Annotated in this window: 56 protein-coding genes (2 of these 56 cut by a window edge); 19 read left to right on the top strand and 37 right to left on the bottom strand. The window is 67.7% G+C overall.

Annotated features, from left to right (window positions below; translation table 11 throughout):
* Together ACSZL9_RS00815 and pgl are read left to right on the top strand one after the other, a co-directional pair.
* A protein-coding gene (locus ACSZL9_RS00815) for a glucose-6-phosphate dehydrogenase assembly protein OpcA (RefSeq protein ID WP_446663558.1) crosses the window boundary here: on the top strand, positions 1-667 show its 3' portion. Its footprint begins 272 nt before the window's first position; 667 of the gene's 939 nt are visible here — the last part of the coding sequence; its start codon lies off the left edge, out of view; the stop codon is at positions 665-667.
* A 20-nt stretch (positions 668-687) separates the two neighbouring features.
* Positions 688-1,416 (top strand): 6-phosphogluconolactonase, encoded by a 729-nt coding sequence (gene pgl / locus ACSZL9_RS00810; RefSeq protein WP_446663557.1) that lies wholly within the window; start codon positions 688-690, stop codon positions 1,414-1,416.
* Positions 1,417-1,418: 2 nt separating this feature from the next.
* Here the strand turns inward: pgl and ACSZL9_RS00805 are convergent, their stop codons facing one another.
* Positions 1,419-2,684 (bottom strand): lipase family protein, encoded by a 1,266-nt coding sequence (locus ACSZL9_RS00805; protein WP_446663556.1) that lies wholly within the window; start codon positions 2,682-2,684, stop codon positions 1,419-1,421.
* A gap of 120 nt (positions 2,685-2,804) precedes the next feature.
* A complete protein-coding gene (locus ACSZL9_RS00800) occupies positions 2,805-3,467 on the bottom strand; it encodes an RDD family protein (protein WP_446663555.1) in 663 nt (220 codons plus the stop codon).
* Between the two features lie 216 nt (positions 3,468-3,683).
* Here ACSZL9_RS00800 and ACSZL9_RS00795 point away from each other — a divergent pair, with 216 nt between their 5' ends.
* From ACSZL9_RS00795 to ACSZL9_RS00785, 3 genes are read left to right on the top strand one after another with little or no spacing between them, the layout of a single operon-like run.
* Positions 3,684-4,034: an ArsR/SmtB family transcription factor gene (locus ACSZL9_RS00795; protein ID WP_446663554.1), complete on the top strand. Its 351-nt coding sequence runs from the start codon at positions 3,684-3,686 to the stop codon at positions 4,032-4,034.
* On the top strand, positions 4,031-4,519 hold the full coding sequence (locus ACSZL9_RS00790; RefSeq protein ID WP_446663553.1) for an SRPBCC family protein: 489 nt from the start codon (positions 4,031-4,033) through the stop codon (positions 4,517-4,519). Before ACSZL9_RS00795 ends, ACSZL9_RS00790 begins: the two co-directional genes overlap by 4 nt.
* Entirely contained in the window at positions 4,519-5,001 is a 483-nt protein-coding gene (locus tag ACSZL9_RS00785; RefSeq protein WP_446663552.1) for a VOC family protein, read from the top strand. Before ACSZL9_RS00790 ends, ACSZL9_RS00785 begins: the two co-directional genes overlap by 1 nt.
* Before the next feature lie 110 nt (positions 5,002-5,111).
* Here ACSZL9_RS00785 and ACSZL9_RS00780 read toward each other — a convergent pair whose 3' ends face one another.
* The 11 genes from ACSZL9_RS00780 to uvrA form a co-directional block, all read right to left on the bottom strand.
* On the bottom strand, positions 5,112-5,462 hold the full coding sequence (locus ACSZL9_RS00780) for an RNA polymerase-binding protein RbpA (protein ID WP_446663551.1): 351 nt from the start codon (positions 5,460-5,462) through the stop codon (positions 5,112-5,114).
* A gap of 52 nt (positions 5,463-5,514) precedes the next feature.
* Positions 5,515-5,757 (bottom strand): preprotein translocase subunit SecG, encoded by a 243-nt coding sequence (gene secG / locus ACSZL9_RS00775; RefSeq protein WP_446663550.1) that lies wholly within the window; start codon positions 5,755-5,757, stop codon positions 5,515-5,517.
* A 97-nt stretch (positions 5,758-5,854) separates the two neighbouring features.
* Positions 5,855-6,685: a triose-phosphate isomerase gene (gene tpiA, locus ACSZL9_RS00770; RefSeq protein ID WP_446663549.1), complete on the bottom strand. Its 831-nt coding sequence runs from the start codon at positions 6,683-6,685 to the stop codon at positions 5,855-5,857.
* A 3-nt stretch (positions 6,686-6,688) separates the two neighbouring features.
* On the bottom strand, positions 6,689-7,891 hold the full coding sequence (locus ACSZL9_RS00765; RefSeq protein ID WP_446663548.1) for a phosphoglycerate kinase: 1,203 nt from the start codon (positions 7,889-7,891) through the stop codon (positions 6,689-6,691).
* 36 nt (positions 7,892-7,927) lie between these two features.
* Positions 7,928-8,923: a type I glyceraldehyde-3-phosphate dehydrogenase gene (gap, locus tag ACSZL9_RS00760; RefSeq protein ID WP_446663547.1), complete on the bottom strand. Its 996-nt coding sequence runs from the start codon at positions 8,921-8,923 to the stop codon at positions 7,928-7,930.
* Between the two features lie 115 nt (positions 8,924-9,038).
* Complete coding sequence (gene whiA, locus ACSZL9_RS00755) at positions 9,039-10,019, bottom strand: DNA-binding protein WhiA (protein ID WP_446663546.1); 981 nt, start codon at positions 10,017-10,019, stop codon at positions 9,039-9,041.
* Between the two features lie 81 nt (positions 10,020-10,100).
* Entirely contained in the window at positions 10,101-11,042 is a 942-nt protein-coding gene (locus ACSZL9_RS00750; protein WP_446663545.1) for a gluconeogenesis factor YvcK family protein, read from the bottom strand.
* A gap of 1 nt (position 11,043) precedes the next feature.
* A complete protein-coding gene (rapZ, locus tag ACSZL9_RS00745) occupies positions 11,044-11,952 on the bottom strand; it encodes an RNase adapter RapZ (protein WP_446663544.1) in 909 nt (302 codons plus the stop codon).
* Positions 11,949-14,060: an excinuclease ABC subunit UvrC gene (uvrC, locus tag ACSZL9_RS00740; protein WP_446663543.1), complete on the bottom strand. Its 2,112-nt coding sequence runs from the start codon at positions 14,058-14,060 to the stop codon at positions 11,949-11,951. Before uvrC ends, rapZ begins: the two co-directional genes overlap by 4 nt.
* A gap of 159 nt (positions 14,061-14,219) precedes the next feature.
* Positions 14,220-14,810 carry a Rieske (2Fe-2S) protein gene (locus tag ACSZL9_RS00735; RefSeq protein ID WP_446663542.1) on the bottom strand — a complete coding sequence of 197 codons (591 nt, stop codon included), beginning with the start codon at positions 14,808-14,810 and terminating at the stop codon, positions 14,220-14,222.
* 118 nt (positions 14,811-14,928) lie between these two features.
* Positions 14,929-18,054 carry an excinuclease ABC subunit UvrA gene (gene uvrA, locus ACSZL9_RS00730; protein WP_446663541.1) on the bottom strand — a complete coding sequence of 1,042 codons (3,126 nt, stop codon included), beginning with the start codon at positions 18,052-18,054 and terminating at the stop codon, positions 14,929-14,931.
* A 53-nt stretch (positions 18,055-18,107) separates the two neighbouring features.
* Between uvrA and ACSZL9_RS00725 the strand changes: the two genes are divergently transcribed.
* Genes ACSZL9_RS00725 through ACSZL9_RS00710 form a run of 4 tightly spaced genes read left to right on the top strand, consistent with a single transcriptional unit; the run spans position 18,108 to position 21,572 of the window.
* The gene (locus ACSZL9_RS00725) at positions 18,108-18,797 is read left to right on the top strand and encodes an MBL fold metallo-hydrolase (protein ID WP_446663540.1); all 690 of its coding nucleotides are present in this window, start codon (positions 18,108-18,110) and stop codon (positions 18,795-18,797) included.
* 35 nt (positions 18,798-18,832) lie between these two features.
* Positions 18,833-19,612: an NlpC/P60 family protein gene (locus tag ACSZL9_RS00720; protein WP_446663539.1), complete on the top strand. Its 780-nt coding sequence runs from the start codon at positions 18,833-18,835 to the stop codon at positions 19,610-19,612.
* Positions 19,613-19,626: 14 nt separating this feature from the next.
* Positions 19,627-20,502, top strand: coding sequence for an EamA family transporter (locus tag ACSZL9_RS00715; protein WP_446663538.1), 876 nt, complete (start codon positions 19,627-19,629; stop codon positions 20,500-20,502).
* Positions 20,503-20,516: 14 nt separating this feature from the next.
* Positions 20,517-21,572: a tartrate dehydrogenase gene (locus ACSZL9_RS00710; RefSeq protein WP_446663537.1), complete on the top strand. Its 1,056-nt coding sequence runs from the start codon at positions 20,517-20,519 to the stop codon at positions 21,570-21,572.
* Positions 21,573-21,644: 72 nt separating this feature from the next.
* Here ACSZL9_RS00710 and ACSZL9_RS00705 read toward each other — a convergent pair whose 3' ends face one another.
* Together ACSZL9_RS00705 and ACSZL9_RS00700 are read right to left on the bottom strand one after the other, a co-directional pair.
* Positions 21,645-23,087, bottom strand: a complete 1,443-nt coding sequence (locus ACSZL9_RS00705; RefSeq protein ID WP_446663536.1) for an MFS transporter — start codon at positions 23,085-23,087, stop codon at positions 21,645-21,647.
* A gap of 123 nt (positions 23,088-23,210) precedes the next feature.
* Positions 23,211-24,461 (bottom strand): aspartate aminotransferase family protein, encoded by a 1,251-nt coding sequence (locus tag ACSZL9_RS00700; RefSeq protein WP_446663535.1) that lies wholly within the window; start codon positions 24,459-24,461, stop codon positions 23,211-23,213.
* A gap of 66 nt (positions 24,462-24,527) precedes the next feature.
* Here ACSZL9_RS00700 and ACSZL9_RS00695 point away from each other — a divergent pair, with 66 nt between their 5' ends.
* Positions 24,528-26,021 carry an NAD-dependent succinate-semialdehyde dehydrogenase gene (locus ACSZL9_RS00695; RefSeq protein WP_446663534.1) on the top strand — a complete coding sequence of 498 codons (1,494 nt, stop codon included), beginning with the start codon at positions 24,528-24,530 and terminating at the stop codon, positions 26,019-26,021.
* A 176-nt stretch (positions 26,022-26,197) separates the two neighbouring features.
* Here the strand turns inward: ACSZL9_RS00695 and ACSZL9_RS00690 are convergent, their stop codons facing one another.
* From ACSZL9_RS00690 to ACSZL9_RS00675, 4 genes are read right to left on the bottom strand one after another with little or no spacing between them, the layout of a single operon-like run.
* On the bottom strand, positions 26,198-26,878 hold the full coding sequence (locus tag ACSZL9_RS00690; protein ID WP_446663533.1) for a GntR family transcriptional regulator: 681 nt from the start codon (positions 26,876-26,878) through the stop codon (positions 26,198-26,200).
* Positions 26,875-28,122, bottom strand: a complete 1,248-nt coding sequence (locus ACSZL9_RS00685; protein ID WP_446663532.1) for a M20 family metallopeptidase — start codon at positions 28,120-28,122, stop codon at positions 26,875-26,877. Before ACSZL9_RS00685 ends, ACSZL9_RS00690 begins: the two co-directional genes overlap by 4 nt.
* On the bottom strand, positions 28,119-29,324 hold the full coding sequence (locus tag ACSZL9_RS00680; RefSeq protein ID WP_446663531.1) for an aminotransferase-like domain-containing protein: 1,206 nt from the start codon (positions 29,322-29,324) through the stop codon (positions 28,119-28,121). The genes ACSZL9_RS00685 and ACSZL9_RS00680 overlap by 4 nt, the downstream gene beginning before the upstream one ends.
* A gap of 5 nt (positions 29,325-29,329) precedes the next feature.
* Positions 29,330-30,553 (bottom strand): M24 family metallopeptidase, encoded by a 1,224-nt coding sequence (locus ACSZL9_RS00675; RefSeq protein WP_446663530.1) that lies wholly within the window; start codon positions 30,551-30,553, stop codon positions 29,330-29,332.
* A 63-nt stretch (positions 30,554-30,616) separates the two neighbouring features.
* Between ACSZL9_RS00675 and ACSZL9_RS00670 the strand changes: the two genes are divergently transcribed.
* Positions 30,617-31,600, top strand: coding sequence for a D-2-hydroxyacid dehydrogenase (locus ACSZL9_RS00670; protein ID WP_446663529.1), 984 nt, complete (start codon positions 30,617-30,619; stop codon positions 31,598-31,600).
* A gap of 4 nt (positions 31,601-31,604) precedes the next feature.
* Positions 31,605-32,555 carry a pyridoxal-phosphate dependent enzyme gene (locus ACSZL9_RS00665; protein ID WP_446663528.1) on the top strand — a complete coding sequence of 317 codons (951 nt, stop codon included), beginning with the start codon at positions 31,605-31,607 and terminating at the stop codon, positions 32,553-32,555.
* 307 nt (positions 32,556-32,862) lie between these two features.
* On the opposite strand, the gene ACSZL9_RS00660 is transcribed toward ACSZL9_RS00665, so the two are convergent.
* Both ACSZL9_RS00660 and uvrB read right to left on the bottom strand, forming a co-directional pair.
* Positions 32,863-33,216, bottom strand: a complete 354-nt coding sequence (locus ACSZL9_RS00660) for a DUF3817 domain-containing protein (protein ID WP_446663527.1) — start codon at positions 33,214-33,216, stop codon at positions 32,863-32,865.
* A 44-nt stretch (positions 33,217-33,260) separates the two neighbouring features.
* The gene (gene uvrB, locus ACSZL9_RS00655) at positions 33,261-35,384 is read right to left on the bottom strand and encodes an excinuclease ABC subunit UvrB (RefSeq protein ID WP_446663526.1); all 2,124 of its coding nucleotides are present in this window, start codon (positions 35,382-35,384) and stop codon (positions 33,261-33,263) included.
* Between the two features lie 153 nt (positions 35,385-35,537).
* Here uvrB and ACSZL9_RS00650 point away from each other — a divergent pair, with 153 nt between their 5' ends.
* Complete coding sequence (locus ACSZL9_RS00650) at positions 35,538-36,794, top strand: threonine/serine ThrE exporter family protein (protein WP_446663525.1); 1,257 nt, start codon at positions 35,538-35,540, stop codon at positions 36,792-36,794.
* Positions 36,795-36,915: 121 nt separating this feature from the next.
* Positions 36,916-37,668, top strand: a complete 753-nt coding sequence (locus tag ACSZL9_RS00645) for an SDR family NAD(P)-dependent oxidoreductase (protein WP_446663524.1) — start codon at positions 36,916-36,918, stop codon at positions 37,666-37,668.
* A gap of 20 nt (positions 37,669-37,688) precedes the next feature.
* Here the strand turns inward: ACSZL9_RS00645 and ACSZL9_RS00640 are convergent, their stop codons facing one another.
* The gene (locus ACSZL9_RS00640) at positions 37,689-38,027 is read right to left on the bottom strand and encodes a YnfA family protein (RefSeq protein WP_446663523.1); all 339 of its coding nucleotides are present in this window, start codon (positions 38,025-38,027) and stop codon (positions 37,689-37,691) included.
* A gap of 126 nt (positions 38,028-38,153) precedes the next feature.
* Here ACSZL9_RS00640 and ACSZL9_RS00635 point away from each other — a divergent pair, with 126 nt between their 5' ends.
* On the top strand, positions 38,154-38,846 hold the full coding sequence (locus ACSZL9_RS00635) for a thioredoxin family protein (protein ID WP_446663522.1): 693 nt from the start codon (positions 38,154-38,156) through the stop codon (positions 38,844-38,846).
* A 1-nt stretch (position 38,847) separates the two neighbouring features.
* The gene (locus tag ACSZL9_RS00630) at positions 38,848-39,300 is read left to right on the top strand and encodes a MerR family transcriptional regulator (RefSeq protein WP_446663521.1); all 453 of its coding nucleotides are present in this window, start codon (positions 38,848-38,850) and stop codon (positions 39,298-39,300) included.
* An 18-nt stretch (positions 39,301-39,318) separates the two neighbouring features.
* Here the strand turns inward: ACSZL9_RS00630 and ACSZL9_RS00625 are convergent, their stop codons facing one another.
* The 10 genes from ACSZL9_RS00625 to coaE all read right to left on the bottom strand — a co-directional run bounded on the left by ACSZL9_RS00625 (position 39,319) and on the right by coaE (position 49,868).
* On the bottom strand, positions 39,319-39,951 hold the full coding sequence (locus ACSZL9_RS00625; protein ID WP_446663520.1) for a GNAT family N-acetyltransferase: 633 nt from the start codon (positions 39,949-39,951) through the stop codon (positions 39,319-39,321).
* On the bottom strand, positions 39,948-40,997 hold the full coding sequence (locus tag ACSZL9_RS00620) for a lipoate--protein ligase family protein (protein WP_446663519.1): 1,050 nt from the start codon (positions 40,995-40,997) through the stop codon (positions 39,948-39,950). Before ACSZL9_RS00620 ends, ACSZL9_RS00625 begins: the two co-directional genes overlap by 4 nt.
* Before the next feature lie 140 nt (positions 40,998-41,137).
* Positions 41,138-42,562, bottom strand: a complete 1,425-nt coding sequence (locus ACSZL9_RS00615; protein WP_446663518.1) for an MFS transporter — start codon at positions 42,560-42,562, stop codon at positions 41,138-41,140.
* Complete coding sequence (locus ACSZL9_RS00610; protein ID WP_446663517.1) at positions 42,555-42,992, bottom strand: MarR family winged helix-turn-helix transcriptional regulator; 438 nt, start codon at positions 42,990-42,992, stop codon at positions 42,555-42,557. Before ACSZL9_RS00610 ends, ACSZL9_RS00615 begins: the two co-directional genes overlap by 8 nt.
* Before the next feature lie 21 nt (positions 42,993-43,013).
* Complete coding sequence (locus tag ACSZL9_RS00605; RefSeq protein ID WP_446663516.1) at positions 43,014-44,231, bottom strand: chloride channel protein; 1,218 nt, start codon at positions 44,229-44,231, stop codon at positions 43,014-43,016.
* 35 nt (positions 44,232-44,266) lie between these two features.
* A complete protein-coding gene (locus tag ACSZL9_RS00600) occupies positions 44,267-45,346 on the bottom strand; it encodes an ABC transporter ATP-binding protein (protein ID WP_446663515.1) in 1,080 nt (359 codons plus the stop codon).
* Between the two features lie 13 nt (positions 45,347-45,359).
* A complete protein-coding gene (locus ACSZL9_RS00595; RefSeq protein WP_446663514.1) occupies positions 45,360-46,679 on the bottom strand; it encodes an ABC transporter substrate-binding protein in 1,320 nt (439 codons plus the stop codon).
* An 18-nt stretch (positions 46,680-46,697) separates the two neighbouring features.
* Positions 46,698-47,600, bottom strand: a complete 903-nt coding sequence (locus tag ACSZL9_RS00590; RefSeq protein ID WP_446663513.1) for a carbohydrate ABC transporter permease — start codon at positions 47,598-47,600, stop codon at positions 46,698-46,700.
* The gene (locus ACSZL9_RS00585; RefSeq protein WP_446663512.1) at positions 47,593-48,552 is read right to left on the bottom strand and encodes a carbohydrate ABC transporter permease; all 960 of its coding nucleotides are present in this window, start codon (positions 48,550-48,552) and stop codon (positions 47,593-47,595) included. Before ACSZL9_RS00585 ends, ACSZL9_RS00590 begins: the two co-directional genes overlap by 8 nt.
* 104 nt (positions 48,553-48,656) lie before the next feature.
* Positions 48,657-49,868, bottom strand: coding sequence for a dephospho-CoA kinase (gene coaE, locus ACSZL9_RS00580; protein ID WP_446663511.1), 1,212 nt, complete (start codon positions 49,866-49,868; stop codon positions 48,657-48,659).
* Positions 49,869-49,993: 125 nt separating this feature from the next.
* Between coaE and ACSZL9_RS00575 the strand changes: the two genes are divergently transcribed.
* Positions 49,994-50,338: a carboxymuconolactone decarboxylase family protein gene (locus ACSZL9_RS00575; protein ID WP_446663510.1), complete on the top strand. Its 345-nt coding sequence runs from the start codon at positions 49,994-49,996 to the stop codon at positions 50,336-50,338.
* A 177-nt stretch (positions 50,339-50,515) separates the two neighbouring features.
* On the opposite strand, the gene ACSZL9_RS00570 is transcribed toward ACSZL9_RS00575, so the two are convergent.
* Positions 50,516-51,103, bottom strand: coding sequence for a TetR/AcrR family transcriptional regulator (locus ACSZL9_RS00570; protein ID WP_446663509.1), 588 nt, complete (start codon positions 51,101-51,103; stop codon positions 50,516-50,518).
* Between the two features lie 70 nt (positions 51,104-51,173).
* On the opposite strand from ACSZL9_RS00570, the gene ACSZL9_RS00565 reads away from it, so the two are divergent.
* Positions 51,174-51,719, top strand: a complete 546-nt coding sequence (locus tag ACSZL9_RS00565; protein WP_446663508.1) for a hypothetical protein — start codon at positions 51,174-51,176, stop codon at positions 51,717-51,719.
* Positions 51,720-51,921: 202 nt separating this feature from the next.
* Here ACSZL9_RS00565 and rpsA read toward each other — a convergent pair whose 3' ends face one another.
* Positions 51,922-53,421 carry a 30S ribosomal protein S1 gene (rpsA, locus tag ACSZL9_RS00560; RefSeq protein WP_446663507.1) on the bottom strand — a complete coding sequence of 500 codons (1,500 nt, stop codon included), beginning with the start codon at positions 53,419-53,421 and terminating at the stop codon, positions 51,922-51,924.
* Positions 53,422-53,737: 316 nt separating this feature from the next.
* Between rpsA and ACSZL9_RS00555 the strand changes: the two genes are divergently transcribed.
* Positions 53,738-54,535: a class I SAM-dependent methyltransferase gene (locus ACSZL9_RS00555; RefSeq protein WP_446663506.1), complete on the top strand. Its 798-nt coding sequence runs from the start codon at positions 53,738-53,740 to the stop codon at positions 54,533-54,535.
* Positions 54,536-54,651: 116 nt separating this feature from the next.
* Here the strand turns inward: ACSZL9_RS00555 and ACSZL9_RS00550 are convergent, their stop codons facing one another.
* From ACSZL9_RS00550 to ACSZL9_RS00540, 3 genes are all read right to left on the bottom strand, one after another.
* Positions 54,652-55,716 (bottom strand): DUF3068 domain-containing protein, encoded by a 1,065-nt coding sequence (locus ACSZL9_RS00550; RefSeq protein WP_446663505.1) that lies wholly within the window; start codon positions 55,714-55,716, stop codon positions 54,652-54,654.
* 63 nt (positions 55,717-55,779) lie between these two features.
* Positions 55,780-56,394, bottom strand: a complete 615-nt coding sequence (locus ACSZL9_RS00545) for an HAD-IIIA family hydrolase (protein ID WP_446663504.1) — start codon at positions 56,392-56,394, stop codon at positions 55,780-55,782.
* A 225-nt stretch (positions 56,395-56,619) separates the two neighbouring features.
* Positions 56,620-56,869: the end of a D-sedoheptulose-7-phosphate isomerase gene (locus tag ACSZL9_RS00540; protein WP_446663503.1), read on the bottom strand. The gene runs 374 nt beyond the window's last position; 250 of the gene's 624 nt are visible here — the last part of the coding sequence; its start codon lies off the right edge, out of view; it ends in the stop codon at positions 56,620-56,622.

The raw sequence follows: 56,869 nt of genomic DNA, 5'->3' as shown, positions 1-56,869 counted from the left end.
CATCGTGCTGCGCATGTATGGCGAGCTGACCAAGCACGGGGCCAGTGTCGTGACCCCGTTGCTGGCCGCGGACACGCCGGTCGTCGCCTGGTGGCCGGGTGAGGCGAAGGATGTTGCCACCTCTCCCATCGGGCAGCTCTCCGAGCGGCGCATCACCGATGCGTCCCTTGCGAAGAACCCGCGAAAAGCGTTGCAGCGCAGGCGTGCCGACTACGCCCGAGGCGACACCGACATGGCGTGGTCGCGCACCACGAGGTGGCGCGGGTTGCTCGCTGCCGCGCTGGACCTGCCGCCGTACGAGCAGGTCACCTCGGTGACCGTGACGGGCGCCTCGGACTCGGCCAGCACCGACCTGGTGGCGGGTTGGCTCGCCGTCCGGCTGAAGTGCCCGGTGCGGCGTGCTCGCTCCGCCCCCGGCACCGGCCTGGTCACTGTGCGCATGGAGCGCACGTCGGGACCGATCGAGTTGGTGCGCCCGGACCGCGGGATGGGCACGCTGACCCAACCGGGACAGCCCGAACGTCTGCTGGACCTCACGCGACCGGGCACGGCAGAGTCACTCGCCGAGGAGCTCAGTCGGCTCGGCGGTGACGAGGTCTATCGGCAAGCGTTGGTCAAGGGTCTGCCGCTCGTCACCGACGTGCGGTCCCCGGCGAAGAAGCGGTGACGGCACCGCGAGGAGGATGAATGATGACGATCGAACGCCGTGCGACCAAGGACGAGCTCGGCAAGGATGTCTCTGATCAGTTGGTCACCGAAATCGTTGCGGCGCAACAGGATCGCGGCGTTGCTCACATTGTGCTGACCGGCGGGTCGATGGGCGGGCAGTCCTTGCAGTCCCTGCCCGGGGCTGAGGGCATCGACTGGTCGGCAGTGCACTTCTGGTGGGGCGACGAGCGTTTCGTCCCGGCCGGCGACAGTGACCGCAACGACCTCGAGGCCGACAATGCGGCGCTGTCCGCATTGCCGGTGCCTGCCGAGCACATCCACCGCGTCGCCGGCTCGGACAGCGCTGCGTCCGCGGAGGAGAGCGCCGCGGCATACTCCGACGCGATCCGCGCGCCGAAGCCGGGAGATGGCATGTTCGACGTCGTCATGCTGGGCATGGGCCCGGACGGTCACGTCGCGTCACTCTTCCCGCATCATCCTGCGCAGCGCACCGAGGACGCCATTGCGATCGCGGTGCACGACTCCCCCAAGCCGCCGCCGGACCGGGTGTCACTGACGTTCGAGTGCTTGGGCCGCAGCCGACAGGTCTGGCTCCTGGTCGCCGGCAGCGAAAAGGCATCGGCTGTCGCCGCGGCGCACGTGCCCGGCGCGAGTCGCTGGGATGTGCCCGCCGCCGGCGTGCACGGCCAGGACGCCACGATCTGGTGGCTCGACGACGATGCAGCGGCCGAGCTGTCGCACGGCTGACGCTAGCCGGCCGACGTCAGTTTCGCGCACGAATCGGCGGCCGGGACTCCCGCCAGCCGGTGCTCGGTCCAGCTGATCAGCTGCGGCAGCAGCGGCGAATCGCCGCGCGCAACCCCGCCGTGGCCACGGCCGGCATATTGCCGGTAGTCCAGCTGCTGGCCACGCTCACACATCCCCCGCGCGTAGGCGCGCTGCACCCCGGCGGGCACCAACTTGTCCGCGCCGCCTTGCGCAATCAGCAGCGGCGTCGGATCGATGGCGACCGGGGTGTTCTCGTGCAGCCGGCGTCCGAGTGCGCCGTCGGTCGGCTCCCGGTTGAGCAGCGGAGCGGTCGCGCCCTTCGACACCGCCTGGGCGACATACGTCTCCGCGGTGCGCAGGCAGCGCTCCGAAGCACCTCTGACGAGCTTGTTGCCGGCCGGGTCGACATAGTCGGCGACACGGACATCGGCGTACTCCGCTGCGTATGCCTTCAGCACGAAGGCCATGAAGACCATGCCCTTCGGGATGGAGTTGAAATGCCGTGCGAGAGCAGGCATGTCGCTGGTCGGCGCGATGGCCGCCACCCCGGTGAGCGGGACGTCGGGCGCGTAGGAGCGCTGGATCTGGCGCGTCCACAGCGCGGCACCTCCTCCCTGCGAAAGGCCCCACAGGACAGTGCGTTTCGAGACCGAGACGTGCCGCAGCTGCCGGGCGGCGCGCACCGCGTCCAGCACGGAGCGCCCCTCCCCCTGGCCGATCAGATAGGGCTGCGAGCCCGATGTGCCGAGGCCGGTGTAATCGGGGGCGACCAGCAGCCAGTGGTGCCGGATGACGGCACTGAGCTCGTCGCGTATGCCGGAACCCCACGGCTGCGAGTAGAGACTGGGAGCGCACGGCCGGGCATAGCCGGACGTGCCATGGGCCCAGGCGAGCACCGGACGCGGACCGGCCGGCGCATGCTTGCCGAGGACCACGATGCCGCTGGCAACCGCCGACCGTCCGTCCTGCCTGGTGGTCGTGTAGAGGATCCGCCACGCCCGAGCGGTGTCCGGGATGCCCTTGGTGAACGGCTCGGCGCTCAGCAGTCGTCCGGGCTTCTGCGGCACGGACTTCGGCGGGTCGTAGAACGCGTCGACACTGGATGATGCCCGGTGCAGCGAGACGCCCACGACCAACAACCCGGTGATCACGAAAACCGCCGTCGCACTGACAAACCAGTGACGCAGCGGATGCGGTGCGTCATGGCCCAGTCGCGACTGTCGTCGGGCGCGGAACAGCGCGTTCATGAAGAGACCCCCCGTGTGGCGCAGAACGAGCCAGGCGCGCCGATGATGCGTATGACCGTCCAAGGATAGCCATTGCCCGCACCTGACCCGTCATCCACGCCGGGTCAGCGCCGGATCCGGTCAAGGCTGCTTGCCGGGAGGCGGTCCTTGGACGACGACCGTGCTCATCATCTTGTCGGCGAAGGTCTGCCGCTTGTCGTCCCAGAGCGGCCACAGGTAGCCGAGGTAGCAGACCATGCCGTCCAGGATGTGCGCCAGGTCGCGCACGAACGCCGAGCCACCGCCGATCGGCTGGCCGGATGCCTCATCGAGCAGCGAGATGCCGACAGCCTTCTTGCCGATCGACTGCCCCCGGCCGCCCTTGATCCATCGGTTCCAGATCTGGATGCCGAAGACCACGAGAGCACCGAGGAAGATCAGCAGGTAGGAGAGGAGCGACGGCGACCCGGAGGTTGTCGAGTGGCAGTAGCCCGAGCCACAGTCGGTGGTCGTCTCCATCGCGGAGAACATCATGACGTAGCCCGGGATGAGCAGCAGATATGCCGGCAGCGCCACGAGTCCGTCGATCAGGTAGGCACCGACGCGCTGTCCCCAGCTGGCCAGTTGCGGTCGCACCGGGCCGCCGGGCTGGTACGGCCCGCTCAGGTAGGGCTGGCCGGCAAATCCCTGTGGCGCGAATTGCGGTTGCCCGTAGCCGCCTTGCGGGCCGTGCGTGCCTTGCGGCGCCTGCCCGCCATACCCCTGCGGCCGGCCGCCCTGCGCATACGGATCGTTGTAGCTCATCGGAAAACCCTCGGTTTCGTGCCGTGTGGATGGTTCACACCATCGACGTGCCCTCACCGGCGTCGGGTTCCGTCTGTCGGCCGATCAGCTCGAGCGCCCAGGTCTTCAAAGTCCTCCTCAACGCCCTATTCAACCAAATGGTTGACGAAATGGCAGGCACACGTGTCAGGCTCTTCGTACTCAACCATTTGGTTGATGAATGGAAATGAGGTTCCGATGGATCAGCTCTCGCAGGTGTTCGCAGCACTCGCCGACCCGACGCGACGCGACATGGTCGCGCGGCTCACCGAGAGCGACGCCACGCTCAGCGAGCTGGCTGCGCCATACGACGTGAGCGTCCAGGCTGTCTCCAAGCACCTGAAGGTGCTCGAGGGCGCCGGCCTGGTCACTCGCACCCGGCAAGCCCAGTGCCGACCGGCACATCTCGAGGCGGAGATCTTCGACCTGATGACCAAATGGATCGAGCGCTACCAACGTCAGGCTGAGGCGCGATACCAGCGGTTGGACGCTGTGCTCGACGAACTCAACGGACGCGACCAGACCACCATGGAAGGCAACGCATCATGAACACCACGACATGTCCCGAGGCCGTCATCGAGGCGGACGAGCAGCTCCCGATCATCCGAATCACCAGGGATTTCAACGCAACTCCCGCTCAGCTGCTCAAAGCGCACACCGACCCGGAACTCTACGCGAGATGGGTCGGACCGGACGACATCACCACGACCATTGACTACTGGGATGCCCGCACCGGCGGCAGCTGGCGGTTCCTCAACACACGGGGCGACGAGGAGTTCGCCTTCCGCGGCTGCTTCCACGAGGTCAGCGACACCCGCATCGTGCAGACCTTCACCTGGGAGGCGATGCCGGAGGGAGTCTCGCTGGAGACGCTCACCTTCGACGACCTCGGCGACGGTCGCACCCGGTTGCACGCGCAGTCGCTGGTCGACTCGATGGAGGCCCGCGACGGCTGGCTGGCCAGTGACATGGAGGTCGGCGTGAATGACGGTTACGCCAAACTCGACGCCCTGCTGAGCGAGGGAGGCCTGTGATGACGGGGATTCAGCCGTCGCTGTGGTTCCACGACAACGCGGAGGAGGCGATGAACTTCTACGTCGACCTCTTCCCCGACTCACACATCGACTCGATCGAGCGTTATCCGGATGAGTCGCTGAACGAGCACTTCGAGGGTATGTCGGGCAAGGTCCTCAATGGCCGGTTCACCCTGAACGGCGTGCAGTTCACCTGTCTCGACGGCGGCCCCGTGTACACCTTCACCGAGGCGGTGTCGTTCACGGTCCCGTGCGCCGATCAGGCGGAGATCGACCGCTATTGGCAGGCGCTATCGGCCGTGCCCGATGCCGAGCAGTGCGGGTGGTGCAAGGACAAGTTCGGCGTGAGTTGGCAGATCATCCCCGCGAACCTCGGCGAGCTGATGAGCGGGCCGGGCGCCATACAGGCACTGATGGGGATGCAGAAGATCTGTATCGCCGATCTGCGGGCAGCAGGCGATGCTCAACCCGGCAGCGAGTGACGGGTGCTCGATGAACGACGTCGAGTGACGGCGAAATCGTCGAGTGACGGTGAGATTTCACCGTCACTCGGCGAGGAAGCCGTCACTCGCGCAAAGGGGTGGGCGGTGGATCAGGTGATCAGGCCGCGCTGGCGGAGGGTGTCGATCGCCTCGTCGAGGATGACTTCGCCCTCCTCGTCGGACCGCCGCTCCTTCACATACGCCAGGTGCGTCTTGTAGGGCTCGGCGCGCGGCGGGGCCGGCGGGTTTGCCTGGTCCTGGCCGGCCGGGAACCCGCAGCGGGGGCAGTCCCAGGTCTCCGGCACCGCGAGACCCGGCTCCTGCGCAAAACTCGGGCGGGTCTCGTGGCCGTTGGAACACCAGTAGGACACAACGACTCGAGGCGCCGCCTCACCGCGCTCGGCCTCGCCCATCGGGCCTGCACCGACTCGACTACCCCGAATTGCATTGCCACCGGCCACGATTACTCCTTGACGAGGTCCGAAATTCTACGGTGAGTGATTCCCGTCGCTGCTACTGGAAGCGCGCGACCAGGCCGAGGCCAATGACCGCGAGGAACCAGATGATGCTGGCGAGGATCGTCAGCCGGTTGAGGTTCTTCTCCGCGATGGACGAGCCACCGAGGCTGCTGCTGACGCCGCCACCGAACATGTCGGACAGGCCGCTGCCCTTGCCCTTGTGCATCAGGATCAACAGGACCAGGAACAGGCCACTGATGACCACGACCGCCTGGAGCGCGATGCGCATGCCGTCCACGCTGGAGACTCACCTTTACATCGAGAGAATTCGAGAAACTACCGGCGGTGCCCTCGAGCACCTCGGACAAGATTACACGCCGAGGGCAGGTGCTTCGTCAGCTGATGGCGCCCTGGTGTGCCTTGAACCGGCAGATCGCGGCAAACTCTGCCGGGTCCAGCGACGCTCCCCCGACCAGTGCACCGTCGACGTCGTCACGCGCCATGATCGATGCGACGTTGCCGGACTTGACGGATCCGCCATACAGGAAGCGGACCTGGTCGGCCACGTCACCGGAGTAGAGCTCGGCCACGGTGTCGCGCAGCGCGGCGCACGCCTCCTGGGCGTCGTCCGGGGTCGCGACCTCACCGGTCCCGATCGCCCAGATGGGCTCGTAGGCGACGACGACCGACGTCACGTCGTCGGCGGAGATGCCCTCGAGCGCCGCACGCAACTGCACCACGATGTGCTCGACCTGACCGTTCTCCTTGCGGACCTCGAGTTCTTCGCCCACGCACAGGATCGGCGACAGCTCGTGCCGCAGCGCGGCCTTGACCTTCGCGTTGACCGTCTCGTCGGTCTCGTTGTGGATGGTGCGTCGCTCGCTGTGCCCGACCACGACATAGCTGCAACCCAGCTTGGCGAGGAACTCACCGGAGATGTCCCCGGTGTAGGCACCCGAGTCGTATGGCGACAGGTCCTGCGCCCCCAGCCGGAGCTTCAGCCGGTCACCGTCGATCAGTGTCTGCACCGAGCGCAGGTCCGTGAACGGCGGGATGACCGCGACCTCGGTCTCGTCGTGGTCGTGCTTCTTGTCCTGCAGCGTCCAGTCCAGCTTCTGCACCACGACGGTTGCCCGCTGGTGGTCCAGGTTCATCTTCCAGTTGCCCGCGATCAGCGGCGTCCGCGCTGACGAGCTGTCCTTCGATGTGTCCCTCGAGTCAGCCATGATTCAGTCCTCCAACACGCTCAGGCCGGGCAAGTCCTTGCCCTCCAGCAATTCCAGGCTCGCGCCGCCACCGGTCGAGATGTGCCCGAAGTCGTCGTCCGCGAAACCCAGCTGCCGGACTGCTGCCGCGGAGTCACCGCCACCGACGACGGTCAGCGACCCGTCCTTCGTCACGTCAGCCAGCGCCTGCGCGACGACCTTGGTGCCTTCGGCAAACGGCTGCATCTCGAACGCACCCATCGGGCCGTTCCAGAAGACGGTCTTTGCACTGCGGATCACGTCGGCGAACTTCTTCGCGGACTCCGGACCGACGTCCAGGCCCATCCGGTCTGCGGGTATGGCGTCCGCCGCCACGACCTCGTGGTCGGCGTCGGCGGAGAACGCGGTCGCTGCCACGACATCGGTCGGCAACACGATCTGCACACCGCGCTGCTCGGCGTCGGCCAGGTAGCCCTTGACCCGCTCGATCTGGTCCTCCTCGAGCAGGCTCTTGCCGACCTCGTGGCCCTGCGCAGCCAGGAAGGTGAAGACCATGCCACCGCCGATGAGCAGCAGGTCGGCCTTGCCGAGGAGGTTCTCGATCACGCCGAGCTTGTCGCTGACCTTCGCACCGCCGAGCACCACGGCATACGGGCGCTCCGGTGACGTCGTGAGCCGGCCGAGCACGCTGACCTCGGTCTCGACGAGACCGCCGGCCGCACGCGGCAGCCGCTGTGCGATGTCGTAGACGCTGGCCTGCTTGCGGTGCACCACACCGAAACCGTCCGAGACGTAAGCGTCCGCCAGGTGACTCAGCTGGTCGGCGAAGGCACCCCGCTCGGCGTCGTCCTTGCTGGTCTCCCCCGGGTTGAACCGGAGGTTCTCCAGCAGCGCGACCTCGCCCTTGTGCAGCTTGTCGACGGTTTCGTTCGCCGACTCCCCCACCGTGTCGGTGGCGAAAAGCACTGAGAAACCGAGCAGTTCGGACAGCCGGTCCGCGACCGGACGCAAGGAGTACTTCGGCTCGGGCGCGCCCTTGGGCCGCCCGAGGTGTGCGCACACGACGACCCGGGCACCCGCGTCGGTGAGGCGCTTGATCGTCGGCACCGACGCGCGCACCCGCCCGTCGTCGGTGATCTGGCCTTCAGCGTTCAGCGGGACGTTGAGGTCGCTTCGGACGAGCACGGTCTTGCCCGAGAGGGCACCCAGGTCGTCGATCGTTCGCATGGCGTTTCGTTTCCTCCGGAAGGGTTCAGGGCAGGGTCAGAGGCTCTGCCCGACGAGCTGCACGAGGTCGACCACCCGGTTGGAGTAGCCCCACTCGTTGTCGTACCAGCCGACGACCTTCACCTGGTTGCCGATGACCTTGGTCAGGCCGGAGTCGAAGATGCACGACGCCGAGTCGGTGACGATGTCGGAGGACACGATCGGGTCCTCGGTGTAGCGCAGGAACTTCCCGTCGGCGACCTTCCGCACAGCGGCGTTGACCTCTTCGACGGTCGTCTCGCGGCCCGCCTCGAAGGTCAGGTCGGTGGCGGACCCGGTCGGGGTCGGGACGCGCAGCGCGTAGCCGTCGAGCTTGCCCTTCAGCTCCGGCAGCACCAGGCCGATCGCCTTGGCGGCACCGGTGGAGGTCGGCACGATGTTGATCGCGGCGGCGCGGGCACGACGCGGGTCCTTGTGCGGCCCGTCCTGGAGGTTCTGGTCCTGCGTGTAGGCGTGCACGGTCGTCATCAGGCCCTTGACGATGCCGAACTCGTCGTTGAGCGCCTTGGCCATCGGGCCGAGGCAGTTGGTGGTGCACGATGCGTTGGAGATGATCGTGTGCTTGGCGGGGTCGTAGTCGCCGTCGTTGACGCCCATCACGATGGTGATGTCTTCGTTCTTGGCCGGTGCCGAGATGACGACCTTCTTGGCGCCACCGTCGAGGTGCACCTTGGCCTTCTCGGCGTCGGTGAAGATGCCGGTCGACTCGACCACGACGTCCGCGCCGATCTCGCCCCAGGGCAGGTTCGCGGGGTCGCGCTCGGCGAACGCCTTGAAGGTCTTGTCGCCTGCAGTGATCTCGGTGTCGGTGGAGGTGACCTCACCCGGGAAGCGGCCCAGGATCGAGTCGTACTTCAGCAGGCGTGCCAGCGACGCGTTGTCTGTCAGGTCGTTGACACCGACGATCTCGATGTCGGCGCCGGACGCGACAACCGCCCGGAAGAAGTTACGGCCGATGCGGCCAAAGCCATTGATTCCCACGCGGACGGTCACGGGCGAATCATCCCTTTCTGTTGGTCAGGTGACGTGTCGCCGTCGGTGCCGGCAGGCACCGACCAAGTCGACAGCATCGACCCTATTTGATGTCGCTCGACGGCAGGAACGCGTCCTACTGGTCGAGAATGTCGGCGGACAGCGCCGCCTCGGTGTTGGGTATGCCGAGCTCGGAAGCACGCTTGTCGGCCATCGCCAGCAGCCGCCGGATCCGGCCGGCGACAGCGTCCTTCGTCATCGGCGGGTCGGCCTTCTGACCGAGCTCCTCCAGACTGGCTTCCTTGTGGGTCAACCGCAGTCGGCCGGCCTCGGCCAGGTGGTCGGGCACCTCGTCGGCGAGGATCTCCAGTGCTCGCTCGACCCGGGTGCCGGCCTGCACCGCGGCCTCGACCGAACGACGCAGGTTGGCGTCGTCGAAGTTGGCCAGCCGATTGGCGGTCGCCCGCACCTCGCGCCGCATGCGGCGTTCTTCCCACGCCATGAAGGCGTCGGTCGCGCCGAGCCGGGTGAGCATGACACCGATCGCGTCCCCGTCGCGTATGACGACCCGGTCGACCCCGCGCACGTCACGTGCTTTGGACTGCACCCCGAGACGTCGCGCGGCACCCACCAGAGCGAGCGCGGCCTCCTGCCCGGGACAGGTGACCTCCAGCGACGACGAACGGCCCGGCTCGGTCAGCGAGCCGTGCGCGAGGAAGGCACCACGCCACGCCGCCTCGGAGTCGCACACGGAGCCGTTGACCACGCGCGGCGGCAGCCCGCGGACCGGCCGGCCACGATGATCGATCAGGCCCGTCTGCCGGGCCAGCGCCTCACCGTCCTGAGCGACTCGCACGATGTATCGGCTACCACGGCGCAACCCGCCACCGCTCATCACGAGCACCTGTGGTGTCTGGCTGTAGAGGTCGGCGATCGCCTGCCGCAGCCGACGGGCCGACGACGCGGTGTCCAGCTCGGCCTCGATGACGATCCGGCCGCCGATGATGTGCAGACCGCCCGCGAACCGCAGCATCGCCGAGATCTCTGCCTTGCGGCAGCAGGTTTTCGTGACGACATGTCTGCTGAGTTCGTCCTTGACAGCTGCGGTCATCGACATGTCGTTTCAGTTCCTAAGCAGTGAAAACTAAGGCGGTGCGTGCGAGTGCTCATGCTACGTGCCGCGCGTTGTGCGGAGCAGTCACTCCACCACATCACGATAGGCCGCTGCCAACCGCAGGGTGTCATGCGCATCCGATCGATCTGCGTCGGCCACATCCGCGAAAACTACTTCCGCGCCTAGCGATTGGGCCGTCGAGCGAAGTTGCTCCGCGTCGCCGACGACGGTCGGGTCTGCGAGCACCACGTCCAGGTGCAATTCCGGGGCGTGCGCGGCGAGCACCTCCAGGTGGTCGGACGCGCTGAACCCGGTGGTCTCCCCGGTGTTCATCACCATGTTGAGGGTCAGCATCCGCTTGGCCGTGGTGTGCACCAGTGCCTCGCGCAGATCCGGCACGAGCAGGTGCGGCATCACCGACGTGAACCACGAGCCCGGACCGAGGATGACCCAGTCGGCGTCATACACGGCGTTGACCGCCTCCTGGCAGGCGAGCGGCGGATCGGGGTTGAGCCGCACCCCGAGCACCCGCCCCGGCGTCGTGGCGACCTCGACCTGCCCGAGGATCTCGGTCACCGCGTCCGGGTGGTCCGGATCGGCGCCGAGCACGCTGGCCTCGATGCGCAGCGGCTCAGCCGCCATCGGCAGCACCCGGCCGCGGGCACCGAGCAGCCGGCCGACGAGGTCCAGGCCGGCGATGGGGTCGCCCAACAGATCCCACAGCGAGGCGATGATGAGGTTGCCGAGCGCGTGACCGCCGAGCGGTCCCTCTCCGGCGAAGCGGTGCTGCAAGGCGTCGGCCCACTGCAGCCCCCACTCGGAGGTGTCGCACAGCGCCGCGAGCGCCATCCGCAGGTCACCCGGCGGCAGGATGTCGAACTCCTCGCGCAACCGACCGCTGGATCCGCCGTCGTCGGCGACGGTCACGATCGCGGTGATCTTGTCCGTGACGAGCTGCAATGCCTGAAGTGATGCGAAGAGTCCGTGGCCACCGCCGAGCGCGGCGATGGCTGGTCGACGAGGCATGTTATTCGCGCCCCAGGTCGCGGTGGACGACGAGCGACTTCACCTCGCGGGAGTCGAGCTTGTCGGCGAGTGCCTCGGCCATCGCGACCGATCGATGCTTGCCGCCGGTGCACCCGACCGCGAGGGTCACGTAGCTGCGCCCCTCGCGCAGATAGCCGGCAGTCATCGGCTCCAGCAGGCTCAGCGTCCGGTCCAGGAACTCCTTTGCGCCGGGCTGCGCGAGCACGTAGTCGGCCACGATCGACTCCTGGCCGGTATGCGGTCGCAGTTGCGGATTCCAGAACGGGTTCGGCAGGAACCGCATGTCGAAGACGAGGTCAGCGTCCAGCGGGATCCCGTATTTGAAACCGAAGGACATCACGGCGATGCGCAACGCCGGCCCATCGTCGCCGCCGACGAACTCACGCACCTTGCTGCTGAGCTGGTGGACGTTCAGACCGCTGGTGTCGATGAGGATGTCGGCCGTGGCGCGCAGGTCACGCAGTGCCTCACGCTCGGCCTGTATGCCGTCCAGCAGGCGTCCACCGTCCTGCAGCGGGTGCGGCCGGCGCACGGACTCGAAGCGGCGCACGAGCGCCTCGTCGGTCGCGTCCATGAAGATCACCGTCGGCCGCCAGCCCTCGTCGCGCAGGTGATCCAGACCCTGGCGGAAGTCGGTGAAGAACTCGCGTGAGCGGACGTCGACCACCGCGGCGAGCTTTGGCACGCCGTCCTTGCTCTCGACGCGGTTCTCGACCCCCTGCTTGGCCAGCAGGTCGGCCATCGCCACGAGGAGCTGCGGCGGCAGGTTGTCGATGACGTACCAGCCGCGGTCCTCCAGCACATTGGCCGCGGTGGTGCGCCCCGCACCGCTCATGCCGGTGACGACGATGAGTTCGGGCGCTGGTGCAAGGGACTCGTCCACGTTCATGGGGTGGTCTCCTTCTCTTCGGACGCAGCCTCGTCGGATGCGTCGTCGGGCACGTGATCGAGCACTTCTCCGGTGGTCAGGTTGACCGCCGGTGTGGAGTCGTCGTCGGCTCTCAGGTGTGAATGCACCGTAGCGGCGAGAGCGGGGCCGATGCCCTTTACTGCCTCGATCTGCTCCACGGAGGCTGCCCGCAGTCGCTTGACCGAGCCGAACTCGCGCAGCAACGCCTTGCGGCGGACCGCTCCGAGACCGGGTATGTCGTCCAGTGCCGAGCGGGTCATTGCCTTGGACCGGCGCTGACGGTGGAAGGTGATCGCAAACCGGTGCGCCTCGTCGCGCAGGCGTTGCAACAGATAGAGCCCGTCGCTGGTGCGCGGCAGGATGACCGGGAAGTCCTCCCCCGGCAGCCAGACCTCCTCCAGCCGCTTGGCCAGGCCCACGACGGCGACGTCGTCGATGCCGAGCGCCTCCAGCGCGCGGGACGCGGCATCGACCTGCGGCTTGCCGCCGTCGACCACGACCAGCTGCGGTGGGTAGGCGAATCTCCTGGGTTTGCCGGTGGTTTCGTCGATCGGTCCGCTCGCCCTGCTGTCACCCGCATCGGCGTCGGTGTCAGTGTCTCCGGTCCCGATGTCGGTGGCGCTGTCGTCGTTGCTGTCGTCGATCTCGATGTCGTTCGCGTGGTCACGGTCCTCGAGATAGTGCCGGAACCGCCGGGTGAGGATCTCGTCCATCGCCGCCGTGTCGTCGACGCGCACCGAGCCGTCCGGCTGCGGGGTACCGCGCACGATGAACCGGCGGTATTCGCCCTTGCGGGGCAGGCCGTCCTCGAAGACCACCATCGAGGCGACGACATTGGTCCCTTGCACGTGGCTGACGTCGAAGCACTCGATGCGCAGCGGTGCCTGCTGCAGCTCCAACGCGTCCTGCAGATCCTGCAGCGCCTGGCTGCGGGCGGTCAGGTCCCCGGCGCGCGCGACCTTGTGCCGCCCCAGTGCCTGCTTCGCGTTGCGGTTGACGGTCTCCATCAGGGTGTGTTTGTCGCCGCGTTGCGGGACACGCAGCTCGACCCGAGCACCGCGGATCTCGGTCAGCAACTCGGCCATCGCCTCCGGCTCGGGCGGCAGCGCGGGCACCAGGACCTCGCGCGGGATGCCTTCGGGCGACTCCCCGCCATACACCTGCCCGAGCAGCCGCTCGACGACCTCGGCGAGCCCGAGGTCGCCCTCGCTCTGCTTGTCGACGACCCAGCCACGCTGGCCCCGGATGCGTCCGCCGCGCACGTGGAAGACCTGCACGGCTGCCTCGAGCTCGTCGTCCTCGATGCCGAACACGTCGGCGTCGGTGGCGTCCGGCAGCACGACGGCGGACCGCTCCAGCGCCTTGCGCAGTGCGGCAATGTCGTCACGGCGACGCGCGGCCGCCTCGAAGTCGAGATCTGCACTGGCAGCGCGCATTTCGCGCTCCAACCGCTTGACGAACCGGCCGGTGTTGCCCGCCATGAAATCGCAGAACTCCTCGGCGATGGCCCGGTGCTCCTCGGCGGTGACTCGCCCGACACAGGGCGCCGAGCACTTGTCGATGTAGCCCAGCAGGCAGGGCCGGCCGACCTGGCCGGCACGCTTGAAGACACCACTGCTGCAGGTGCGCAGTGGGAAGACGCGCAGCAGCTGGTCGAGGGTCTCGCGGATCGCCCACGCGTGTGCGTAGGGACCGAAGTAGCGGGTGCCCTTGCGCTTGGTGCCGCGCATGACCTGGGCACGTGGGAACTCCTCGCCCATCGTCACGGCCAGGTAGGGGTAGGACTTGTCGTCGCGGTACTTGACGTTGAAGCGCGGGTCGAACTCCTTGATCCAGGAGTATTCGAGTTGCAGCGCCTCGACCTCGTTGCGCACGACGGTCCACTCGACGCTTGCCCCGGTGGTGACCATCGTGCGTGTGCGCGGGTGCAGCGCCGCGATGTCCTGGAAGTATGACGACAGACGACTGCGCAACGACTTGGCCTTGCCGACATAGATGACGCGGCGGTCCTTGTCGCGGAACTTGTAGACCCCCGGGTCGACCGGGATCTCCCCCGGCTTCGGGCGGTAGGTCGACGGATCAGCCACGACTCCACTCTATGGACCTGCTCGGACAGCCCGTGACCGCGCCCGACCTCGGCCCCAAACCTCGAGCGTCGAAGGTTAGGAACACCCACCCCGGCAAAACCCCGTCCTAACCCTCGACCGTCGAAGGTTAGGGCGGTGTGGGTATGGCGGGGCGCGACGTCAGCTGACGATGACCTTCGAGCCCTTGACGGTGGCCTTCTTGGCGGCGAGTGGCTTGGTGGCCGGGCCGCGCTTGACCGAACCGTCCTTGGTGCTGAATTGGCTGCCGTGACAAGGACACCGGATGGTGTCGCCACTGATCTCGGTGACCGGACAACCCTGGTGAGTGCATACGTTGCTGAACGCCTTGAAGTCGCCCTCGGTGGGCTGCGTGACGACCGCCTTCAGGTCGGCGTCGATCACACCGCTGCCGACCGGGACCTTCGACTTCGCGATGTCGCCGGAGCCTCCGGAGCCTGCCGTGTCACCGCTTGCTGCGCCATCGCCGGCCGCGTCACCACCATCGCCGGACGATGCGGTCGACCCGCCACCACATGCGCTCATGGCTGCAGCGGCCGCGACGGCACCTCCGGCAACGCCTGCGCCGCGCAGGACGGTGCGCCGTGCCGGCCGGTCGAGGTCAGGTCGGTCAACGTCAGGTCGGTCGAGGTCAGCAGCATCCGCCGGAGCGCCCGCCGGTGCCTGCGTTGCGGTGTTCCTCGAAGCGGTCGGGCCCGAGGACTTCGGAGGCTCGATCTCGTGGGTAGTCATACACACCAGCATGCAGTAATTGAACGATCAATCGATGACCGGGAGCTGTGCAGTCACTGTGTGTGCTCGCCGACGGCGAAGCGCACTTCGTCCCGGCAGCTCACTTCGCCCCGGTCGCTCACTTCGTCCCGGTCGCTCGCTTGCTGCGGGTCGCCTTCGCCGTGGCTGCCGGCTGCGCCGACTTCGCGGTCGCCGCGGCAGTGCGCTTGCGAGCCGTGCCGTTGGTCCCCGATGCCTTCGACGTCTTCCGCCCGGCAGCTGACTTGCCGGCGGGCTTCGTGGCGGCAGACTTCCTCCGCGCGCCCGCGGACTTCTTCGCGGCCGCGCCCTGCGACGGGCGCTCGGCACGGGCCGACTTCGCCATCAGCGGGCCGAGGTATTGCCCCGTGTGACTCTCCGCGACCTCGGCGACATCCTCCGGCGTGCCGGTCGCGACGACCGTGCCGCCGCGGTGGCCGCCTTCCGGCCCCATGTCGATGATCCAGTCGGCCGACTTGATCACGTCGAGGTTGTGCTCGATCACGATGACGGTGTTGCCCTTGTCGACCAAGCCCTGCAGCACACCGAGCAGCTTGCGGATGTCATCGAAGTGCAGGCCGGTCGTCGGCTCGTCGAGCACGTAGATGGTCCGGCCGGTCGAGCGCTTCTGCAGCTCGGTCGCCAGCTTCACCCGCTGCGCCTCACCGCCGGACAGTGTCGGCGCCGGCTGGCCGAGACGGACGTAACCGAGACCGACGTCGACCAGGGTGTTCATGTGCCGCGCGATCGCCGGCACCGCGGCGAAGAAGTCCTTGGCCTCCTCGATCGGCATGTCGAGCACATCGGCGATCGTCTTGCCCTTGAAGTGGACCTCGAGCGTCTCGCGGTTGTAGCGCGCACCGTGGCACACCTCGCACGGGACGTAGACGTCCGGTAGGAAGTTCATCTCGATCTTGAGCGTGCCGTCACCGCTGCACGCCTCGCACCGACCGCCCTTGACGTTGAACGAGAACCGCCCGGGCTGATAGCCGCGAACCTTCGCCTCGGTCGTCTCGGCGAACAACTTGCGGACATTGTCGAAGACACCGGTGTAAGTCGCCGGGTTGCTGCGCGGCGTGCGACCGATCGGACCCTGGTCGACGTGGACCACCTTGTCGAGCTGCTCGAGCCCCTCGACCGTGCGGTGCCGCCCCGGCACGTGCCGTGCGCCGTTGAGCTGGTTGGCCAGCACGTTGTAGAGGATCGAGTTGACCAGCGTCGACTTCCCCGACCCTGAAACGCCTGTGACCGCAACCAGATTGCCGAGCGGTATGGCGACGTCGATGTCTTGCAGGTTGTGCTCCCGGGCGCCACGCACGACGATCTCGCGACCGTCCTGCGGCCGCCGGATCGCCGGGGTGAGGATCTCCCGGCGACCGGCGAGATAGGCACCGGTGATCGACTCCGGCTGCTCCAGCAGCCCCGCGACCGTGCCGGAGTGCACGACCTTGCCGCCGTGCTCCCCCGCACCCGGACCGATGTCGACGACCCAGTCGGCCGTGGCGATGGTGTCCTCGTCGTGCTCGACGACGATCAGCGTGTTGCCCAGGTCGCGCAACCGGGTCAGTGTGTCGATCAGCCGGTGGTTGTCCCGCTGGTGCAGGCCGATGGACGGCTCGTCGAGGACGTAGAGCACGCCGACCAGGCCGGAGCCGATCTGGGTGGCAAGCCGGATGCGCTGCGCCTCACCGCCGGACAGCGTCGCCGCCGGACGGTCCAGCGAGAGGTAGTCCAGCCCGACGTCGAGCAGGAAACCCAGCCGCGCGTCAACCTCCCGGATCACGCGCTCGGCGATCTGCCGCTCGCGCGGAGTGAAGTCGACCGTCTCCAGGAAACCGGCCGACTCTGAGATCGGCAGTGCACACACCTCGGCGATCGAGCGGCCGCCGATGGTCACCGCGAGCGACTCGGGCTTCAGGCGCGCACCGCGGCATACGGGGCAGGGCACCTCGCGCATGTAGCCCTCGTAGCGGTCCCGGCTCCAGTCGGACTCGGTCTCCTCGTGCCGCCGCTTCACGAACGGTATGACGCCCTCGAAGCCCGTCGAGTAGCTGCGCTCGCGGCCGTAACGGTTGCGGTACTTGACGTGGACCTTGTGGTTCTTGCCGTGCAGCAGCGACTCCTTGGCCCGCTCCGGCAACGCTCGCCACGGCACGTCGAGGGAGAACTTCTGCTCCTCGGCCAGCGCACCGATCACCCGCAGGAAGTAGTCGGAGGACTGCGCACCCTGCGCCCACGGCAGAATCGCGCCCTCGCGGATCGACTTGTCCTGGTCGGGGATCACCAGGTCGACATCGACCTCGAGCTCGGTGCCGATGCCGGTGCAGGTCGGGCAGGCACCAAAGGGTGAGTTGAAGGAGAACGACCGCGGCTCGACCTCGTCCATCGACAGCGGATGCTCGTTGGGGCACGCCATCTTCTCGGAGAAGCGCCGCTCCCGCTGCGGGTCGTCGGCGTCGAGGTCGACCAGGTCGACCAGCAGCACGCCACCTGCCAGGCCGAGCGCGGTCTCGACCGAGTCGGTCAGCCGCTGCTTGCCGGACGTGTCGCCCTCCTTGGCGACGAGCCGGTCCACGACGACCTCGATGGTGTGCTTCTTCTGCTTGGCGAGCTTCGGCGGCTCGCTCAGGGTGATGACCTCGCCGTCGACCCGCGCGCGGGAGTAGCCCTTGGACTGCAGCTCGGCGAACAGCTCGAGGTATTCGCCCTTGCGCGCCCGCACCACCGGGGCCAGCACCTGATAGCGGGTGCGGTCCGGCAGCGTCAGCAACTGGTCGACGATCTGCTGCGGCGTCTGCCGGCCCACCGGCTCACCGCACACCGGGCAGTGCGGGCGCCCGGCACGCGCGAAGAGCAGGCGGAGGTAGTCGTAGACCTCGGTGATCGTGCCCACGGTCGACCGCGGGTTGCGGTTGGTCGACTTCTGGTCGATCGAGACGGCCGGCGACAGGCCCTCGATGAAGTCGACGTCCGGCTTGTCCATCTGCCCCAAGAACTGTCGGGCGTATGCCGAGAGGCTCTCGACATACCGCCGCTGCCCCTCGGCGAAGATGGTGTCGAACGCCAGCGACGACTTCCCCGACCCGGACAGGCCGGTGAACACGACCAACGCGTTGCGCGGGATGTCGACGGAGATGTTCTGGAGGTTGTGCTCGCGGGCACCACGCACCCGAAGGTGGTCGTGACCTCGACTTGCTGGCACGGTGGAGGACGGAGTCGTTGGCACGACGACAATGCTAAGTCGCACCACCGACAACCCCGAATCGCGAGGAGGACCCGATGGGTGAACCGATGAGCAACCCGAGGAGTTACGACGGGCAGGTGGCCCCCGGTGACGCGCCGGCGACACGTGACACGGGCAACGCCCGGATCAGCAAGATCAGTGTCTCGGACATGCACAACAACGCTTACCTGATCACCGACACCGCGACCGGCGCCGCGCTGCTCATCGACGCCGCGGACGACTGGCCGGCGATCGAGGCGATGATCGCCGCCGACGGCGGCCGGGTGCGGCAGATCGCGACGACCCACCGGCACTGGGACCACGTGCGCGCGCTTGCCGACGGTGTCCGGGCGACCGGCGCCCAGACGTGGGCCGGCGCCGACGACGCCGACGAGCTGCCCGTGCCGGTCGACCGCAGGCTGTCCGACGGTGACACCGTGCAGGTCGGCGACCTCTCGCTCGATGTCGTCGCGCTGCGGGGCCACACCCCGGGATCGATCGCCCTGTCCTTCCACGGCGACGACGGCACGACGCATCTCTTCACCGGCGACTCGCTCTTCCCGGGCGGTGTCGGGGCGACGAATCACTATGACTACCAGTCGTTCCCGCAGCTCATCGACGACGTCGAGCAGCGCGTGTTCGGTCGGTATGACGACAACACCTGGGTCTACCCCGGGCACGGGGACGACACCACCCTGGCCACCGAGCGGCCGCGGCTGCCGGAGTGGCGGTCCCGAGGGTGGTGAATGCACCGAGCGACCGGACCGTGTTGGATGAAGGGGTGACTACTGACACCGGCACCGCCTCGACTTCCTCGACGGCACCCTCACTGGCCATTGTCAACGTCGACATCACCGGCCTGTGGACGACTCCGCAATCCCCGCGGCCGATCGACGGCCCGCTGCTCGCCGACCGCCCCGACCACGCCCGGTGGCTGGCCGACATGGATGCCGAGGCGACCCTCGAGGCCGGGCGCCTCGGCCTCTACGACCGATTCGACTCCGAGCTGCTCGAGGGCGAGCCGGTCGTCATCGCCTCAGGCGACACCGACGGCTGGACCAAGGTCACCTCACCGTGGCAGCCGTATGACGGCCACGAGGTCGGCTACCCCGGTTACGTCCGCACGGCACACCTGCGCGCCGTCGACGACGCGGCGCCCGCGGACCTGCCCGGCGGCGCAGCAGCCGCCACGGTCGAGGCGTTCCTCGCCGAGGCGCGCACTCACATCGGCCTGCCCTACCTGTGGGGCGGGATCTCGCCGGAGGGACTCGACTGCTCCGGGCTGGTGCACTACGGCCTGCGCCGGCTCGGCATCGTCTTCCCCCGTGACGCCGGCGACCAGTACCGCGCTTGTGAGGACGTGCCGCTCGACGGTGCCCAGCCCGGGGACCTCTACTTCTTCGCGCATCCGGACAAGCCGATCCACCACGTCGGCATCGTGACCGGCCCCGACTGCATCCTGCACTCGCCGTCCACCGGCCAGGACGTGGTCGAGGAGGACATGCCGGAGAGTCGCGCGAAGACGCTGACCCAGATCGGCCGGATCCGCCAACTGCAATGAGCAAGGCGGGACCCGTGCCCGCGCCGCCCGTGCCCGCGCCGCTGCTCGTGCTGGGCGGCATCGTGTCGGTGCAGTTCGGTGGCGCCCTCGCTGCCACGTTGCTGCCGCTGGTCGGAGTGCCCGGGTCGGTCGCGCTGCGACTCGCCCTCGCCGCGATCATCGTGCTGGCCTGGACCCGGCCGTCACTGCGGCGGCGCACCCGCGCGGACTGGATCGCGGTCGGGTCCTATGCCGCCGCGCTGGGCGCCATGAACTGGTGCTTCTACGGATCGCTGCAACGACTGCCCATCGGCGTCGCGGTGACCATCGAATTCGTCGGCCCGCTGGTCCTGTCCGCCGTGTTGTCGCGACATCTGCGCGATGCCGTGGCGGTCGGACTCGCCGCCGTCGGTGTGGTGCTGGTCTCTGGGGCGGTCAACACGCCCCTGGACCAGCTGGACGGCGTCGGGATCCTGCTCGCGTTGTCCGCGGGCGCGTGCTGGGCGGCATACATCCTGACCTCGCGGCGGACGGGACAACACTTCGCCGGGCTCGACGGCCTGGCGATCGCCATGGCGCTGGCTGCCGTCGTCGTGCTGCCCTTCGGTGCGTTCGAAGCAGGCACCGAACTCGTCGGCAGCGAGGCGTTCCTCAAAGGGATCGGCATCGCGGTCCTCTCCTCGGTGCTGCCCTACTCCCTGGAGATGATTGCGCTGCGCCGGATCGCGCCGAACGTCTTCGGCATCCTGCTCTCCCTCGAACCTGCCGTGGCTGCGCTCGCCGGGCTGGTCGTGCTCGGTCAATACCTGTCTCCGCTGAAGCTGATGGGCATGGTGCTGGTCGTCGGCGCGAGCGTGCTGATCCTGGGCGCGCAACACGGCTCCGCAGAACCCCCGCCGCAGGACCTATGACCTAGCATCGGCACATGGGAGCCAGCTACACGGTCGATGTCATCCCCGGCGACGGAATCGGTCAGGAGGTCATCCCCGCCGCGACGGCGTGCATCGATGCCCTCGCCGCGCGCCACGACTTCAATATCCAATGGCGAGACCGGGATTGGGGTTCGGACCACTATCGCGCGACCGGGCGCATGCTGCCGGTCGACGGCCTCGAGCAGATGGCGGATGCGGACGGCATCCTGCTCGGCGCGGTGGGCGATGTCGACATCCCGGACGACGTCACGCTGTGGGGGCTGCTGATCCCCATCCGACGCGAGTTCGACCAATACATCAACCTGCGACCCAGCCGCACCCTGGACGGCGTCCCGTCGCGCCTGGCCGGTGACAAGAAGCTCGACGTGGTCGTCGTGCGCGAGAACGTCGAGGGCGAATACTCCGAGATCGGCGGTCGCTTCCGGCGCGGTCAACCCGACGAATTGGCTCTGCAGGAAGCGATCTTCACCCGCAAGGGCGTGTCCCGGGTGACGCGGTTCGCGGCCGAGCTCGCGACCGAACGCAGCGGCCGGCTCGTCTCGGCGACCAAGTCCAACGGCATCATCCACACGATGCCGTTCTGGGACGAGGTCGCGCGCGAGACGGTGGAGGAGTTCCCGGGCGTGACGCTGGAGAAGGTGCTCGTTGACGCGCTGGCAGCTCGGGTCGTGCTGGCTCCGGAGAGTCTGGACGTGATCGTCGCCTCCAACCTGTTCGGCGACATCCTGTCCGATCTGGCCGCAGCGGTCGCCGGATCGCTCGGCGTGGCCCCGAGCGCCAACCTCAACCCCGAACGCGCGCACCCCTCGCTCTTCGAGCCGGTCCACGGCAGCGCACCGGACATCGCCGGCAAGGGGCTCGCCAACCCGGTCGCTGCAATCTGGGCAGGCGCCATGATGCTGCGGCACCTCGGTCAGTCCGAGGCGGCCGACGCCCTCGAGAACGCCTTCGGGTCGGTCATCGCCTCCGGCACCTGCACCCGTGACCTGGGTGGCACTGCGAACACGACCGAGTTCACCCAGGCGGTGCTCGCCGCACTCAACGCCTAGCCGCCGGAGCGCCGCGGACATAAGGAAGCCCCGACCGGATCCGGTCGGGGCTTCCTTGTGCCGATCAGGGTGTCACTCGTCGCGCCGACGTCGACGGACCCCGAATTCCTTTGACACGTCACGGATCCCGGACACGTTGTGGATGCCGGACCTGTCCTGCGGTCGCTGCGGCTCATCCTCGGCTTCCTCGGTGCCTGGTGTGCCACGTCCGCGGATCGACCGACCCGCCGTCTCGGGCACCTTCAGCAGACCGATTGCGCCGATGACCATCGCGAACATCATGTAGTACGCCGGCATGTAACGGCCGCCCCAACCGACCATCCAGTCGTTGACCAGTGATGCGGTGCCGCCGAAGGCGGCAGTGGAGATGTTGTAGCTGATCGCCATACCCGCGTAGCGCACGTGCGCCGGGAACATCGCCGGGAACGTTGCCGAGATCGTGCCGAGCTGCGGCAGGTAGACCAACCCGAGGATGGTGAACCCAACGATCGCCCACCCCATGCCCTGACCCATCAGCCAGAAGCACGGCACCGCGAGCACGAAGATCGCCGCGAGCGAGAACCACCACATCGGCTTGCGCCCGACACGGTCCGAGGTGCTCCCTGCCGTCCAGATCAGCGCAACCATGATCAGTTGCCCGATCAGCAGCACGATGTCGGACTGGGTCGCGGAGATGCCGAGCGAGTCGCTCATGTAGGTCGGCATGTAGGTCAGCAACGTGTAGTTGGCGATGTTGAGCGCAACCACCATCAGGAAGAGCCGCACGATCGGCTGCCAGTAGTCCTGGAACAGGTTCTTGAGCGCTCCGGTCGCGGCCTCCTCCGCCTCGTCGTTGTCCTGCAACTCGCGGAAGACCGGGGTGTCCTCCATCCTGCTACGCAGGTAGAGACCGACCAGGCCCAACGGCAGGCCGATGAGGAACGGGATGCGCCAGCCCCAGTCAGTCATCTGGTCGTCGGTGAGCGCTGCGCGCAGGATCAGCACGACGGCCAGACCACCACTGAAGCCCAACAAGGTGCCGCACTCCAGGAACGATCCCCAGAAGCCGCGCTTCTTGTCCGGTGAATACTCCGCCATGAAGGTCGCAGCACCGCCGTACTCACCACCGGTGGAGAAGCCCTGCACGATGCGCAACAGCACCAGGAAGGCCGGCGCCAACCAGCCGATGGACTGGTAGCTGGGGATGAAGCCCACGAGGGCCGTGCCGACCGACATCAGGATGATGGTCATCGCCATCACCTTGTTACGGCCCAACCGGTCGCCGATCGGGCCCCAGACGATGCCGCCCAGCGGGCGCAGGATGAACGAGACCGCGTAGACCAACAGCGTCGGCGCGTTGCCCATGTCGGGGAAGAAGTTGTGCGTGATCTCGGCGGTCAGATAGGCGTAGACGCCGTAGTCGTACCACTCGGTCGCGTTCCCGATCATCGAGGCGCCGACGGCCCGTTTGAGGGTCTTTGTGTCTACCTCGTCCGGACTGCTCGCGTCGTCGGTCTTTTCCATCTCTACTGGCATGTGCTCCTCCTTGAGGGGTCGGCACGTCCTGTCTGCTTTGCTGGCGACGCTACTGGCCAGATCCGATCGGGTGGCGCTTACGCGCCGCCCGATCGACGGTCTGTGTTTCGTCTTTCGCCGCCGTCACACCACAGCGTCCACGGCCTCATTCCAGAGTTTGGCCGCCTCCTCAACCTCCTGCTCGTTCACGACGAGGGCGGGGATGAACCGCACCACTTCCCCCCACGGACCACAGTTGAGCAACAACAGCCCGCGGCTGGCTGCCTCCTTTTGTACCGCCCCCGCGGTCGCCCCATCGGGATTTCCGTCGGCGTCGCGGAACTCGTTGCCGATCATCAGGCCGAGGCCACGCACGTCGTGTATGGCGCTGTGCCGGGCTGCGGTGGCTCGCAGCGCCTCGGTGAGTTGCGCCCCACGTGCCGCGGAGTTCTCGACCAGCTTCTCCTCCTGTATGACGTCGAGCGTCGCGATCGCTGCCGCGCAGGCCACGGCGTTGGCGCCATACGTGCCGCCCTGCGAGCCGGGCCAGACCTTCTCCATCAGGGCGGCCGACGCGGCGATGCCGGACAGGGGGAAGCCGGACCCGATGCCCTTGGCCGTCACCAGGATGTCGGGCGTGACACCGAAGTGCTCCTGGGCCCAGAACTTGCCGGTGCGTCCCCAGCCGGTCTGCACCTCGTCGAAGATCAGCAGGATGCCGTGCTTGTCCGCACGCTCCCGCAGGCCGGCGAAGAACTCGGCATTGCCGGGGACGTAGCCGCCCTCGCCGAGGACCGGTTCGACCAGGAACGCCGCGGTCTCGTTCGGCTGGCTGAGCGTCTGCAGCGTGTGGTCGAGCTCCTTGAGCGCGAACTCCGTCGCCTGCTCCACGCTCCAGCCGTAGTAGGTCGGGTTCGGGAACGGTGAGACGTGCACGCCGGACATCAACGGTGCGAAACCGGCGCTGTAGCGCGTGTGCGAGGTCGTCAGCGACGCGGTCGCGACGGTCCGCCCGTGGAAACCGCCGTGGAAGACCACGATGTTGGGCCGCGCGGTCGCCTGCCGGGCCAGCCGCAGCGCCGCTTCGACCGCTTCCGACCCGGAGTTGGCGAAGAAGACCCGGTCCAAGCTGCTGGGCAGCACCTCGCCGAGCCGGTCGACCAGGGTGAGCAGCGGCTGATGCATGACAGTGGTGTATTGGGCGTGGATCAGCTTGCCGACCTGCTCCTGGGCGGCCGCGACCACCTTGGGGTGACAGTGCCCGGTGCTGGTCACGCCGATCCCGGCGGTGAAGTCGAGATAGCGGCGGCCGGACTCGTCATACAGATTGACGCCCTGGCCGTGGGTTGCGAGCACGGGAGTAGCTTGTTTGAGAGCACCCGAGAGCTGTGTCATGACACCACCTCTTGTTGTTGATTCCGAGCGACATCTTGTTAGATTGTCGACAATCAGACTAACCCGATGGGAGTGCAGAAGATGGGAATTTCGGACACCGGATCGACGGACGCCGCTCGCGTGCTCGACGCGGTCGCGACCGACCTGCTGATCGGCGGGTCCTGGGAGCGGGCTGTTTCGGGTGCGACCTTCCCGGTGCATGATCCGGCGACCGGTGAGGAGCTGACCCGGGTCGCCGACGCGTCCCCGGAAGACGGGCAGCGGGCGCTCGACGCCGCGGTCGCCGCGCAACGGGACTTCGCTGCGACCTCGCCACGAGACCGTTACGACATGCTGATGAAGGCCTTCGACCTGCTGACCGAGCGGATCGACGACCTGGCGCTGCTGATGACCCTGGAGATGGGTAAACCGCTGCCCGAGTCGCGCGGCGAGATCACCTACGCCGCCGAGTTCTTCCGGCACTTCGCGGGCGAGGCGTTGCGCATCGACGGTGGCTACCAGACGGCACCGGCGGGCGGCGCACGCTTCCTGGTCACCAAGCAGCCGGTCGGCCCGTGCCTGCTGATCACCCCGTGGAACTTCCCGATGGCGATGGGCACGCGCAAGATCGGCCCGGCGATCGCTGCGGGCTGCACCAGCGTCATCAAGCCGGCCGCGCAGACGCCGTTGTCGATGCTGGCGCTCGGCCAGATCCTCATCGAGGCCGGCGTCCCCGCCGGTGTCGTCAACATCGTCACCACCACCGACGCGGGCGGCGTGATGGAGCCGCTGATCAAGTCCGGCAAGGCGCGCAAGCTGTCCTTCACCGGCTCCACCAAGGTCGGCAAGGTGCTGCTCGAGCAGTGCGCCGACAAGGTGCTGCGCACCTCGATGGAGCTCGGCGGCAACGCGCCGTTCGTGGTCTTCGAGGACGCTGACCTGGACGAGGCGGTCGCGGGCGCGATGGCGGCCAAGATGCGCAACATGGGCGAGGCGTGCACTGCGGCCAACCGGATCTACGTGCACCGGGACGTCGCGGAGGAGTTCGCTCAGCGGATGGCCGACACGATGAGCGCCCTTCGGGTGGGTCCCGGTGTCGCCGAGGGCACCCAGGTCGGACCGCTCATCGACGACGCCGGACGGTCGAAGGTGGTGGACCTGGTGGCCGATGCGACCGAGCGCGGAGCACGGGTCCTGACCGGTGGGACGGCACCCGAAGGCGCCGGATTCTTCTATCCCCCAACGGTTTTGCTCGATGTGTCACCCGATGCCCGGATGGCGAGCGAGGAGATCTTCGGCCCGGTGGCGTCGATCATCCCGTTCGACACCGAGGAGGAGGTCGTCGAGGCCGCGAACGACACGGCATACGGCCTGGTCTCCTACGTCTTCACCAACGACCTGCGCCGTGCGCTGCGCGTCGCCGAGGGTCTCGAGTCCGGCATGGTCGGCCTCAACCAGGGCGTGGTCTCCAACCCGGCCGCACCATTCGGCGGCATCAAGGAGTCCGGTCTCGGCCGGGAGGGCGGCAACGTCGGCATCGACGAGTTCCTCGAGGTGAAATACATCGGCATCAGCGTCTGAGGCGCGCCCGGGGCGTGTCCGGGCGGGGTCGGTGGGGTGCACAACCCGCGACTGTTGAGGGTTATGTGCAGGAATTGGCAAGATCTCGCACACAAACCACGACCGTTGAGGGTTATGCGCAGGGATCGGCGAGATCTCGTGCATAACCCGCGACCGTTGAGGGTTATGCGCAGATGTCAGCCGGCGGCGCCGGAAGTGAGCCGCCGCACCGCATCCGCCATGTGCAGCCGCAGCAGCCGGTCGGTCTCCTCCGGCGCACGGTCGATGAACGACTGCGCGATCGCCCGGTGCTCTGCCGCGCGGTCGTCATTGCCTTCGTATGTCGGATCGAGCGCGTGTATGCCGATGCGCGTCTCGGTCAGCAGCGTCCGGTGCATCCGGGACAGGCGCGGGCTGCCGGCCAACCGGACGAGCACGTCGTGGAATTCGACGTCCGCTTCGCCCACCCCGCCGGGGTCGTCCGCCTCTGCTGTCGCGCTCATCGTCTCGGTGATCTTCAGCAGCTCGACCCCGGCCTCGTCGGGCGTGCCGAGATGAATCTGCTCGGCGGCCGCTCGTTCGACGGCCTGTCGGGCGACATACATGTCCTGCACCCGCTCCGGCGTCATCTCGATCACGAACAGCCCGCGGTTGCGGATCGACAGCAGCAATCCCTCCTGGGTCAACCGCTGCAGACCCTCGCGCAGCGGTCCCCGGCTGACGCCGAGCTGCTTGGCGAGGTCGGCCTCACCCAGCTGGCTACCGGGTGGCAGGTCACCGCGTTCGAGTGCACCGCGGACGCTGTCGGCAATCATCGCGGCGGTCGACTTCTGCTCGACCGGCTTGAGTGCACGCACCTTGGCGCCGTTCCTCGTCATACCTGCGCGCCGTCCGACGTCCCGAGCAACCGCACGGCGATCCGCAGATAGGTGCGCGCCGCCGTCATCAGCTCCTCGATCGACACCGACTCGTCCGGTCGGTGCGCCTGCTCGTTGACCGACCCGGGGCCGAGCACGACCGTGGGCACCCCGAAGTCACGGCTGACGTAGCCGCCGTCGCACGCTGCGGTCCACCCGCCGAGCGGCAGCCCGGGACCACCGGAGTCGGCGAGCGCCCGGTCGACGTGCCGGACGAAACCGGCGTCTTCGGACGTCTCGAACCCGGGCATGCTCATGGGCATCTCGACCTCGGCACGCAAACCGTCGGCGGGCAGGTCGAGCGCATCGATGCGCGCGTTGACGGCGCGGAGCACGGCGTCGGGGTCCTCCCCCGGCAACAGCCTGCGGTCCGACTGGACCCGGCAGGTGGCGGGCACGATCGCGGTGCCCTGCCCACCGGTGACGATCCCGACACTCCACGTCGCCGGGCCGACGAGCGGATGCGGCGCGGCAGCCAGCTCGTCGTTCCAGGCACGCAGCGACTCGATCACGCGCGCGGCACCGTAGATCGCGTTCCGTCCGTCCGACGGGCGACCCGCGTGCGCGGCCAGACCGTGCACGGTGATGTCGAGGTAGCAGTCGCCGCGCGCCGCGATGATCGTCTGCAGATCGGTCGGCTCCGCAGTGATGCACCCGAGGTAGGCCGGCGGTTCGTCCTGCATGAACCTGCGTATGCCGATGCCGCCCTCCTCCTCGTCGACGGTCGCCGCCAATTCGATGCGTCCGGACAGGCGAGTGCCGGTCTCGGCCACAGCGCGCTGCACCGCGTCCATCGCGACGACACTCGCCGCGAGGCCACCGAGCATGTCAGTGGCGCCCCGCCCGAAGATGCGCCCGTCGCGAACGACGCCACCGAACGGTTCTACGCTCCAGCCCTCGCCGACCGGGACGACGTCGGTGTGTCCGAGCAGCAGGAGTCGCGGACCGTCCCCACCGGCCGTGGTGACGCTGACGTTGTCGCGTCCCTCTGCTGCACTGGTGCGCCGGACGGCGAGGCCGCGCTGCTCACAGGCAGCCACCAACGCGTCGACCCGTGCCGCCTCCTCCCCCGGCGGGTTCTCCCCCGGGATGCGGACGAGGGCCTGGGTCAACGCGACCAGATCGGCCTCGTCGACCAACTCGAGAGCGCGACGCTCGAGGTCCGAAACCTCTTGTGTCCCAGGCGAACCGGACGTCGTGGTCATGCGCCCTGCTTCACGTGGTCGACGGCAGTGCGGAGCCGTGCCACACCCTCACGGATCCGGTCCGGCTGACTCGAGGCGAAGCACAGACGCACCGCGTTGGGGAAGAACTTGCTCGGCGAGAATGCGTTGCCGGGGATGAAGGCGACCCCGTCGGCGAGCGCCCGCTCGAAGAGCGCCTCGGTGTCCACCTCTTCGCCGAAGGTGACCCACAGGAAGAAGCCGCCCTCCGGGTCGGTGCACCGGATCTCGTCACCGAAGTGCTCGACCAGCGCCTCCTGCATCGCCGTCTTGCGCTCCCGGTAGGCCACTCGCTGCGTGGCCAGGTGCTCGCCGAGGTGACCGCCCTCCAGGAACGCGGCGATCAGTCGTTGCAGCGGCAGGTTGGTGCAGGTGTCCATCGCCTGCTTGGCGTTGATCAGCAGCTGCTGCAGGGCAGGGTCGGCTTCGACCCAACCGACTCGCAGCCCGGGGCCGATGATCTTGGAGAAGGTGCGCACCGACAGGACGAGCGGGTCGCCGTCGGCCAACTCGTGCAGCGACGGCACATCGTCGCCGGCGAACCGCAGCCGCCCGTAGGGGTCGTCGTCGATCAACAGGCTCCCCCACCGCCGGGTCAACTCGATCAACCGGTGGCGACGCTCGATCGACATCGAGGCGCCGGACGGGTTCTGGAAGGTTGGTATGGCGTAGATCGCCTTCGGCGCTCGGCCCGCCTGCTCGACCATCTCCTCCAGCCGGTCGACCTGCATGCCCTCGTCGTCGACAGGCACCTCGAGCAGTTGCGCCTGATAGGACATCGCGGTCGCCGAACCGTTGGTGTATGTCGGTGACTCGACCACCACCAGGTCGCCCGGGTCGACGAACAGCTTGAACGCGAGATCGAGCCCTTGCATGCCACCGGCAGTGATGAGCAGTCGCTCCGGCGTGGTGTGGTCGGTCGTGCCGTCCAGGTCGGCCAGCAGCGCCTCCCTCAGTCGCGGGTCACCCTCGCTGGCGGCGTAGTCGTAGGCGTCCGGCCGACTCAGCTCGGCCCGGGCCAACTCCCCCAACACCTCTGAGGGCACGGCCTCGGGAGCCGGACTGCCCATCGCAAAACGCACGATGTCGTGCTGCTGCTTGGCCAGCAGGGACGTGCTCGAATCGATCACCGACCCCACCAGGTCGGTGCTTCTGGCGGCCAGTGGGAAGCGTGTTCTCGCCACGGCAATCACTCCTTCGCGGTCAGTCCTCGCGGCACATTGGTCAACAGGTCCGGGCCCTTCGGACCGATCAGCATCGACTCGGAGGTTTCATAACCCCAGCCGTCCATCCACATTCCGAGGATGACGTGGAAGGCCATGTCCTCCTCGATCACGGTCTCGTCCTCGGGTCGGACGCTCATCGTCCGCTCGCCCCAGTCGGGTGGATATCCGATACCGATCGAGTAGCCGATGCGGGACTCCTTGGTCAAGCCGTAGCGGCCGATGGTCTGGCTGAACGCACGGTGCACGTCACACGTGCGGACCCCTGGCCGCATCTCCTCCAGCAGCGCGACCATCGCTTCGTTCGTGGCGTCCGCGCACTCGACCAGCTTGCGCGGCGGCTTGCCCAGCACGACCGTGCGCGCGAGCGGCGCGTGGTAGCGGTGGAAGACACCGGCCAGCTCAATGGTGGTCGCCTCACCCTTCTGCAGGGGCAGGTCACTCCAGGTCAGGTGCGGAGTGCCGGCCGTCTCCCCGGTCGGGAGCATCGGGACGATCGCGGGATAGTCACCACCGAGCTTGTGCGCGCCGAGCGCCTGGGCGTACTGGATCTCGGCGACGACATCACACTGGCGGCGCCCGGGCTCCAGCTCCTGCAGCGCCGTCTCCATGACCCGTTGGGCGATCTTGCCGGCCGTGTGCAGCTTCTCCCGCTCCAGCGGTGACTTGCGCACCCGGACCCAGTTGACCAGCTCGTTGCTGTCCACCAGCCAGGACGTGCGCAACCCGGCCTGGATCGACAGGTAGCTGCGCACCGAGAAGAAGTGCGCGTCGAGCTCGGCGGCGACATACGCACCGACCTCGTCGACCAGGACACCGACCTCCAGGGCACGCTCGACGATCCAGTCGAAGGGGTGCGCGTCGGGGCGGTTGACCAGGTAGTCCGGGTAGCCGTGTATTCGGTCGAACGGCAGGAACGCCGTGTAGTGCGCCCCCGCCGCGTCCATCGTGCGGGTGAACAGGTGGCAATCACCCTCGACCGGGACGATGAGGCACTGCGGCATGTAGAAGGACCACGCGTTGTAGCCCGTCAAGTAGTAGATGTTCGCGGGGTCCGCGACGATCAGCGAACTGATCGAACGCTCCGCCATACTCTGCTGAACCGCCACGAGGCGGTCCAGGTACTCCTGCTCCGGGAAAGGCCGGGAACGCAGGCCACTCGTGGTGGCCTCGGGGACTGTCTGACTCACAAGATCATGGTGCATCCAGATTCGATTGTTGACAATCAGACACGGCACCTTTTTAGTGGCGGAGTGACCACACCACTGCCCGTCATCACAGTGCTCGTCGCCGACCCCGCGGACCGGCCGCCGGGGTTGGCCACATTGGAGGGTCGCGCGACGTTCCGCTACACCGACGCGGCGGGGCTCGAGGAAGCCGTGCAGGGCGCCGACGCATTGTTCCTCTGGGACTTCTTCTCCTCCGCCCTGGAAGGTGTATGGCGACAGTGCGACCGGCTGCGCTGGATCCACGTCGCCGCCGCCGGGGTCGACAAACTGCTCTTTCCCGAACTACGCGACTCGTCCGTTGTCGTCACGAACGCGCGCGGCATCTTCGACCGGCCGATCGCCGAATTCGTCCTCGCCTCGGTGCTGGCCCACCTCAAGCTGCTGCGCGAGGGTTACGACCTGCAGCGCGACCACGTGTGGCTGCATCGCGAGACCGAGCCGCTGCGGGGGCGCCGGGCGCTGGTCGTCGGCACCGGCGCCATCGGCCGGGACATCGGCAGGTTGTTGCGGGCCGTTGACGTCGACGTGACCGGCGCCGGCCGCACCGCACGGACCGGCGACCCGGACTTCGGGGAGATCATCGCCAGCTCCGACCTGCCGTCCGCGGTGGGTGGTTTCGACATCGTCGTCAACGTCACCCCGCTGACCGATGACACGCGAAACCTCTTCGACCGCAAGGTCTTCGCCGCGATGAAGCCCTCGGCATACTTCGTCAACGTCGGGCGTGGTCAGAGCGTGGTGGAAGCCGACCTGGTCGACGCGCTGACCTCCGGCGAGCTGGCGGGTGCGGCACTCGACGTCTTCCAGCAGGAGCCGCTGCCGGAGGAGTCCCCGCTGTGGGACGTGCCGACGCTGACGATCTCGCCACACCTGTCCGGCGACTCCTCCGGCTGGCTGGATGCGCTGGCCGCGCAGTTCGTCCGGCTCGCCGAGCTGTGGCTGGCAGGTGAGGAGTTGCCGCATCCGGTCGACAAGCAGCTCGGCTTCGTGCCGAGCGGAGGTGCCTGAGGCGATGGCACGCCCCGAGCTGCCCGACCTGGCGTCGATCCGCGCGGCGCAGGAGCGCATCCGTCCGCATGTCACTCGCGCCTCTCTGCTGCGCAGCTCCGTGCTCAGTGAGCTGACCGGCGGCGACGTCCAGTTGAAGCTCGAGATCGAGCAACCGACCGGCAGCTTCAAGGTGCGTGGTGCCTGCAATGCGATCCTGACGGCGCAGCGGGCGGGTTCGGTCACTGGAGTCACGACCGCGTCGACCGGCAATCACGCCCGGGCGGTTGCCTACATGGGACGCAGGTTCGGGCTGCCGGTGACGGCGTTCCTGGCGAGTTCGGTCCCGGCCTATCGGGTGCAGGCGCTGGAGGAGCTCGGTGCCGCCGTCGACACCTCGTGCGCTGACCAGAGCGCCGCCCTCGACGCCGCTCGCCGGCTCGCTGCCGAGCACGAATATGCGTTCGTGCCGCCCTTCGATCACCCCGACGTGATCAGCGGACAGGGCACCATCGGGGTTGAACTGTGTGCCGACCTGCGCGATCTCGACGCTGTCATCGTGCCGGTGTCCGGTGGCGGCTTGATCAGCGGGATCGGCTTGGCGACCAAGGCGATTCGGCCGGAGGCGTTGGTCATCGGCGTGTGTTCGGACCGGGCGGACGCGATGCTGCGCTCGCTTCGGGTCGGTCACCCGGTGCCGGTGCCCGAGGTCGAAACGGTCGCGACCTCATTGCTGGGCGACCTCGGCCCCGACAACCACTACACGTTCCGGATCGCGCAACAGGTCATCGACGAGATCGTGACGATGAGCGAGGACGACATACGACAGGCGATGGAGCTGCTGTCGACCGAGGACGGCCTGACCATCGAAGGCGCGGCTGCTGCCTCGGTGGCCTACCTGCGGGCGACCGCGGACCGATGGCGCGGCAAGCGGGTTGCCGCGTTGATCACCGGGAACGCCGTCGCCCCCGGCTGAACCGAGCCCGTCCCGACCTACCGACCGTCGGCACTTCGGGACAGGATCCTCCCCGAAACGCGTCCCGACACACCGACCGTCGGCACTTCGGGCGGAATCGGCCGCATCCACGCACACAACCCTCAACAGTCGCGAGTTGTGCGCGAGATCTGGCCAATTCACGCGCACAACCCTCAACAGTCGCGGGTTACGCACGCAGCAGAGCCGACCCACTCACACACCCAGCGACCGTTGCCGGTTATGGACGGAAATCCCCGGAATCCCCGCACACAAGCAGCGACCGTTGCCGGTTGTGCGCGGGAATCGCTCAGGCGGTATGCCGAACCAGCGCGCCCCGACGCTCGGCGCGACGCTCGAACCACACCGTCATCAGCGGCGGGATGCTGCTGAACAGGCCGAGCAGGGTGTCCTTCGCCGACCACTTGTGCGACGTCGAGACCCACAGCAGGCTGATGACATACAGGATGAAGATGGTGCCGTGGATCGGGCCGAAGACGCGGACACCGACGTCGCCGGACTGCACGATCCACTTGAAGAACATGCCGATCAGCAGACCGATCCAGGACACGGCTTCGGCGAACGCGGCGATCTTGAAGGCGAGCGCGGGCTTGCTGGAGGTGACGCTCGCGGCGGCAGCCTCGTCGTCGAGAGTGGAGACCATGTCGCAGATCCTACGTGACGTAGTAGAAGCGTCCGGTCACCGGCTCACTTGGTGGCGGCCTCCATCTGCCGCAGCTCCTTCTTGAGGTCGCCCAACTCGTCGCGCAGACGGGCCGCGAGCTCGAAGTGCAGGTCGGCTGCGGCCTGGTGCATCTGCTCGGTCAGCTCCTGGATCAGCCCGGCCAGATCGGACGCCGGCAGCCCCGAGACTCGCCCGGCACCCGCGACCTCACCGTCGGCAGCGACCGCGCCGCGCAGACCACGCTTGCCCCGGCCGTCGCTCTTGCCCCGCGACTGCGCTCGGCCGCTGCCCATCAGGGCGTCGGTGTCGGCGTCCTCGCGCTGCAGCATGTCGGTGATGTCGGCGATCTTCTTGCGCAGCGGGGTGGGGTCGATGCCGGCCTCCTTGTTGTAGGCCAACTGCTTCTCCCGGCGGCGCCCGGTCTCGTCGATGGCTTCCTGCATCGAGGGGGTGACCGTGTCGGCATACATGTGCACCTGGCCGGAGACGTTGCGCGCGGCACGGCCGATGGTCTGGATGAGCGACCGCGCGGACCGCAGGAAGCCCTCCTTGTCGGCGTCCAGGATGCTGACCAGCGACACCTCGGGCAGGTCGAGACCCTCGCGCAGCAGGTTGATGCCGACCAGCACGTCGAACTCGCCGAGCCGCAGCTCACGCAGCAGCTCGACACGGCGCAGCGTGTCGACCTCGGAGTGCAGGTAGCGGACGCGAACGCCCTTCTCCAGCAGGTAGTCGGTGAGGTCCTCGGCCATCTTCTTGGTCAGCGTCGTGACGAGCACCCGCTCGTCCCGCTCGGTGCGCTCGTTGATCTCGTGCAGCAGGTCGTCGATCTGGCCCTTGGTGGGCTTGAGCACGATCTCGGGGTCGACCAACCCGGTCGGGCGGATGACCTGCTCGACGAACTCGCCGCCGGCCTTGGCCAGCTCGTAGTCACCCGGCGTCGCTGACAGATAGACGGTCTGCCCGATCCGCTCCAGGAACTCCTCCCACTTCAGCGGGCGGTTGTCCATCGCGCTGGGCAACCGGAAGCCGTGGTCGACCAGCATCCGCTTGCGGGACATGTCGCCTTCGTACATGGCGCCGATCTGCGGCACCGTCTGGTGCGACTCGTCGATGACGAGCAGGAAGTCCTCGGGGAAGTAGTCGAGCAGGCAGTTGGGGGCGCTGCCCGGGCCGCGGCCGTCGATGTGCCGCGAGTAGTTCTCGATGCCGGAGCACGCACCGACCTGCCGCATCATCTCGATGTCATAGGTCGTGCGCATCCGCAACCGCTGCGCTTCCAGCAGCTTGCTCTGCTTCTCCAGCGTCTTCAGCCGGTCCGCCAGCTCCTCCTCGATCGAGCTGATGGCGCGCTCCATCCGCTCCGGGCCGGCAACGTAGTGCGACGCCGGGAAGACATACATCTCCTGCTCCTCGCGCACGACCTCGCCGGTCAGCGGATGCAGGGTGTAGATCCGGTCGATCTCGTCACCGAAGAACTCGATGCGGATCGCCAACTCCTCGTAGACAGGGATGATCTCGACCGTGTCGCCACGCACCCGGAAGGTGCCGCGGGTGAACGCCAGGTCGTTGCGGGTGTATTGCATCTGCACGAACTTGCGCAGCAGGTCGTCGCGATCGATCTGCGCACCGACCTTGAGCGCCTGCATCCGGTCGACATACTCCTGCGGCGTGCCGAGGCCGTAGATGCACGAGACCGAGGCGACCACCACGACGTCGCGCCGGGTCAGCAGCGAGTTGGTGGCGCTGTGCCGCAACCGCTCGACCTCGTCGTTGATCGACGAGTCCTTCTCGATGTAGGTGTCGGTCTGCGGGATGTAGGCCTCGGGCTGGTAGTAGTCGTAGTAGGAGACGAAGTATTCGACCGCGTTGTGCGGAAGCAACTCTCGGAACTCGTTGGCCAGCTGCGCCGCCAGGGTCTTGTTGGGCGCCATCACCAGGGTCGGCCGCTGCACCTGCTCGATCAGCCACGCCGTGGTCGCCGACTTGCCGGTGCCCGTGGCACCGAGCAGCACGGTGTCCTGCTTGCCGTCGTTGACGCGCTGCGCCAACTCGGCGATCGCCTTGGGCTGATCACCGCTCGGGGAATACTCAGAAACGACCTCGAACGGCGCGACGCTGCGCTGCAGGTCAGTAGTGGGTCGCATACAGGCTTATTCCGCGCCGGCGTTGCGAGTCGCAAGCTCCCTGCAACGCGGTCGCGTCCCAAGCTTGCTGTGCCTGATCAGAATCAACTTCATGGTGCCACCGTAAACGCCGCCACCGACAGCAGTTGTTCCCCGACCCGTCATCATGTCTGTATGACGACGGGCTCCACGCGTGAAGTGCTGCTGCGGATCGGCAGCGCGTTGCTCGCAGGCGGCGCGCCCGTGCCCGACGTGGAGTGGCAGGTGACCCTCCTCGCGGGGCGGCTGGGCGCACGCGCCGTGCGGGTGGCCGCGACACCGACCGGCATCTTCGCCGGGCTGAGCAGCGACGACGCCGTCGGCTTCGAGCCGGTGACCGGTTCGCTGCGTCTGGAGCAGGTCACCCTCGTCCAGGGCGTCTACGAGCAGCTGATGTCCGGCTCGATCGACGGCCCGGCCGCCCTGCGCGAGCTGGACGACATCGAGGCGATGCCGTCGTCCCGACCGGTCTGGCTCAGTGACCTGGCGCTCGTCCCGATCGGCACCGGCATCTGCGCGGTGCTGCAACCCACCTGGCGCGACCTGCTCACCGCGGCAGCGAGCTCGCTGGTGGTGATGGTCCTGATGATCTCCGCCCGCCGCTTCGCGCTGGTGCGCACACTGCTGCCGCTGCTGGCATCGTTCGCGGTCGCCGTCCTGGTGCTCCTCGTCGCCCAGCACTGGCCGCTGCAAGGCACGCTGCGCACGATGGTCGCGTCCTTCGCCGTGCTGCTGCCCGGCTCGGTCATCGTCACCGGTATGTCGGAGATCGCCTCCGGTGCCGCAGTCGCGGGCAGCTCACGGCTCGTCTCGGGAATGATGCAGCTGGTCCTCTTCGCGGTCGGCCTGTTCGCGGCCGTCTCCGTCACCGGGGAGCACCTCGACGCGCTGACCAATGTCCGGGCGCAGGACCTCGGGCCCTTCGCGCCATACATCGGGGTGCTGGTGATCGGCTGCGGCATCGTCATCAACGTGGCCGCGTCGCGTGCCGCCATACCGTGGATCCTGTTGGTGCTCACCCTCACCTTCCTCACCCAGTCCGCCGGGCAGGCATTGTCCGGCCTGGTCATCGGCGCGCTCGCCGGTGCCACCGTGGCCGGGCTCGCGGCGGCACTTGTCCACCGACTCTCCGGACGCCCGCTGCGGCTGGTGGTCTTCCTGCCTGCCTTCTGGCTGTTGGTCCCGGGCAGCCTCGGCCTGCTCAGCACCACCGAGATCGTCACCGGACAAGGCGGACTGGACGCCGTCACGGTCGCGATCGGGTCGGTCGTGGCCGTCGCCGCCGGCACACTCATCGGCAGTGCCGCGGGCCGGGCCGTCGACCGCTTCCTCGACCCGGCGGACACCCCGGAGACCGAGAGCGTGGAGCTCACCGACGTCGAGCGGTTGTGACACCGCGCCTCGCGGACACCGGCGGTGGTGAGTGCTGCGGAACGCGGCGTGTCCGGTTCGCGGTCGCAGTACGGTGCGGGTGTCGAACCCACCTCGAGCGGCGGAAAAGAGCGTGGCACGCATGGCACGACGGATCCTCATCACGGGTGGCGGCACCGGGATCGGCCGGGCCATCGCGCACCGCCTGGTGGTCGAACAGCCCGAGTTGATGCTGGTCGGTCGACGCGCCGACGTCCTCCACAACACCGCCGACGAGCTGCGCCGGCGCGACCATCTCGCCGAGGTGACCACGCACACTTGTGATCTCACCGACGTCGACGCGGTGCGTTCGCTCGCGGAGGACATCACTGCCGGCGGGCCGATCGACGTGCTGGTCGCGAACGCCGGAGGAAACTACGGCATCGGGGGCGGCCCGGCGCTGGAGGACGTCGCGCGCTCGTGGCGCGCCGACTTCGATGGCAATGTCCTCCCGACCGTGCTGCTCACACACGCGCTGCTCCCCTACATCAGCCGACCGGGCGGTCGCATCGTCGCGATGAGTTCCATCGCTGCCCTGCGCGGATCCGGGTCGTATGGCGCCGCCAAGGCGGCCGTCAACGCGTGGGCCCTCGATCTGGCGAAGTCCGTTGCGGCAGAAGGGATCACGGTCAACACGGTGGCGCCGGGGTTTGTCCCGGACACCGAATTCTGGGCTGAGCGGCTCGCGGCCAATCCGCAGCTCGCAGCGTCGCGCACCGCGACCATTCCGGCCGGCCGCGCCGGCACACCCGACGAGGTCGCCGAGGCCGTCGCCTACCTCGCATCACCGGACGCGGGCTGGACCACCGGCCAGATCCTGCAGGTCAACGGAGGGACACTACTCGGCCGCGGCTGAGTCGCCCGAACGCAGGTGAGTCAGGCGCCGCCTCGCGGCGCGTACATGATGACAACTACACCCACGAGGCAGACGGCTGCGCCGATCATGTCCCATCGGTCTGGCCGAAACCCATCCATCACGACGGCCCAGGCCAGTGAGCCGGCGACGAAGATGCCGCCGTACGCCGCCAGGATCCGACCGAAGTGCGAGTCCGGTTGCAGCGTCGCGACGAATCCGTAAGCGCCCAGCGCGAGGACTCCCCCGACCATCCACCACCAGCCGCGGTGCTCGCGAACGCCCTGCCAGACCAGCGATGCCCCGCCGATTTCGGCGACCGCGGCGATGACGAAGAGCAGGAGTGACCGAGCAATGACCATGCCTCATTGTTGACTGCCCCCACAGTGCGCCGCGGCCGAGCCCTGGGTTGCAACCTGTACCTAGATACCGGTTTAGCGTGGAGACAACGCGGGCAATCGGCTCGCGGACGAGGGACAGGAGTGGTCATGGGTTCTGGTGTCGTTCGACAAGTCAGCGACGCGGAGTTCGACCAGGACGTGCGCGAGGCGCCGGGGCCGGTTGTGGTGGAGTTCTTCGCCACCTGGTGCGGCAACTGCCGTCGCCTCGCGCCCGTGCTGGACCGGTTGGCCGGAGAGTTCGCCGACCGTGTCCGATTCGTGAAGATCAACATAGAAGAGGACCTCCAGGTGGCAGCGAGGTACGGGGTCTCGGCCACCCCGACCTTGGTCCGGCTTCGAGCAGGTGAGCCCATCGCCCCCGCGCTGGTCGGCGCGCAACCCGAGACTGTGTTGCGTGACTGGCTCGCCGACACGGCCGAGCGCACACCGGCCGACGGCAGCGCGAGCGACGATGACCGCCAATGGGTGCCGGCCGACGCGTGCACCCTGCCCACTGCGGACCAGCCGCTGCGGGTCGCCGAGTTCGCTCGACTGTTCACCCACTCTCTCCGCGGGTTACAGCGCACGGGACCAACGCGGTTGCGGCTGGAACTTGTCGCCGACGCCGAAGACACCGCTCGCGACCTGATCGCACGCGAGACCGACTGCTGCGACTTCTTCTCCTTCACCCTCACCCGAGCTGGGGAGGGCGCCATGTGGATGGACATCGAGGTTCCGGCCGACAGACGCGGCGTGCTCGACGGACTGGCCGAACAAGCAGCCACGGCGCAGGCGGCCTGAGGTGGGACTGCGCAGCAGCGAGCTCGCTGCCAGCGCCGGAGTGAATCCGCAGACTCTGCGCTATTACGAGCGCCGCGGCCTCCTCGAGGAACCCACCCGCAGCCTGGGCGGACACCGGTTGTACCCCTCCCCGGAAGCCGTCACCGTGCTGCGGGTGATCAAGGCGGCGCAGCGGCTCGGCTTCACCCTGGACGAGATCGCCGAACTGCTTGATATCGGAACGCATCGGCATCCGCCCGCCCGGCGCAGCCGAGGGCTGCAGGAACGCGCAGCGTCGAAGCTCGCCGAGGTCGAGGCCAAGATCGAAGACCTGCACGTGGTCGCCGACACGCTACGCGCGGCCCAGGCCGCGGGCTGTGACGACCTCATCGACTGCGAAGCCAACCCGAACTGCCCGCTGCCCTTCGCAGACCTCGCCCACGGTGCGTCACCACCGTCCGCCGCGCAGGGATGACGCAAGACCGGCGAACCGTCATACCGACCACTCGTCGCGTAGCAGCACACAGGTCGCGAAGGGTGCGTCGTCGCGTTCGGTGCGCTCCCCTTCGACGAGCCCTCTACTGCGCACCTCACCTGCATAGCGCATACCGATGCGCTCCATCACCGCACGCGAACGCCGGTTGTGCCGGGTCGTGCAGGAAACCACCGCGCTGACGGCGAGCCGCTCGAACGCGAACGCCAGACCCGCACGGCCGATCTCAGCCGCATAGCCCCGCCCCCAGAAGCGGCGCCGCAATGCCCAGCCGAGCTCAAGCCAGTTGGCATGTGCGACATACGGTTCCGGCTCGTCATACGACACGGAGACCCAGTCGTCCGGCGGAAGGAACCGGTAGACCTGCGCCCAGTCGTCGTCGACCGGGGTGCGTGACAGGCCACCACGACCGATGACGTCCCCGGACGACCGGTCGTACGCCAGCCACTTGTGCACGCCGTGCCTCGTCCAGGACTCCCCCATGCCGGTGGCGAGCTCCTCGACATCAGCCCGAGTCGGGCACCGCTCGGAGTACCACGGCCACACCTCGGGGTCACACACGACGAGCCCGAGGTCAGCGGCCGACTCGGCCGAAACCGGTTCCAGCCGAAGGCGATCCGTGAAGACGGTCACGGGACCCGGTGCGTCCACTCCTGTGTGCCGAACTTCTCCTCGACGAGCCGGTGGGCCTCCGCCAACTCCTCGTCGGTGTATGCCGACAACTGACTGCGGTAGCGCGCGAGGAAGGACCGCGTGAACGTCTCGAGGATCTGCTCGCGAGGCAGCCCGGTCTGCGAACGCATCGGATCGACACGCTTGTTCGCGCTCTTGGTGCCCTTGTCCGACATCTTCTCGCGGCCGATGCGCAGCACCTCCAGCATCTTGTCGGCGTCGATGTTGTAAGCCATCGTCACGTGGTGCAGCACGGCACCGTCGGCGAAGCGCTTCTGGGCCGCGCCGGCGATCTTGCCCTTGTCGGACGCGATGTCGTTGAGCGGCACGTAGTGGGCGTTGATGCCGACCTCGGCCAGCGCGCCCATGACCCACTCGTCGAGGAACGCATAGGACCGCTCGAAGCTGAGGCCCTCGACCATCGACGTCGGCACGACGAGCGAGTAGGTGATGCAGTTGCCCGGCTCCATGAACATCGCGCCGCCGCCGGAAATCCTTCGCACCACGTCGATCCCGTGCTTCTCGGCACCATCCGCGTCGATCTCGTTGCGGTAGCTCTGGAACGACCCGATCACCACCAACGGCGAGTCCCAGTCCCAGAAGCGCAGGGTCGGCGGGCGAGTGCCCGCGGCCACCTCGTGCGCGATGACCTCGTCGAGTGCGACGTGCTCGACCGGTGGCAGCACGGTCGCGGGTATGACGTCGAAGGCGTGATCGTCCCAACCGGTGGCCTTCCCGAGGGCACGGCGCACGGCCACACCGACGGCGTCCGCGTTGAACCCGATGAGGTCGACGTCGGCGTCGAGCGCACCGGTGATCGCGCCGGCCAGTTGGTCGACGGATGCTTCGGCCGGCATCCCGGTCAGCGCCGCGTCGATGTCCTCCAGCGCGTCGTCCGGCTCGAGGAAGAAGTCACCGGAGACGGAAACTCTTGCCAATCGGCCGGATTCGACCTCGACATCGACCGCAACGAGCTTGCCACCAGGGACCTTGTATTCACCGCGCATGTCTCCACACTAGGACGCACCCGGTCTCGATACACCCTCCCCCGCTCCGCTGCTCCGGGCACTCGACCACCAGTCAAGGTCCGGCCCGCTCCTCCGGGCACTCGACCACCTGTCGGGACGCACGAGGTCTCGACCACCGGTCAGGACGCACCGAGCTCGGCGGCCACCTGTCGTCCGGTGCGCAGCGCCACCTCACTGGTAACCACGAAGGCGAGGACGACCAGCGCCGCCCCGCACGCGATCACGACGACCCACGCCAAATGGGTCGCCGTCGCGAGCCCCTGGCCCATCGAGCCGTGCAGCCGTCCGAACGCGATCGCCGGGAGCACTGCGACACCGAGCGAGCTGCCGATCTGCCGGCTGGTCGAGGCGATGGCGGCCGCCACACCGGCCTGGGCGCGCGGCATGCCGGCCATGGCGGAGTTGGTGATCGGCGCGTTGAGCATGCCGAACCCGACGCCGAAACACAGGTAGGCGAAGCCTAGGTAGACCAGGCTGGTGTCGTCGTCCAACCGGCTCAGCAGGATCGCGCTGAACCCGATGCCCAGCCCTGCCACGCACATCGGCAGGCGCACGCCGTGGTCGCCGACAACGCGTCCGGACACCGGACCGAGGAACGCCGCAGACAGCGCCATCGGCAGCGTCATCAACCCGGCGTGCAGTGCCGACATACCCCGAACGTCTTGCAGATAAAGGGTGTTCAGGAAGAGGAAGCCGCCAAGTGCGAGGAAGCCGACGACGGCAGCCACGACCGCTCCGCTGAACGGCACGCTGCGGAAGAAACGCGGGTCGAGCAGCGGCTCCCGCCGAGCCAGCTCCCAGCGCACCAACACGATCGCCGCGACCAGGGTGGCCGCGAAACAGCCGACCACGACAGGTGACGTCCAACCCAACGACCCTCCTTCGATGATCGCGTAGGTCACCGCGGCCAGCATCACCAGCACCAGCCCCTGCGCCACGGGATCCTGGCGACGCACCCGATCGGCCTGGGACTCCGGCACGAACAGCCCGGTGAGTATGACGGCAGCGATCACGACGGGCACGTTGATCCAGAAGATCGCACGCCAGCCCCGGCCCGCGACCAGGGCACCGCCGATCACCGGGCCGAGTGCCATCGACACACCGACGACGCCACCCCACACACCGATCGCCTGTGCCCGCTCGCGAGGTGCGCGGAACGTGTTGGTGATGATCGACATGGCGACCGGGTTGAGCATCGATCCCCCGACTGCTTGCAGCATGCGGGCAACGATCAGCAGGCCGGGGTTCGGTGCCAACGAGCAGCAGATCGAGCCGAGGCCGAAGAGCACCAGGCCGGTCTGGAAGACCCGGCGTCGTCCGATCCGGTCGCCCATGGAGCCGGCGAGCATCAGCAGGCTCGCAAGCACCAGCAGGTAGGCATCGATCACCCACTGCAGCTGGGAGCCCGTCGCGCCCAGCTCACGCCCGATGGACGGGATCGCCAGGTTCACGGCGGTCGAGTCGATGCCGACGATGAACAGGCTCATGCAACAGATCGCCAGCACGCCCAGTCGGCGGCGGCGCGACAGCACGGCCTCAGGCATGCTCGCTGGCCGTCCGCATCTTCTCGATCAGCCGGGTCAGCTCGCGCCGCTCGGCGACCGTCAGTGTCGCGACCGGCGCCGGCACAACATCGTCGACCGATCGCAGGCCGTCGAGCACGTCCTGACCGGAGTCACTGATCTGCACCAACTTGCGTCGGCCGTCCGACGGATCGGTGGTGCGCAGCACTAGGCCACGCGCGAGCAGGTCGGCCACGATGCCCGACACAGCGGGCGCGTCGATGCCCATCAGATCGGCGATCTCACCCTGCGACCGCGGGCCGCCCTCGACCCGACGCAGCACGCGGTAGCCGCTCCACGGCATACCGTCGGTCCGATCGTGCAGGAGGTCCCGCGACAGCCACTTGTGGTCCATCACCAGTGCGTGCAGGTTGAGCCAGACGGCTACCGGTGTCGTTTCAGTTGCTTTCACCCAACCATTATAAACACACAACTATTGTGTTCTGACAACCATTATGCGATGCATGACGCGGCCCGCGGCCCAACTGCCGGCGACTGCGACCACCACCGGTCCCCACAGGGTGGGCGGCGCCTGCGAGACCTCGAGCATGAACGCCCCGGCCATGATCGGCGCGTGCTGTGTCGTCGCAAGCATCGCGGCAGCACCGACCATCGCGCACACCATCACCGTCACTCCCCCGTCGTCGTGTCCGAGGGCCAGCGCCACCAGCGCCCCCAGCGCGCCGCCGGTCGCCATCGACGGTGTGATCAGACCCCCGACCAGTCCCCCGCGCAGACATGCTGCGGTCAGCAGCGGCTTGGCGATCAACAGCGCCACGAGCACGCCTGCGGACAACCCGCCGCGACCGACCAGCGCCTCCAGCACGCTCTTGCCGTTGCCGGTGACGCCCGGCAGGAACATCGCCACCAGTCCGACCAGTGCCATCGCCGCCGTCACCCGGACCGGCAGCAAGTGCGCCGGACGCGTCGGCTCACCACGACGAGCCGCCTCCATCAACCGGTTGAACCACGTCCCCGCGACCGCGCAGACCGGCCCCGCAACGATCGCCCAGACCCAGACTCCTGACTCGGTCCGGTGCGTGCCCAGTTGATAGACCGCATCCCAGCCGACCACCGGCCAGGCCACCACGACGGCGATGCAGCAGGTCAACGCGGCAGTTGCGATGGCGACGTAATCCATTGTCACCAATACGATTTCAGCGGTGAAGAGAATGCCGGCGACCGGCGCGTTGTAGACCGCTGCTAGGCCGGCGCCAGCCGCGCTGGCGAGCAACACGCGACGGTGCAACGCATCGAAGCCCAGTCGGGCTGCCACGGTTTCGGCGACGGCTGCTGCCAGCTGCCGGGGTGCGCCCTCACGGCCGAGTGACGCACCGGCACCGACCGCGACGATCTGGGTCGTGGCATCGAAAGCCGTCGACCGCAGCGGCATCCGAGTCGCGTCGGCGCCCACCGCCTCACGGACCCGCACGATGCGCAGTCGCCGGCGTAGCTGCCACCACACGAGGCCGATGACAACGCCGGCGAGCGTCATACCGATCAACCGCCGCGTCGGCGAGGCGAGCCGCACCTCTTCGGCGAACGACGTGCCGCCGGCGCCGAAGACGACGTGCTGGGCACCGTGCAGCACCAGCGTGAGCACGGCGCCGACGACACCGGTGAGCACGCCGACGACGACGATCGCGAGCACGAACCGCCCGGTGACCTGGAGCTCGGTGCGGAGTCTCAGAGCCGCCCGCCCGAGTCCGCGTCGAAGACGTGAACCTCCTCCGCGGTCGGCGCCACCCGCACGATCTCACCCTCGTCCGGACGATGCTTCTTGTCGGTGCGGATCGTCAGCCGTGGCCCGTCCCCACCCCCCGACTCCGGGCGGCCGTAGACGAAGACCTCCGCGCCGAGCGACTCGACCAACTCCACCTTCAGCGGTATGCCGTCCTTGGCCAGCCCATCACCGATCGTCCAGGACTCCGGCCGTATGCCGACGGTCACGCGCTCCGCCGAACCGCCCCGGTCACGCTCCAACGGCACTGCGGCACCGAGGAATTCGGCCTTGCCGTCGCGCACGGTCGCGTCGATAAGGTTGATCGCTGGCGAGCCGATGAAGCCCGCGACGAACGTGTTGACCGGATGGTCGTAGAGCGCCTCCGGCGTGTCCACCTGCTGAAGGACGCCGTCGCGCAGCACCGCGACGCGGTGCCCCATCGTCATGGCCTCCGTCTGGTCGTGCGTGACATAGACCGTCGTGACGCCCAGGCGCCGCTGCAACGCAGCGATCTGCGCACGGGTGGAGACCCGCAGCTTGGCGTCCAGATTGGACAGCGGCTCGTCCATGCAGAAGACCTTGGGGTTGCGCACGATCGCGCGCCCCATCGCCACCCGCTGGCGCTGCCCGCCGGAGAGCTGGCCGGGTTTGCGGTCCAGCAGCTTCTCCAACTCCAGGATCTGCGCCGCCTCCAGCACCCGGGCATGCGCTTCGGCCTTGCCGACACCGGCGTTGCGCAGGGCGAACGCCATGTTCTCCTCCGCCGACATGTTGGGGTAGAGGGCGTAGCTCTGGAAGACCATCGCGACGTCGCGATCGCGTGGGCGCACGCCCTTCTGGTCGTGCCCGTTGATCAACACCCGCCCCTCGTCGACCGGCTCCAGGCCGGCGAGCATCCGCAGGGTCGTGGACTTGCCGCAGCCGGACGGCCCGACGAGCACCAGGAACTCACCGTCCTCGATGTCCAGTGTGACGCTGTCCACCGAGGGCTGCGAGTTGCCCTTGTGCCGCCGGGTCGCGGCGTCGAAATACACCGATGCCATGAATATGCCGCCGTCAGGCCTTGAGCTTCGGCTTCACCTGCGACTCGTAAGCCTTGGTGATCGTCTTGTCCAGGCCCTTCATCGTCGACTCGACGTCCGAGCCGGCGATGATCTTGTCCAGCGCCTGCCCGATCGTCGCGCCGCCGCCGGGCACGAAGACTCGCGCGTTGTCCTGCGGGCGCGTCTTCGGCAGCTGGTCCACCGCCACCTTGAAGTTGGGGTTCTTCTTCAGGTAGGCCTTCTCCTCCGGCAGCTCCAAGGCCGACTTGCGCACCGGCATGTAACCGGTGGCCTGGCTGAAGGTGACTGTGCTCTGCGCGTTGGTGAGGAACTCCAGGAACTTCGCGGCGTTCGCCTTCCGCTTGGCCGAGATGCCTTCGGGGATGGCCAGTCCGGCACCGCCGGTCGGGCAGCACTTGACCCCGCCGGGCGCCGGCACGAAGCCCACGCCGAGCTCGAACGGCAGGTCGGTGAAGCCGCCGAGGTCTCCGGTCGACTCCAACAGGACACCGCCCAGGCCGGCACCGAAGTCGCTCGCCGAGTCGGCCGACGTCTTGACGTAGCCCTTCTTGCCCCAGCCCTGCAGCAGCTTGGCCGCCTTGATGGTCTTGGGGTCGGTGAACGTGGTCTTCCAGCCCTTGGAGTAACCGCCGCCGTAGGACCAGGCGATCGTCTGGAAGGTCCAGTCCAGGTAGTCGGCACCGTCGTCGAGGATCATCGCGTGCTTGCCGCCGCCGACCGCGGACTGCAGCTTGGGCAGCCAGCTGTTGAACTCGTCCCACGACTTCGGGGACCGGTCCGGCAGGCCGGCCTTCTTGAAGGCGTCCTTGTTGTAGTAGAACAACACCGTCGAGCGGGCGTAGGGGATGCAGTAGTGCTTGCCGTCATACAGGTAGTCGGCGTAGAGACCGTCGACGTAGTCGTCCGTCGACAAGCCCTCCTTCTTGAAGAGCGCGCCGATGTCGGTGAAGCGCTTGTTCAGTGCGAAGTTGAACCACGTGACGTCCGACGCGACGATGACGTCGGGTAGGTTGCCGCCGGCGAGTGCGGCGTTGAACTTCTGCCCGACCTCCTCGTAGTCCTTGCCCGCGTCGGTGAGCTTGACCTTCAGGTCGGGGTACTTCTTCTCGAACTCCGCGATGATCTTCTTCTCGGTCTTGGTGGAGGTGCCGGGGTGGTTGCTCCAGAAGTCGATGGTGTTGCTGTCACCGCCGCCGCCCTTGCCACCGCCTCCGGATCCCTCCGACCCGGTGCCTGCGCAGGCTGCCAGACCGGTGGCGACCGCTGCGCCACCCGCGACGCCGAGGAGTCCTCGGCGAGTCAATTCAGACATGTGATTGCTCCTTCTGGTTCAGCCCTTGACCGCACCGGCGGTGAGGCCCTTGATCATGTGACGTTGTAGGGCGAGGAAGACGATGAGCACCGGCAGCATCGCCAGCACGGTCGCGGCCATCACCGGGCCCCAGTTGGTGATGCCGTCGTTGTTCTGCAGATGCGTCAAACCGATCGGCAGGGTGCCACTGCGGCTGTCGTCGGACATCAGGAACGGCCAGAGGTATTCGTTCCACTCGTTGACGACGGTGATGATCGAGAAGGCGATCAGCGTCGGCCAGGACATCGGCAGCACCACCCGCCAGAGCAGCTTCAGCGGCCCGGCACCGTCCAGGCGGGCGGCCTCGATGATCTCGCCCGGCACCGACAGGAACTGGTTGCGCATCAGGAACGTCCCGAACGCGACGCCGGCCAACGGGATGATGATGCCCTGGTAGGTGTTGCGCCAGCCGAGTTGGCTGACCAGCGCGTAGTTGGAGATCACGGTGATCTGGTTGGGCACCATCAGTGCCGCGATGATGATCACGAACAGGATGTTGCGGCCGGGGAAACGCAGCAGCGACAACGCATACGCGCTGATCACGCCGAGCACGATCTTGGCGATCGACAGCACCGCGGTGATGATCACCGAGTTGCGGAAGTAGTCCCAGAACGGGATCGACGTGGTCGCCGAGTGATAGCCCTCGGAGGTCGGGTGCGCCGGCCACCACTGCGCCGGCTGGGTGTAGATGTCCGGGCGTTCCTTGAACGACGTGATGACGATCCAGAACAGCGGACCCGCGACGAGCAGGAACACCAGGACCATGCCGACGTAGCCGGCGATCTTCATCCCGGTGCCGCCGAAGCTGGCCGCCTCGGCGTTGTGCGCGCCGGTCTGTCTCTCGTCCGGGTCGGCCCCGGTGATCGCGACACTGTCAGTCACGGCGCATCCCCCGATCCATCACTCGGACCTGGATCACCGTGATGACCAACAGGATGACGAACATGATGGTCGCGATCGTGGCGCCATACCCTGCCTTGCTGTTGACGAAGGTCTCCCGATAGACCTGATAGACCAGCGTGGTCGTGCCGTAGCCCTGCGGCCCGCCGCGCGTCTCCACGTTGATGATGTCGAAGACCTGCACCGAGTTGAGCAGCACGGTGATCGACAGGAAGAACGTCGTCGGGCGCAGCTGCGGCAACAGCACCTTGTAGAACCGTCGCCACGCCGACGCGCCGTCGATCTCGGCGGCCTCATCGAGATCGGCGCGGCGTCCCTGCAGCGCCGCGAGGTAGATGACGAAGGTGTAGCCGAGGTTCTTCCAGATGTATGTCGCAGTCACCATGACCAGGGCCCAGCCCGGTCGCTGGTAGAAGTCGGGCACCTGAATCCCTATGCGGTGGAACAGATCCCGCAACATGCCGAAGTTGGGGTCGAAGACGAACTGGAAGGCGATGCCGACCGCGGCGCCGGAGATGACGAACGGCGCGAAGATGGCCGACCGGACCAGGTTGCGACCCCGCAGCTTCTGATCGAGCAGGATCGCCAGCGCGAGTCCGAGCGCCATCGAGATGCCGACCGCGCACACGGTGAAGATCAGCGTGTTGCGCAGCACCTCGTGCGAGTTGGGGTCGTGCCACCAGGTCTTGTAGTTGTCGAAACCGATGTAGTGCGCGACCGGCGCCGCGATGTTCCAGTCGGTGAACGACAGCCGGAAGTTGTCGACCAGCGGCCGGTAGGTGAAGATCACCAGCAGCACCAGGTTGGGCAGGAGCAGCCCGGCCGCGAGCAGCCACTCGCCATACGGCCTGCCGCTGCGCTGTGGGGGTGGTCCGACGGGCTCCGGCGGTCCGGACGGTGGTGTCACCGCCGCTGTCTCCGGGGGTGCACTCACGAGCGCACAGCCTGATCAACGTTGGTCAACACGGGCTGAACATTAGTGTCCCGCGCGCCGATATGGGGGTAACTATCGCGCGACACGGTCGAACCGTTACTTCCTCACCTCCCCGCGGCACTCCAAGCACGCGCGCGGCCCAGTGCCGCGGCCATCCACGGCTCCTTGGCAGTCGGGTACGCCGCGCGGTCGGCTTCGGTCCGGCCCGGGTGCAGTGCGGCGATGCGACGCTTCTCCGCGACGTAGGCGTCACGCTCAGCCGGGTTAGCCCGCAACCAGTCCCGGAACTGCAGCGCCAACTGCGCGCCCGGACCGTCCGCCGGGCGCACGTGCAGGTGGAACACCGTGCCGGGGTCGGCCCCGTTGAAGTACGCCTTCCGCCACACCTCAGGCTCCGGAGCCCATTCGTGCGGGGTGTCCGTGCGCAGCCGGCCGTCGACGAAGCCGGCCGCACGCAACGCGTCGCGGAAGGCGTCGGAGGTCGCGAGGTCCAGATCCAGCACACGCAGTTGGAGGTCGATGACGTCCTTGGCACCGAGACCCGGCACGCTGGTCGAGCCGATGTGATCGATGCCGGCGACCCGGTCGTCCAGGCCGGCCGTCACGAGTTGGCGCTGCAGGCGGGCGATCGCCCGAGCAGCGATGGCGGGCCACGCCGCGTCGTAGTCCTCGATGCGCACCGGGAGCTCTCGGCGCACGCCGCGGTCGGCCAGCAGATTGTCGTTGTATGGCGAAAGGCGTTGCTGCCACAGGCTTTCCACCTGATCGAGCAGTTCCTCGCGGGTGCCGTTGTTGTCCAGCAACGCGTCGGCGACGGCATACCGCTGCTCGTCGGTGGCCTGCGCGTTGATCCGGGCAGCGGCGTCCTGTGGCGTCATACCCCTGTCACGGACCAGTCGCTGCGAACGCAGCTCCGCAGCGACGTCCACGATCAGACAGAGGTGATGGTCGGCGGCCAGTCCGGCCTCCACCAGCAGCGGCACGTCGTGGACCACGATCGCTTCGGGTGGCGCCGCGGCTCGGCGCTGCTCGGTGAGGTCACGGACCCGCGGGTGAGTGATCGCCTCCAGGTCTCGGCGCGCCCGCTCGTCCGCGAAGACGATGGCACCCAGCGCGGGCCGATCCAGCCAACCGTCAGCCCGAAGCACATCGGCACCGAAGCGTGCGACGATCTCCGCCAGCCCCTCGGACTCCGGCGCGACAACCTCCCTGGCGAGTCCGTCGGCGTCGATGACGACGGCGCCGAGCTCGGCGAGCCTCGTCGCCACCGTCGACTTGCCGGATCCGATGCCGCCGCTGAGTCCCACATAGAGCACGGCCGCGACTCTAGTGCAGGGCATCAGACATGCGGCTGGTGCGGATGTGCACGGGGGCCACGGCAGCGGCGCGCGACGGCGGTCTAGCGTGAAAGGACAGTTCGTCCCCGGATGAAGGAGCACCCATGTCCGACAGTCTCTACGAGCCTGCGACCCGTGAGATCGACCAGCGCCGAAAGGAATTGGCCCCCGGGCCGTATGACGCGTTCTCGGCCTTCAGCAAGGCGGTGTTCGCCGAGGGAGCACTGGACGAGAAGACCAAGCAGCTGATCGCTGTCGCCGTGGCCCACACGACACAGTGCCCCTACTGCATCGACGGGCACACCAAGCTCGCCAAGCGCAAGGGTGCAGCCCCGGAGGAGATCATGGAAGCGGTCTGGGTTGCTGCCGAGATGCGGGCTGGCGGTGCCTACGCACACTCGACCCTTGCCCTGCGGGCACTTGGGGAGACCGAGCCGCACCAGCACTGAGGGAACGGTCCCGCCAGAGCTGGCCGAGCCCACGCCAGAGGTGGCCGAGCCCGTCGAGGTCACACCAAAGATGGCCGAGCCCGTCGAGGTCACACCAAAGACGCCCGAGCCCACACCAAAGATGGCCGAGCCCGTCGAGGTCACGAGGTCGATTTCGACAGGCTCGTTTCGACAGGCTCAATGAACCCCGGCCAACCCGTCGAGGTGATGCCGTAGCGCGGTGCGCATCCGCGCTGCGGACAACCTCGGCGGGAGCGTGCCGTGCAACGCCATACCGTCGATGAGGGCGTGCAGTCGGTCGGTCTCACCCCGTATGTCGAGCTCGCGGCCGGACAGCTGCGCCACGGTCAGCACGCACGACTCCATCAGGCCGCGCAACTGCGCGTGCACCTGGCGCCATACGACGCCCAACTCCGGCTCGGTGCGTGCGGCAACCACGAGCGCGGTCCACACCTCGGTCTCCCGCCGGCGGGTGGCGTCCATTGGCAGCACCTCCTCCAGCAGCGCAACGAGCCCGTCGAGGTCGGTCGCCGCTCTCCCCCGGAGCTCGATCCGTGCCCGCGCGCGCTCCGACAGCTCGGTCATGGCCTGTGCGATGAGGTCCTGCCGGCTGCCGAAATAGTGGCGAATCGCCCCGGTCGACCAGCCCGCCTCCTGCGCGACCGTGCGCACCGACACGCCCGCATAACCGGCGCGGTGCACGACCCGGATGACCGCTTCCACGATCTCGGTCCGGCGCGCGTCGTGATCCACCAGCTTCGGCATGGATTCTTTTTATCACACACTCGTGCTATTTTGTTTTGACATCACGACCGTGTGAAAAAGGAGTGTCGAAGTGCTCATCGCCGTCATCGTCGCGTGTGAGATCGGATTCTGGTTGTTTCTGCTGGCCGGCCTCGTCTGCCGTTATCTGCTGCGCCGGCAACGGCTTTCGGCCATCCTGCTCGCGCTGGCGCCGACCGTGGACCTGGTGCTGCTCACCGTGTCCGTGATCGACCTACGAAGCGGTGGCACCGCGACTGCCGCACACGGACTGGCTGCCATCTACATCGGCGTGTCCGTCGGGTTCGGTCATCGGATGCTGCAGTGGGCGGACACCCGCTTCGCACACCGCTTCGCCGGCGGTCCCGCTCCGGCGAAGAAGCCGAAATTCGGCGCTGCCCGCGCGGCGTTCGAGCGGTCCGGCTGGTATGCCCACCTGCGCGCGTGGCTGGTCGGCGCCGCACTCCTCGGCCTGGCGATCGTCACCATCGACGACGCGACGCGCACCGAGGCACTGCTGCAGACCCTGCAGTTGTGGACCCTCGTCCTCGCGATCGACGCCGTGATCTCGTTCAGCTACACGGTCTTCCCGAAGAAGGCGCCGGTGGCGCGGGTCTGACTGACACCCGGCCTTACCCGGCGACCGTCGCCGGTTATACACGCTCCCAGACCGATACACGCACACAACCCTCAACAGTCGCCGGTTATACACGTGCCGAGACGGCGGTCCTGGTGTGCCGGAAATGGTATGACGAAAGCCCCCGGAACCAAGTGGTTCCGGGGGCTTTCGGTTGCTTCAGCTACTGCTGAGCGTCACCTGCTCAGTTGCCGGTGAGCTTCTCGCGCAGCGCGGCCAGCGCCTCGTCCGAGGCGAGCGTGCCCTCAGCCGGAGCGGCCGGAGCTGCCGGCGACGACGGCTGCGACGAGGAGGAGCCGCTGTCGGCCGACGACTCCGAGGAGTAGGACGTCGAGCCGGAGGTCGCAGCGGTGGCAGCCGCCTCCGCATCGTCCTTGCGCGCCTGCTCGATCTGCGCCTGGTGCGCCTCGTAGCGGTCGTGCGCCTCGGCGTACTGCTTCTCCCACACCTCGCGCTGAGTCTCGTAGCCCTCGAGCCACTCGCCCGACTCGGGGTCGAAGCCCTCGGGGTACTTGTAGTTGCCCTGCTCGTCGTACTCGGCAGCCATGCCGTAGAGCGTCGGGTCGAACTCGGTCGCAGCTGCGGCCTCGTCGTTGGCCTGCTTGAGGCTCAGCGAGATGCGGCGACGCTCGAGGTCGATGTCGATGACCTTGACGAAGATCTCCTGACCGACCTGGACGACCTGCTCCGGCAGCTCCACGTGGCGCTCGGCCAACTCGGAGATGTGGACCAGACCCTCGATGCCGTCCTCGACGCGGACGAACGCACCGAACGGCACCAGCTTGGTGACCTTGCCCGGCACGACCTGGCCGATGGCGTGGGTGCGGGCGAAGTGCTGCCACGGGTCTTCCTGGGTCGCCTTCAGCGACAGCGAGACACGCTCGCGGTCCATGTCGACGTCCAGCACCTCGACGGTGACCTCGTCGCCGACCTCGACGACCTCGGACGGGTGGTCGATGTGCTTCCAGGACAGCTCGGAGACGTGCACCAGGCCGTCGACGCCGCCCAGGTCCACGAACGCACCGAAGTTGACGATGCTGCTGACCACACCGGAACGGACCTGGCCCTTCTGCAGCTCCTTGAGGAAGGTCGTGCGGACCTCCGACTGGGTCTGCTCCAGCCAGGCGCGGCGCGACAGGACCACGTTGTTGCGGTTCTTGTCGAGCTCGATGATCTTGGCCTCGATCTCCTTGCCGACATACGGCTGGAGGTCGCGGACCCGACGCATCTCGACCAGCGACGCGGGCAGGAAGCCGCGCAGGCCGATGTCCAGGATGAGACCGCCCTTGACGACCTCGATGACGGTGCCGGTGACGACGCCGTCCTCTTCCTTGATGGTCTCGATGGTGCCCCAGGCGCGTTCGTACTGCGCGCGCTTCTTGGACAGGATGAGGCGGCCTTCCTTGTCCTCCTTCTGGAGAACCAGGGCCTCGACCTCGTCGCCGACCGCCACGACCTCACTGGGGTCGACGTCGTGCTTGATGGACAGCTCGCGCGAGGGGATGACGCCCTCGGTCTTGTAGCCGATGTCGAGCAGGACTTCGTCCCGGTCGACCTTGACGATGACACCGTCGACGATGTCGCCGTCATTGAAGTGCTTGATCGTCGCGTCGATGGCGGCGAGCAGCTCCTCCTCGGATCCGATGTCGTTGATCGCGACCTGGGAGGTGGTGGTGGCAGTCATGTAGTAGGAAACCTTCGGTGGACACTCGATATGGACAATGTGGTGGTATGACGCCGCATCGCTGACCGGAGTCGGCGATCCCGGGCGTCGATGTCGAGGGAAACTGTCATCGTCGGCGGTATCGTCACCAGCGATCTCGGCAAAACCCCTGACACGCACATGCGTACGCCCGTCTACCTTATCGGCCCGCCCTCAGCCGGGTCAAAAGGGCTGCCAACGGCAGCCGGCCGGCGCCTTGGGTCACACTCGAGCCACACCCGACCAGCATCCCGAACCAGCATCCCGAACCAGCACCGAGCCGAGGAGCTCTCGCGACATGGACACCTTCGGAGTCGGCCACCGCAGCGCCGGAGCCGGCGAGACCCGATCAGCGAATCGCGCATGGTGGGACGACGAGGCGATCGCCTACTACGCCGAGCACGGGGAGTTCCTCGGCGACGACGACCTGGTGTGGGGTCCGGAGGGACTGACCGAGTCCGAGCTCGGCCTGCTCGGGACTCCGGGCGGCCGGGACGTGCTCGAGATCGGTGGCGGCGCCGGGCAGGGCGGACGGTATGTCGCAGGGCAGGGCGACCGGGTGGTGTCGACCGACCTGTCCGGCGGGATGCTGCGCCAGGCTGCTCGCATCGACTCCCGCACAAGCGCCCCGCTCCCCCTCGCCCAGTGCGACGCGACGCAGTTGCCCTTCGCCGACGCGTCGTTCGATGTCGTGTTCACGGCATACGGCGCGGTGCCCTTCGTAGCCGACAGCGCAGCGATCATGCGCGAGGCGGCACGGGTGCTGCGACCGGGCGGACGCTTCGTCTTCGCCACGACCCACCCGATCCGGTGGGCCTTCCCGGACGCGCCGGGCCCGGAGGGCCTGGTGGCGGACCGGTCCTACTTCAACCGCACGCCGTATGTCGAGGAGAGTGACGACGGCACTGCGACATACGTCGAGCACCACCGCACGCTCGGCGACCGGGTCCGCGAGATCGCGGCGGCGGGGCTGGTCCTGGTGGATCTCGTCGAGCCGGAGTGGCCGGACCGCAACCGGCAGGTTTGGGGCGGCTGGTCACCGATGCGCGGGCGGGTCATCCCTGGCACCGCGATCTTCGTCGCCGAGCGGCGCTGAACCACCTACCCAACGCGAGTGACGGCTCCCTCGACGAGTGACGGTGAAATTTCATCGTCACTCGCCGAAGGAGCCGTCACTGACGAAAAGGGGTGTGTGGGTTACCGATCTACCGATCAAGAGTCGCCGCGGCGCGTGACGTCATCGGAGGTGTCGTCGTCGCCGAGCAGACCTGCGACACCGGCCTGCGTCTCGTCGGTCTGGTCGTCGGCGTCGTCGTCGTAGTAGTCGTCCTCGTCGTAGTCGCCGTCCTGGTCGTCCTTGCGACCGAGCAGGGCAATCATCACGCCGCCACCGATGAGCAGCAGCACGCCCAGGATGCCGAGCACCCAGGGAGCGATCTTCAGGACCTTCAGCTGCGACGCCTTGCCCTTGTATTCGTCGACGTTGGCCTTGACCGTCGCCTTGTCGAACACCGAAGTGGTCTGCAGCACCTGCACCGACTTGTCCGTCTTGGGGTTGGTCAGCCACTGCTTCTGGCCCTCGCTGACCTTGATGAATGCGCCGGTCTGCGGCTCGACCCAGATGGTGCGGTCGTTGGCGTAGGTGTAGTCGGCCTTGACACCGGGGCTGCTCTTGGATCCGCCGAAGAGGAATCCCGGGACCTCCTTGGTCGGCTCGGTCTTCAGCGTCTGACGCGGGACGGTGCCCTCGTAGCGGTAGACCTCGAGACCGTCGATCTTCTCGGTCCCGGCGTACTCCATGTTCATGGTCTTCTTGATGTTGGCGTCCCAGTAGGGGTACGTCGTCTTCTTGGCCCCGAACGGGAACTTGACGGTGTAGCCCTTGTGCTCGACCGCCTTGCCGTTCTCCTCGTCACCACTCCACTTGATGATCTTGCCGGTGTGGCGGTCGACGGCGAACTTCTCGGTGCTGGCGGTCTGGGCGGTCTTGGTCTGCGGGATCTTGGAGTACTGCCACTTGCTGAAGATCACCGAGTTGTGACCGAACTTCTCGCTCTTGTCCTTCTGCGCCACGGCACCCACCGTCGTGGTGAGGGTGGTGTGGTGGAACTTCAACGTGCCGGCGTCGAAGATGTAGGCGTTCTTGTCGACGGCAACCTGCTTGGTGTTCTGGTCCGCCGGAATGACGGCCAACCTGTCGAACGCGTAGAACTTCAGCAAGAGCGCCATGGTCACGAAGAACGCGCCAAATCCGATCACGATCGCGGATTTCCGCACTGGTCTGACCTCCGGTAGTGAGCTGGAACTTACCGGAGAGTAGCAGTAACCGTGCGAGTTGTGTCACACCGACGCCGCACCGGTTTGCAGCAATTCGCCGATGACCGACCGCAGAGACGCTCCGGCGCCGGCGACCCCTCGTGCAGACACCCCCGCCGTCGCGGCGGCAGCGAGATCACTCGGCTGGTCACCGACCATGACACACCGGTCCGGCGCTGCCCAACCGGCGCGCCGCAGCGCCTCCCGGATCAGGCCCCCGCGCGGCTTCCGGCAGTCGCAGGTGCCGCGGTCGTGTGGACACACTTGTATGCCGTCCAGCGTCGCGCCCTCGCGCGCGAGCTGCGCGATGAGCGTCCGGTGCACCGCGAGCAGCTCCTCCCGGGAGAGCGCTCCGGTCGCCATACCGCGCTGATTGGTGACGAGCACGACCGCGCAGCCGGCCCGATTGGCCGCGGCGACTGCGCCCGCGGCACCGGGCAGCAACTCCAGGTCCGCGGGGTCGGCGACATACCCCGGCCGGTGGACGTTCAGGGTGCCGTCGCGGTCCAGCAGGATCAGGTCGTATGGCGCCCCCGCGGAACCGGCGGGACGAGGAGGGCGACCAGGGCACGGCGGGCGCGGGATCGGCGACCGCTCCTCGCCGAGCAGTTCAGCGTCGGTCAGTGCTCGCGCAGCCACGGCGCGGCTCCCGTGCCCGCGAACAACTCGCGACTGTCGCGACTTATTCGCCCAGATCGGCCGAACCTCACGAACAACTCACGACTGTCGCGACTTACTTGCCCAGATCGGCCGGACCTCGCGAACAACTCGCGACTGTCGCGACTTAGTCGCCCAGATCGGCCGAACCTCACGAACAACTCACCACTGTCGCGAGTTTTTCGCCTGGGGTGACCCACCCGCCGCTCACTGACAGACAACGTCGACCGCTTCACACCACACGTGGGTCCACAGCATGTGCGCTTCCTGGATGCGCGGCGTCTCGTCGGACGGCACGACCAGCACGTGATCGGCAGCATCGCCCAGGCCACTCCCCCGTGTGCCGGTGAGCATGATCGTGAGCATCCGCTGCTGCTTGGCGAGTTGCAGTGCACGCAGGATGTTGCTGCTCGCGCCACTCGTGCTCATCGCCAGCAACACGTCGCCCGGGCGCCCG

It is taken from the genome of Flexivirga sp. B27, from assembly GCF_052905685.1.
The sequence above is the reverse complement of the archived record's forward strand: the minus strand, read 5'-3'. Positions and strand labels throughout refer to the sequence as shown.

Excerpts from the sequence above, each read along its gene's own strand:
- pgl (WP_446663557.1), top strand. The coding sequence starts at position 688 with ATGATGACGATCGAACGCCGTGCGACCAAGGACGAGCTCGGCAAGGAT.
- ACSZL9_RS00805 (WP_446663556.1), bottom strand. The coding sequence starts at position 2,684 with ATGAACGCGCTGTTCCGCGCCCGACGACAGTCGCGACTGGGCCATGAC.
- ACSZL9_RS00800 (WP_446663555.1), bottom strand. The coding sequence starts at position 3,467 with ATGAGCTACAACGATCCGTATGCGCAGGGCGGCCGGCCGCAGGGGTAT.
- ACSZL9_RS00795 (WP_446663554.1), top strand. The coding sequence starts at position 3,684 with ATGGATCAGCTCTCGCAGGTGTTCGCAGCACTCGCCGACCCGACGCGA.
- ACSZL9_RS00790 (WP_446663553.1), top strand. The coding sequence starts at position 4,031 with ATGAACACCACGACATGTCCCGAGGCCGTCATCGAGGCGGACGAGCAG.
- ACSZL9_RS00785 (WP_446663552.1), top strand. The coding sequence starts at position 4,519 with ATGACGGGGATTCAGCCGTCGCTGTGGTTCCACGACAACGCGGAGGAG.
- tpiA (WP_446663549.1), bottom strand. The coding sequence starts at position 6,685 with ATGGCTGACTCGAGGGACACATCGAAGGACAGCTCGTCAGCGCGGACG.
- ACSZL9_RS00765 (WP_446663548.1), bottom strand. The coding sequence starts at position 7,891 with ATGCGAACGATCGACGACCTGGGTGCCCTCTCGGGCAAGACCGTGCTC.
- whiA (WP_446663546.1), bottom strand. The coding sequence starts at position 10,019 with ATGTCGATGACCGCAGCTGTCAAGGACGAACTCAGCAGACATGTCGTC.
- ACSZL9_RS00750 (WP_446663545.1), bottom strand. The coding sequence starts at position 11,042 with ATGCCTCGTCGACCAGCCATCGCCGCGCTCGGCGGTGGCCACGGACTC.
- rapZ (WP_446663544.1), bottom strand. The coding sequence starts at position 11,952 with ATGAACGTGGACGAGTCCCTTGCACCAGCGCCCGAACTCATCGTCGTC.
- ACSZL9_RS00735 (WP_446663542.1), bottom strand. The coding sequence starts at position 14,810 with ATGACTACCCACGAGATCGAGCCTCCGAAGTCCTCGGGCCCGACCGCT.
- ACSZL9_RS00725 (WP_446663540.1), top strand. The coding sequence starts at position 18,108 with ATGGGTGAACCGATGAGCAACCCGAGGAGTTACGACGGGCAGGTGGCC.
- ACSZL9_RS00710 (WP_446663537.1), top strand. The coding sequence starts at position 20,517 with ATGGGAGCCAGCTACACGGTCGATGTCATCCCCGGCGACGGAATCGGT.
- ACSZL9_RS00705 (WP_446663536.1), bottom strand. The coding sequence starts at position 23,087 with ATGCCAGTAGAGATGGAAAAGACCGACGACGCGAGCAGTCCGGACGAG.
- ACSZL9_RS00700 (WP_446663535.1), bottom strand. The coding sequence starts at position 24,461 with ATGACACAGCTCTCGGGTGCTCTCAAACAAGCTACTCCCGTGCTCGCA.
- ACSZL9_RS00695 (WP_446663534.1), top strand. The coding sequence starts at position 24,528 with ATGGGAGTGCAGAAGATGGGAATTTCGGACACCGGATCGACGGACGCC.
- ACSZL9_RS00690 (WP_446663533.1), bottom strand. The coding sequence starts at position 26,878 with ATGACGAGGAACGGCGCCAAGGTGCGTGCACTCAAGCCGGTCGAGCAG.
- ACSZL9_RS00685 (WP_446663532.1), bottom strand. The coding sequence starts at position 28,122 with ATGACCACGACGTCCGGTTCGCCTGGGACACAAGAGGTTTCGGACCTC.
- ACSZL9_RS00665 (WP_446663528.1), top strand. The coding sequence starts at position 31,605 with ATGGCACGCCCCGAGCTGCCCGACCTGGCGTCGATCCGCGCGGCGCAG.
- ACSZL9_RS00660 (WP_446663527.1), bottom strand. The coding sequence starts at position 33,216 with ATGGTCTCCACTCTCGACGACGAGGCTGCCGCCGCGAGCGTCACCTCC.
- uvrB (WP_446663526.1), bottom strand. The coding sequence starts at position 35,384 with ATGCGACCCACTACTGACCTGCAGCGCAGCGTCGCGCCGTTCGAGGTC.
- ACSZL9_RS00650 (WP_446663525.1), top strand. The coding sequence starts at position 35,538 with ATGACGACGGGCTCCACGCGTGAAGTGCTGCTGCGGATCGGCAGCGCG.
- ACSZL9_RS00645 (WP_446663524.1), top strand. The coding sequence starts at position 36,916 with ATGGCACGACGGATCCTCATCACGGGTGGCGGCACCGGGATCGGCCGG.
- ACSZL9_RS00640 (WP_446663523.1), bottom strand. The coding sequence starts at position 38,027 with ATGGTCATTGCTCGGTCACTCCTGCTCTTCGTCATCGCCGCGGTCGCC.
- ACSZL9_RS00635 (WP_446663522.1), top strand. The coding sequence starts at position 38,154 with ATGGGTTCTGGTGTCGTTCGACAAGTCAGCGACGCGGAGTTCGACCAG.
- ACSZL9_RS00620 (WP_446663519.1), bottom strand. The coding sequence starts at position 40,997 with ATGCGCGGTGAATACAAGGTCCCTGGTGGCAAGCTCGTTGCGGTCGAT.
- ACSZL9_RS00615 (WP_446663518.1), bottom strand. The coding sequence starts at position 42,562 with ATGCCTGAGGCCGTGCTGTCGCGCCGCCGCCGACTGGGCGTGCTGGCG.
- ACSZL9_RS00600 (WP_446663515.1), bottom strand. The coding sequence starts at position 45,346 with ATGGCATCGGTGTATTTCGACGCCGCGACCCGGCGGCACAAGGGCAAC.
- ACSZL9_RS00595 (WP_446663514.1), bottom strand. The coding sequence starts at position 46,679 with ATGTCTGAATTGACTCGCCGAGGACTCCTCGGCGTCGCGGGTGGCGCA.
- ACSZL9_RS00575 (WP_446663510.1), top strand. The coding sequence starts at position 49,994 with ATGTCCGACAGTCTCTACGAGCCTGCGACCCGTGAGATCGACCAGCGC.
- ACSZL9_RS00570 (WP_446663509.1), bottom strand. The coding sequence starts at position 51,103 with ATGCCGAAGCTGGTGGATCACGACGCGCGCCGGACCGAGATCGTGGAA.
- rpsA (WP_446663507.1), bottom strand. The coding sequence starts at position 53,421 with ATGACTGCCACCACCACCTCCCAGGTCGCGATCAACGACATCGGATCC.
- ACSZL9_RS00555 (WP_446663506.1), top strand. The coding sequence starts at position 53,738 with ATGGACACCTTCGGAGTCGGCCACCGCAGCGCCGGAGCCGGCGAGACC.